This window comes from Grimontia sp. SpTr1, from assembly GCF_947387585.1.
Classification (GTDB): domain Bacteria; phylum Pseudomonadota; class Gammaproteobacteria; order Enterobacterales; family Vibrionaceae; genus Enterovibrio; species Enterovibrio indicus.
Window position 1 is genome coordinate 1 of record NZ_CANDOD010000013.1, and the last position, 57,472, is coordinate 57,472.

At 47.4% G+C, this 57,472-nt stretch carries 54 protein-coding genes and 2 pseudogenes (1 of these 56 cut by a window edge); 29 read left to right on the plus strand and 27 right to left on the minus strand.

The window, feature by feature from the left end:
* Window positions 1-267 (minus strand): annotated as a pseudogene (locus QL223_RS17305) (IS110 family transposase); the annotation flags it as partial.
* A gap of 156 nt (window positions 268-423) precedes the next feature.
* On the opposite strand from QL223_RS17305, the gene lepB reads away from it, so the two are divergent.
* Window positions 424-1,062, plus strand: a complete 639-nt coding sequence (lepB, locus tag QL223_RS17310; RefSeq protein ID WP_238833180.1) for a signal peptidase I — start codon at window positions 424-426, stop codon at window positions 1,060-1,062.
* A gap of 248 nt (window positions 1,063-1,310) precedes the next feature.
* Window positions 1,311-1,646, plus strand: coding sequence for a DUF3088 family protein (locus QL223_RS17315; protein ID WP_281545426.1), 336 nt, complete (start codon window positions 1,311-1,313; stop codon window positions 1,644-1,646).
* 204 nt (window positions 1,647-1,850) lie between these two features.
* On the opposite strand, the gene QL223_RS17320 is transcribed toward QL223_RS17315, so the two are convergent.
* The 6 genes from QL223_RS17320 to dctP all read right to left on the minus strand — a co-directional run bounded on the left by QL223_RS17320 (window position 1,851) and on the right by dctP (window position 8,649).
* Window positions 1,851-2,177 (minus strand): DUF3088 family protein, encoded by a 327-nt coding sequence (locus QL223_RS17320; RefSeq protein WP_281545427.1) that lies wholly within the window; start codon window positions 2,175-2,177, stop codon window positions 1,851-1,853.
* A 190-nt stretch (window positions 2,178-2,367) separates the two neighbouring features.
* Window positions 2,368-4,173, minus strand: coding sequence for a hypothetical protein (locus QL223_RS17325; protein WP_281545428.1), 1,806 nt, complete (start codon window positions 4,171-4,173; stop codon window positions 2,368-2,370).
* Window positions 4,174-4,184: 11 nt separating this feature from the next.
* Window positions 4,185-4,766, minus strand: a complete 582-nt coding sequence (locus QL223_RS17330; protein WP_281545429.1) for a porin family protein — start codon at window positions 4,764-4,766, stop codon at window positions 4,185-4,187.
* 1,032 nt (window positions 4,767-5,798) lie between these two features.
* A complete protein-coding gene (locus tag QL223_RS17335; protein WP_281545430.1) occupies window positions 5,799-7,091 on the minus strand; it encodes a TRAP transporter large permease in 1,293 nt (430 codons plus the stop codon).
* A complete protein-coding gene (locus QL223_RS17340; protein WP_281545431.1) occupies window positions 7,088-7,627 on the minus strand; it encodes a TRAP transporter small permease in 540 nt (179 codons plus the stop codon). Before QL223_RS17340 ends, QL223_RS17335 begins: the two co-directional genes overlap by 4 nt.
* On the minus strand, window positions 7,621-8,649 hold the full coding sequence (gene dctP, locus QL223_RS17345; protein WP_281545432.1) for a TRAP transporter substrate-binding protein DctP: 1,029 nt from the start codon (window positions 8,647-8,649) through the stop codon (window positions 7,621-7,623). Before dctP ends, QL223_RS17340 begins: the two co-directional genes overlap by 7 nt.
* A 100-nt stretch (window positions 8,650-8,749) precedes the next feature.
* On the opposite strand from dctP, the gene QL223_RS17350 reads away from it, so the two are divergent.
* Window positions 8,750-9,691 (plus strand): LysR family transcriptional regulator, encoded by a 942-nt coding sequence (locus QL223_RS17350; protein ID WP_002538743.1) that lies wholly within the window; start codon window positions 8,750-8,752, stop codon window positions 9,689-9,691.
* A 130-nt stretch (window positions 9,692-9,821) separates the two neighbouring features.
* Here the strand turns inward: QL223_RS17350 and QL223_RS17355 are convergent, their stop codons facing one another.
* Complete coding sequence (locus tag QL223_RS17355) at window positions 9,822-11,501, minus strand: hypothetical protein (RefSeq protein WP_281545433.1); 1,680 nt, start codon at window positions 11,499-11,501, stop codon at window positions 9,822-9,824.
* A 416-nt stretch (window positions 11,502-11,917) separates the two neighbouring features.
* Between QL223_RS17355 and QL223_RS17360 the strand changes: the two genes are divergently transcribed.
* Complete coding sequence (locus QL223_RS17360; protein ID WP_281545434.1) at window positions 11,918-12,580, plus strand: hypothetical protein; 663 nt, start codon at window positions 11,918-11,920, stop codon at window positions 12,578-12,580.
* Between the two features lie 121 nt (window positions 12,581-12,701).
* On the opposite strand, the gene QL223_RS17365 is transcribed toward QL223_RS17360, so the two are convergent.
* The 3 genes from QL223_RS17365 to QL223_RS17375 form a co-directional block, all read right to left on the minus strand.
* Window positions 12,702-13,136, minus strand: coding sequence for a hypothetical protein (locus QL223_RS17365; RefSeq protein WP_281545435.1), 435 nt, complete (start codon window positions 13,134-13,136; stop codon window positions 12,702-12,704).
* Between the two features lie 10 nt (window positions 13,137-13,146).
* Window positions 13,147-14,580, minus strand: coding sequence for an aldehyde dehydrogenase family protein (locus QL223_RS17370; RefSeq protein WP_281545436.1), 1,434 nt, complete (start codon window positions 14,578-14,580; stop codon window positions 13,147-13,149).
* Window positions 14,581-14,667: 87 nt separating this feature from the next.
* On the minus strand, window positions 14,668-15,621 hold the full coding sequence (locus QL223_RS17375) for a helix-turn-helix domain-containing protein (protein ID WP_281545437.1): 954 nt from the start codon (window positions 15,619-15,621) through the stop codon (window positions 14,668-14,670).
* Between the two features lie 378 nt (window positions 15,622-15,999).
* Between QL223_RS17375 and QL223_RS17380 the strand changes: the two genes are divergently transcribed.
* Genes QL223_RS17380 through QL223_RS17395 form a run of 4 tightly spaced genes read left to right on the plus strand, consistent with a single transcriptional unit; the run spans window position 16,000 to window position 19,668 of the window.
* Window positions 16,000-17,019, plus strand: coding sequence for a TRAP transporter substrate-binding protein (locus QL223_RS17380; RefSeq protein WP_002538755.1), 1,020 nt, complete (start codon window positions 16,000-16,002; stop codon window positions 17,017-17,019).
* Window positions 17,009-17,563 (plus strand): TRAP transporter small permease subunit, encoded by a 555-nt coding sequence (locus tag QL223_RS17385; RefSeq protein WP_281545438.1) that lies wholly within the window; start codon window positions 17,009-17,011, stop codon window positions 17,561-17,563. Before QL223_RS17380 ends, QL223_RS17385 begins: the two co-directional genes overlap by 11 nt.
* On the plus strand, window positions 17,556-18,857 hold the full coding sequence (locus QL223_RS17390) for a TRAP transporter large permease (protein ID WP_002538758.1): 1,302 nt from the start codon (window positions 17,556-17,558) through the stop codon (window positions 18,855-18,857). Before QL223_RS17385 ends, QL223_RS17390 begins: the two co-directional genes overlap by 8 nt.
* Window positions 18,858-18,879: 22 nt before the next feature.
* Window positions 18,880-19,668, plus strand: coding sequence for a helix-turn-helix transcriptional regulator (locus QL223_RS17395; RefSeq protein WP_281545439.1), 789 nt, complete (start codon window positions 18,880-18,882; stop codon window positions 19,666-19,668).
* Between the two features lie 86 nt (window positions 19,669-19,754).
* On the opposite strand, the gene QL223_RS17400 is transcribed toward QL223_RS17395, so the two are convergent.
* On the minus strand, window positions 19,755-19,940 hold the full coding sequence (locus tag QL223_RS17400) for a DUF2783 domain-containing protein (RefSeq protein WP_002538760.1): 186 nt from the start codon (window positions 19,938-19,940) through the stop codon (window positions 19,755-19,757).
* Entirely contained in the window at window positions 19,937-21,607 is a 1,671-nt protein-coding gene (locus QL223_RS17405; RefSeq protein WP_281545440.1) for an FAD-dependent oxidoreductase, read from the minus strand. The genes QL223_RS17400 and QL223_RS17405 overlap by 4 nt, the downstream gene beginning before the upstream one ends.
* Window positions 21,608-21,904: 297 nt before the next feature.
* Between QL223_RS17405 and QL223_RS17410 the strand changes: the two genes are divergently transcribed.
* From QL223_RS17410 to QL223_RS17455, 10 genes are all read left to right on the plus strand, one after another.
* The gene (locus QL223_RS17410; protein ID WP_046303166.1) at window positions 21,905-22,867 is read left to right on the plus strand and encodes an MBL fold metallo-hydrolase; all 963 of its coding nucleotides are present in this window, start codon (window positions 21,905-21,907) and stop codon (window positions 22,865-22,867) included.
* Between the two features lie 2 nt (window positions 22,868-22,869).
* Window positions 22,870-23,328 (plus strand): MarR family winged helix-turn-helix transcriptional regulator, encoded by a 459-nt coding sequence (locus tag QL223_RS17415; protein WP_281545441.1) that lies wholly within the window; start codon window positions 22,870-22,872, stop codon window positions 23,326-23,328.
* A gap of 126 nt (window positions 23,329-23,454) precedes the next feature.
* Window positions 23,455-24,474 carry a helix-turn-helix transcriptional regulator gene (locus QL223_RS17420; protein WP_281545442.1) on the plus strand — a complete coding sequence of 340 codons (1,020 nt, stop codon included), beginning with the start codon at window positions 23,455-23,457 and terminating at the stop codon, window positions 24,472-24,474.
* A gap of 135 nt (window positions 24,475-24,609) precedes the next feature.
* Window positions 24,610-25,716 (plus strand): class II histone deacetylase, encoded by a 1,107-nt coding sequence (locus QL223_RS17425; protein WP_281545443.1) that lies wholly within the window; start codon window positions 24,610-24,612, stop codon window positions 25,714-25,716.
* Window positions 25,717-25,859: 143 nt separating this feature from the next.
* Window positions 25,860-27,860, plus strand: a complete 2,001-nt coding sequence (locus QL223_RS17430; RefSeq protein WP_281545444.1) for a tyramine oxidase — start codon at window positions 25,860-25,862, stop codon at window positions 27,858-27,860.
* Window positions 27,861-27,964: 104 nt separating this feature from the next.
* Window positions 27,965-29,371 carry an indoleacetamide hydrolase gene (gene iaaH / locus QL223_RS17435; RefSeq protein WP_281545445.1) on the plus strand — a complete coding sequence of 469 codons (1,407 nt, stop codon included), beginning with the start codon at window positions 27,965-27,967 and terminating at the stop codon, window positions 29,369-29,371.
* Between the two features lie 31 nt (window positions 29,372-29,402).
* Window positions 29,403-30,569 (plus strand): substrate-binding domain-containing protein, encoded by a 1,167-nt coding sequence (locus QL223_RS17440; RefSeq protein WP_002538771.1) that lies wholly within the window; start codon window positions 29,403-29,405, stop codon window positions 30,567-30,569.
* Between the two features lie 17 nt (window positions 30,570-30,586).
* Window positions 30,587-31,438 (plus strand): branched-chain amino acid ABC transporter permease, encoded by an 852-nt coding sequence (locus QL223_RS17445; protein WP_002538773.1) that lies wholly within the window; start codon window positions 30,587-30,589, stop codon window positions 31,436-31,438.
* Window positions 31,416-33,137: an ATP-binding cassette domain-containing protein gene (locus QL223_RS17450; protein WP_281545446.1), complete on the plus strand. Its 1,722-nt coding sequence runs from the start codon at window positions 31,416-31,418 to the stop codon at window positions 33,135-33,137. Before QL223_RS17445 ends, QL223_RS17450 begins: the two co-directional genes overlap by 23 nt.
* Window positions 33,137-33,832: an ATP-binding cassette domain-containing protein gene (locus QL223_RS17455; RefSeq protein WP_281545447.1), complete on the plus strand. Its 696-nt coding sequence runs from the start codon at window positions 33,137-33,139 to the stop codon at window positions 33,830-33,832. Before QL223_RS17450 ends, QL223_RS17455 begins: the two co-directional genes overlap by 1 nt.
* Window positions 33,833-34,133: 301 nt before the next feature.
* Here QL223_RS17455 and QL223_RS17460 read toward each other — a convergent pair whose 3' ends face one another.
* From QL223_RS17460 to QL223_RS17525, 14 genes are read right to left on the minus strand one after another with little or no spacing between them, the layout of a single operon-like run.
* Window positions 34,134-34,757 carry an OmpA family protein gene (locus QL223_RS17460; RefSeq protein ID WP_281545448.1) on the minus strand — a complete coding sequence of 208 codons (624 nt, stop codon included), beginning with the start codon at window positions 34,755-34,757 and terminating at the stop codon, window positions 34,134-34,136.
* A 27-nt stretch (window positions 34,758-34,784) separates the two neighbouring features.
* The gene (locus QL223_RS17465; protein WP_281545449.1) at window positions 34,785-36,104 is read right to left on the minus strand and encodes a pilus assembly protein; all 1,320 of its coding nucleotides are present in this window, start codon (window positions 36,102-36,104) and stop codon (window positions 34,785-34,787) included.
* A gap of 2 nt (window positions 36,105-36,106) precedes the next feature.
* The gene (gene tadF, locus QL223_RS17470) at window positions 36,107-36,661 is read right to left on the minus strand and encodes a tight adherence pilus pseudopilin TadF (RefSeq protein ID WP_281545450.1); all 555 of its coding nucleotides are present in this window, start codon (window positions 36,659-36,661) and stop codon (window positions 36,107-36,109) included.
* 3 nt (window positions 36,662-36,664) lie between these two features.
* Window positions 36,665-37,159 carry a TadE family protein gene (locus QL223_RS17475; RefSeq protein ID WP_281545451.1) on the minus strand — a complete coding sequence of 165 codons (495 nt, stop codon included), beginning with the start codon at window positions 37,157-37,159 and terminating at the stop codon, window positions 36,665-36,667.
* 17 nt (window positions 37,160-37,176) lie between these two features.
* Window positions 37,177-37,833, minus strand: a complete 657-nt coding sequence (locus QL223_RS17480; RefSeq protein WP_281545452.1) for a tetratricopeptide repeat protein — start codon at window positions 37,831-37,833, stop codon at window positions 37,177-37,179.
* 58 nt (window positions 37,834-37,891) lie between these two features.
* Window positions 37,892-38,770 carry a type II secretion system F family protein gene (locus QL223_RS17485; protein ID WP_281545453.1) on the minus strand — a complete coding sequence of 293 codons (879 nt, stop codon included), beginning with the start codon at window positions 38,768-38,770 and terminating at the stop codon, window positions 37,892-37,894.
* A complete protein-coding gene (locus tag QL223_RS17490; RefSeq protein WP_281545454.1) occupies window positions 38,770-39,684 on the minus strand; it encodes a type II secretion system F family protein in 915 nt (304 codons plus the stop codon). Before QL223_RS17490 ends, QL223_RS17485 begins: the two co-directional genes overlap by 1 nt.
* Window positions 39,684-40,955, minus strand: coding sequence for a CpaF family protein (locus QL223_RS17495; RefSeq protein ID WP_281545455.1), 1,272 nt, complete (start codon window positions 40,953-40,955; stop codon window positions 39,684-39,686). Before QL223_RS17495 ends, QL223_RS17490 begins: the two co-directional genes overlap by 1 nt.
* A 14-nt stretch (window positions 40,956-40,969) precedes the next feature.
* A complete protein-coding gene (locus tag QL223_RS17500; protein WP_281545456.1) occupies window positions 40,970-42,226 on the minus strand; it encodes a hypothetical protein in 1,257 nt (418 codons plus the stop codon).
* Window positions 42,226-42,732 (minus strand): hypothetical protein, encoded by a 507-nt coding sequence (locus QL223_RS17505; RefSeq protein WP_281545457.1) that lies wholly within the window; start codon window positions 42,730-42,732, stop codon window positions 42,226-42,228. Before QL223_RS17505 ends, QL223_RS17500 begins: the two co-directional genes overlap by 1 nt.
* Window positions 42,729-44,057: a type II and III secretion system protein family protein gene (locus QL223_RS17510; protein WP_281545458.1), complete on the minus strand. Its 1,329-nt coding sequence runs from the start codon at window positions 44,055-44,057 to the stop codon at window positions 42,729-42,731. The genes QL223_RS17505 and QL223_RS17510 overlap by 4 nt, the downstream gene beginning before the upstream one ends.
* Before the next feature lie 9 nt (window positions 44,058-44,066).
* Window positions 44,067-44,864: an RcpC/CpaB family pilus assembly protein gene (locus QL223_RS17515; RefSeq protein WP_281545459.1), complete on the minus strand. Its 798-nt coding sequence runs from the start codon at window positions 44,862-44,864 to the stop codon at window positions 44,067-44,069.
* Window positions 44,861-45,298, minus strand: coding sequence for a prepilin peptidase (locus QL223_RS17520; RefSeq protein ID WP_281545460.1), 438 nt, complete (start codon window positions 45,296-45,298; stop codon window positions 44,861-44,863). The genes QL223_RS17515 and QL223_RS17520 overlap by 4 nt, the downstream gene beginning before the upstream one ends.
* 16 nt (window positions 45,299-45,314) lie before the next feature.
* On the minus strand, window positions 45,315-45,554 hold the full coding sequence (locus tag QL223_RS17525) for a Flp family type IVb pilin (RefSeq protein ID WP_281545461.1): 240 nt from the start codon (window positions 45,552-45,554) through the stop codon (window positions 45,315-45,317).
* Between the two features lie 619 nt (window positions 45,555-46,173).
* Here QL223_RS17525 and QL223_RS17530 point away from each other — a divergent pair.
* The 11 genes and pseudogenes from QL223_RS17530 to icmH form a co-directional block, all read left to right on the plus strand.
* Window positions 46,174-46,950 (plus strand): phospholipase A, encoded by a 777-nt coding sequence (locus QL223_RS17530; RefSeq protein WP_281545462.1) that lies wholly within the window; start codon window positions 46,174-46,176, stop codon window positions 46,948-46,950.
* Between the two features lie 330 nt (window positions 46,951-47,280).
* Window positions 47,281-47,564, plus strand: a pseudogene (locus QL223_RS17535) (type VI secretion system PAAR protein).
* 794 nt (window positions 47,565-48,358) lie between these two features.
* Window positions 48,359-48,871 carry a type VI secretion system contractile sheath small subunit gene (gene tssB, locus QL223_RS17540; RefSeq protein WP_002538780.1) on the plus strand — a complete coding sequence of 171 codons (513 nt, stop codon included), beginning with the start codon at window positions 48,359-48,361 and terminating at the stop codon, window positions 48,869-48,871.
* Window positions 48,872-48,900: 29 nt separating this feature from the next.
* Window positions 48,901-50,373 (plus strand): type VI secretion system contractile sheath large subunit, encoded by a 1,473-nt coding sequence (tssC, locus tag QL223_RS17545; RefSeq protein ID WP_002538781.1) that lies wholly within the window; start codon window positions 48,901-48,903, stop codon window positions 50,371-50,373.
* 3 nt (window positions 50,374-50,376) lie between these two features.
* Window positions 50,377-50,814: a type VI secretion system baseplate subunit TssE gene (gene tssE / locus QL223_RS17550; RefSeq protein WP_046303148.1), complete on the plus strand. Its 438-nt coding sequence runs from the start codon at window positions 50,377-50,379 to the stop codon at window positions 50,812-50,814.
* A complete protein-coding gene (gene tssF / locus QL223_RS17555; RefSeq protein ID WP_281545463.1) occupies window positions 50,815-52,581 on the plus strand; it encodes a type VI secretion system baseplate subunit TssF in 1,767 nt (588 codons plus the stop codon). It begins immediately after the preceding gene.
* On the plus strand, window positions 52,545-53,588 hold the full coding sequence (gene tssG / locus QL223_RS17560) for a type VI secretion system baseplate subunit TssG (protein ID WP_281545464.1): 1,044 nt from the start codon (window positions 52,545-52,547) through the stop codon (window positions 53,586-53,588). The genes tssF and tssG overlap by 37 nt, the downstream gene beginning before the upstream one ends.
* Before the next feature lie 8 nt (window positions 53,589-53,596).
* Window positions 53,597-55,048, plus strand: a complete 1,452-nt coding sequence (gene tagH, locus QL223_RS17565) for a type VI secretion system-associated FHA domain protein TagH (protein ID WP_002538786.1) — start codon at window positions 53,597-53,599, stop codon at window positions 55,046-55,048.
* 4 nt (window positions 55,049-55,052) lie between these two features.
* The gene (gene tssJ, locus QL223_RS17570; RefSeq protein WP_002538787.1) at window positions 55,053-55,526 is read left to right on the plus strand and encodes a type VI secretion system lipoprotein TssJ; all 474 of its coding nucleotides are present in this window, start codon (window positions 55,053-55,055) and stop codon (window positions 55,524-55,526) included.
* Between the two features lie 2 nt (window positions 55,527-55,528).
* Window positions 55,529-56,863, plus strand: a complete 1,335-nt coding sequence (gene tssK / locus QL223_RS17575; protein WP_002538788.1) for a type VI secretion system baseplate subunit TssK — start codon at window positions 55,529-55,531, stop codon at window positions 56,861-56,863.
* Between the two features lie 3 nt (window positions 56,864-56,866).
* Window positions 56,867-57,472 carry the 5' portion of a type IVB secretion system protein IcmH/DotU gene (gene icmH / locus QL223_RS17580; protein WP_002538789.1) on the plus strand. 186 nt of this gene lie beyond the right edge of the window, so 606 of the gene's 792 nt are visible here — the first part of the coding sequence; the start codon lies at window positions 56,867-56,869; its stop codon lies off the right edge, out of view.

The window sequence follows — 57,472 nt, forward strand, 5'->3', positions numbered from 1 at the left end:
ATTCTTGCCTTTTGTGCGGTAGGGGCTGACATACTTAGCCGCCATGATGCGGGTATCATGGCCTAATTGGGTGAACGCTCTGGCCCAATAATGCGCACCACTACACGCTTCAATGCCTATACGCATAGCTGGCATATTTGCTAATGTAGTCAGCAATTTAGCACGTGACACGGATTTATGAAGGATGACCTTTCCCCGGTCATCAACTGCGTGCAATGAGAAGTGGTGTTTGGCGAGGTCAACGCCACAAAAGAATATAGAAGACATGGTTACCTCCGGTATTTAACGCGACACTTAAGTGTGGCAAATCCTCATGAGGGGGAATCCATGTCATTCGTTAGGCAGCTTTAATAAACTTTATGAACTAATCCAAAAAATGTCGGTCGTATTTTAGATACAAATAGTATGGAGCTTAACTCAGGGATGAACAAAGTTAGACAATTAATAAAAAACAATTTCAGTGTCATTATCACTATATTTTCTATATTTTTCCTTCGTACAGCTGTTGCAGACTGGAATCATGTACCAAGTGGATCTATGGAGCCAAATTTATATGATGGTGACTGGCTAATAGTTAATAAAACAGAATATGGCCCAACGATTCCGTTTGTAAATGTACGTCTATTTATGTCTGATTATCCAGAACGTGGTGATGTAATCACTTTTGTTCCCCCACATACTAATGATTTGTACGTCAAAAGAGTAATTGGTATACCGGGGGATAAAATTACATTTTCCGGACGAGAAATAAGTGTAAATGGACAACAGATTGAATCGACAGTGATTAGTCGTGACCATGTTAAAGAGGTAAGTCTTGAACTAATAGGTAAGAGAAAGCACCTTATTCAATACAGTAAAACTGGCAGGCTTCCAAGCAGCGAGCAGACAATAGTTGTTCCAGAGGATAAATATTTTGTGTTGGGTGACCACAGGAATAATAGTGCCGATTCTAGGTATTGGGGATTCGTTGAAAGCGATAACATTATGGGTAAAGTCACTTATGTGGCATTTTCCACTTCAAATGAACGTGTTAAAGATCGATTTGCGATCGCTATCCAATAGTTAAGGTGGTGAAATCTGCCTAACACATATGACCCCTTCTCCGGTCAATAGGCAATAGTTTTCTTTTGGCTGCGTCAGCAGCCAATCCTCTCTAACAAAACCATCTACTTCATAGTGTTCTCTTGCCACTAAGTCGCAACTTAACCCTCTCATCAATCGCGACTTTGGATGATTATCAGTTTTGATTCGAAACAAAATTTACAAAATACGTATTATGTATTTTTATGCTGTTACCAAGGAGGGCCATCATGATTTTGTATTTGCTTAAGCGAGACTTTAACGACGGTGGAAAAAAGTACTTTTGCCCCTACTGCATGAAGGTTGAAGGGCTGATGGCCATGTTTCCAGAGATTCGACATAACGTAGAAGTCAGGTATGTCGATTTTCAGAAACCACGCGGTGATCTTCCCGAGCATCTGGGGAAGGGTAATCAAGTTTGTCCAAATCTGGTCTTAAATGAAGGCGACCAGTTTGGGTCGGAAAAGTTCTCTGTGTCAGCTTCAACAGGTATGCGTCATATTGATAAGACGGATGACATCATTCAATACTTTATTGAACGCTTTAACCTGCCTGAAAAGCACTAATGGTTCAATAACAAGAGCCGCCTTGTTATCCGGCGGCTCTTCGGTTTCCTACTACGTCCAGCCAAGCTATTTCAACGCCCAGCCATCATTCCAGATTTTGGTCATATGCGTGACCTTACCTTGATCAGATAATTGCATCACCTACACATAATAGCTTGCACACTTTTTCCTTTTGGCGGCTTTACTTATGCGTTATCAGTCAATTTAAAGTAACTCAAAACGCTCAATGAAAAACTGGATAATGTCCTCAGTTTTATCAATATATTTTACGCCCGTAGGGGCCAACGTTGAGAATTTTTCTGAACCAAACTGGTCACCTTCATTGAGCACCAAATTTGGACATACTTGATTTTTTTCCCCCAGAAACTCCAGGAGTTGATAACGAGGTTTTTGAAAATCGACATACCTGACTTCTACGTTATGTCGAATCTCTGGAAACATCGCCATCAATCCTTCAAGGCGCAGGCAGAAAGGGCAGAGAGACTTGTTGTCACTGCTGTTTAAGCTGCGCCGGAGCAGATACAAAATCATGATTGCCTTCCTTGATAGCGGCTCGACAACAAATATTCTGTATATTTGATTTTGAGTCTGAACCGAAGGTTCTATTTAGTGGTTATAAGTGGATAGTGAGTGACTTACATTTCCATGATTTGCCAGTTAGATGTTTGAGCATTCAGATGCATATTTCTGGCTCATGTCCGCCACTCCTATCCATCATTTGCTAATAGATATATACCCGCCCAGGTTTTAGATTTGGACTGTTATCCTTCGTCCCTCCTCTCCAACTAGGGGCTCCTACCGCTAGGGAGTTGCCATCTTCTGACAGGGAGACTGACCAACCGAACCAGTCATCTTTTAGAGGCTCTGTACCTTTGATATAGCCATTTTTCTCTTGTTCCCACTCACCATCTTCAAAGCTCAATATATAAACTGCGCCGGAGTTTCTTTCGTCGTTATTGTCATCAGCCTCATTTCCGTTAAAGGCAATTTCACCAGAATCCTGCCCTGGTGCTCCCACGGCAAGAGTGTTGCCATCACTGGATAGAGACACGGACCAGCCGAATGCATCATGGCCTGTGCTTGAATCCTTTAGATCATCAGGAATATTGCCGAAACTTTTATTGATGGTATTGGGCTCGCTAAGGTTTCCATCCTTATAGCGATACACATACACAGTGCCCGTGCTTAATAAGGTAGTGTCATCATTAATTTTGGTGTCTGTTACAGGAGCTCCCACCGCGAGGGTGTTACCATCGTCAGACAAGGATATCGACGAACCAAAATTGTCGCCTTTCCTAGGGTTAGGTGCTTTTATGTAGTATTCCTGTTTCCAACTCACCTCTGTGTCTGAGGTGCTGAACAGATATACTGCGCCAGAATTTAAGGCGTCTTTGTTATCATGACGTGCAGCCACGACCAGTGTGTGACCATCTGCAGATAGCGCTACCCTGAGGCCAAACCTATTATACTTCTCGACATACTCTCCCTTAATGAGGGTCCCATTATCCCAGGCAGCATCAGTATAACGATAAACAAACGCTACCCCTCCGGTATGCACAGAGGCATTCGCATCTGGGTGCCCCACAGCCAAGGTGTTGCCATCTGCCGACAGAGAGACTGACAAGCCAAAACCTTTTCCCAAGTTTGCTTCTAGCGCCTTTATTTTGGCGCCTTTCAGCTTCCAGAGACCCTCACTTTCGTTATAGTGGTAAACATAAACAGCACCAGAGTTATCTGCGTGTGGCGCTCCAACAGCCAGAGTGTTAGCATCCTCCGATAGCGACACAGAATAGCCAAATCGGTCGTCTATGCTAGGTTGATCGGGCTCTAGTTTTTCTTCTTTGGCCCAACTCCCTTCTTTAAGGCGGTAAATAAAGACAGCTCCGGCGTTTGTGATCTTGTCATCACCACTGTAATTGGTAGTTGGTGATCCTACAGCTAGAGTGAGACCATCTTTAGACAGGGATACAGATCTGCCATATCTATCATGATGCTTCTCGTTGTCTAAATCTTTAATAGACGTAACAAGGTCTTTCAGTTGTATTGGAGTGAGCTCCTGTTCATTAGATGGTGTGACTCCATTATCATTTGTGGCAAGTACAAAGTATTTTGATTTACGCGCTTTGAGAGGACCCGAAAGTAATGGAGTCTTAAGCATCGTTTCTGTGGTTTTCCCTATGGGGTCACAATTATTCTGGAGACTGTTATCAAAACGGCATACGGTGTAACCGTTTGCCCCTTCTGAGCTGTTCCAGGAAAAAACAACCGGGGTATCAGCATCTCCTGCTCCAAATGTTCTGTTTTCGCCGCTAACGACCAATTTTGAGAGGCTCAGTGAACCTGGTGGTGTCGCCTGTGTTTTTGGTGGTGTTGGTGGTGTTGGTGTTTTAGCGCTAAACGCCCCTTCTGAATTACAACCGCTGAGTGTCAGTGCGCCGAGGAGTGCGCCCAGAAAGACCACGCGACGCTGAATCTTTGCATGTGATACACAAGTTTCCAATACTGATTTAAGCATTTTAATGTTCATGATTAGCTCCCTTAAAATGAATCGCCCAGCGAGTAGACGACACTCAGCACGACACCATGACTGTCATATTGACCTGTCTTGTCATCACCAATCCCTTCGATAAACTGATAGCCACCGCTAAGGCTTAGGCTCGGTGTTAGGTCATACAACACACCGACTTCTGTTAGAAAGGAAATGCCTTTGGCCTTTAGCATGGCTTGATTAGGCGCTGTTTTGTCCATATCCCAGTAAGCTGCGCCCAGTCGTCCATATCCAGCCCAGCCCGTCTGCCAGTGATACTCATATCGGAGTGCTGCAGAAATTAGCTGAGTGTTGACATGCACACCCGTGGCTTTTGCGTCGAGTTTGCCGTGCTTCTGGTAGTCCAGGTCTAAGCCCCAGGACGGGGTAAGCATGACCCCAGCTGAAACACCGGCAATGGTGCTTGTGGGCTTACTGGTGTGATAGCTATCATCTTCAGCCCATTGATATCCGGCTTTGATGCCCAGGTTTAATTCTTCAACAGCATTCGCGTGAGCACTGAAAGCCATTGCTATACAGATAACCGCCAGCGAGCTGACGAATTTCTTTATTCTCGCTCTTTTTGCCGCCATGTTATTTATGCCTCATTTTTATTTAAGTAATAACAGCCCCCTATGGGTGTATTCCCATAGAGTGGTAGTTTGTGGTTGCACATTTAGTGTCCGCAAGTAACAGTATTACGATTGTTATACTTAATATTTGATATCTAAACCGACCAGCAAGAAATATCCTATTGCTAACTATTAATTAATAGGAGGGCTCTCTGATCTTGGATTTATTTACTATTTTAATTTAATTGTCGGATGCTAAATGATCAACCTGTAAAAAACGAAAATAAATAGGTGTCTCGAAAGTGAAACATCTATGTAATTGAACGATGTTCGAATTTTATTTTCACACTTTTTTGTCTATTTATACGTGCAGTAATTCTTTTTCTTAACTGTATGAGTTTTATTTCTTTAAAGAAGTTGAGCGATTTTTAATGTCTCTAACTGTATGTATAATAAAGATTATGTTTTCTTTGTGTATTGATTTTTCATTAGGGTACATTATTCCGTATTTAGTTCAGTGTGACTTTTTATACACTTATGATTAAAATGTAATTTTTCAGTTTTACTGTGATTTTCTTATTCAGTTTAAGAGGGGGTGGTGCTATTTATACATATTTGAATGCTGCATTAAAAAATATTATGAAGAGGGTGGTTTAACTTCGGATTTTTATTTTTTTATGATGTAATACAAAACTAATATCATCTAATGAATTTTTAATATAAAAGAACTGGAATCTTCTAATGTGCGATTTTTCGAGTTTGGGGCCCGGGGTTTAATAAGTCTTGAGTGTGATTAATTTTGGATAGTGCCTTTACTTGAAGGTAAAGTTAACCCCACTATGCTGATACGATAGCGGTGCAGGATGTCTTGGTTTTATCAAACTTAATTTTTCTCTGTAACCAAAGGTCAACAGACTCTGGGGCCTTTACGGTTCGGATGTGGTGAGAATATCGAATCTTCATATCGTTTTGCTGTTTTGTCGGCGTTTAACGGTCGAGAAAACTGGTTCGGAAAGCGTTCGTTGGAGAGTCTTAAAACAACAGCTGCTGATTTCACATGATTTGGTTTGGAAGCCAAAGAACGATTTGAGGAAACCAAGTGATCATGGCAATGCCAGCGAGTAGTATCAGCCAATAGGGGATAGTGGCTATCGCAATTTCTCCAACACTCACTTTTGAGCAAGCAATTGAAGATAGCACAAATAAATTGGGTCCAACGGGAGGAGTGATCATACCTATTTCTATCAAAATGGTTATCAGCACACCAATCCAGATAGGATCGTAACCACAGCTAATGAGTAAAGGAGCGACAAACGGTGATGTCAGTAAAAGTATAGAGATACCGTCAAAAAGGCAGCCTACTGCAAGATAGAAGACGATGATGGCTATCAACACATAAGTCGCGTCTGGGGATATGGAGGTAATTGTATCTACAGCCATTCTGGGCAAGCCAAGAATACCAACTGCTTGTTTAAGGATGATAGCTCCCATCACCACAAAGACAATAGCGCCAAACTTGATCATTGTTGCCTGCAAAACTGAAATAAGGCGGCAGACAGTCAGTTCGCCAACGGTGAAACCAAGTACAAGCAAGAACATAGCGCCAAAGGAAGCTGACTCGGTAGGTGTCGCTAATCCAAAGTATAAGGGTCCCAATATTGAGGTCATTAAAATCAAAAGAGGCCATATGTTTAGCAAGGAGCGCATGATTTCTGCACTGCTATGCTGAGCTTCTTGTTTGGGAGTAATGCCTTCTTTCGTCAAGGATAGAATGGCAATATATGCCATGAAAGCTAGTCCAAATAAAATGCCTGGGAAGATTCCCCCAAGGAACAATTTGGCGATAGAAACGTCCATCAATGCGCCGTATAAAATCAAGGCTATGCTTGGGGGGATCAATAAGCCAAGCGTTCCAGCTCCGGCTAAAGATCCCAAAACTGCATAGCGATTGTACCGACGAGAAATAAGCTCTGGATAGGCGGAAGAACCCACGGCTGCTGCTGTTGCTGTGGAGGTACCGCTGACTGCACCAAATAACATGCATACAGCGACATTGGTATGTAGAAGTTTGCCGGGAATACGCTGAAACAGAGGGCTTAAGGCGCGATAACTTTCAGATGCCATACCGCTCTCGAAAAAAAGATCGCCCACTAAGATAAACATTAAAATGGACGCTAGTGTGTATTTGGTTAAATCTGTCCAGAGCACTTCAGCAGCCATCACTCCGGCGCCTTCACCAACCAGGAAATGTAATAGGACTAACCCGGTTCCACCAAGTATGAGCCCCAGAGTGGCTCCAGCAATGGCCAAACTGATTATGGTGGTACAGAGAGCTCCCCATATCATGGTTTAGTTTCCTTGGAGGGCAATATAGAAGGTAGATCTTGGTGTTTGTTCACCATTAAATAGCATTCAACGATAGCCATGCTTCCCAAGCTGAATGGCATGACAAGCATCCAAGGATAAAGCGCCATTTTGGTCATTTCGCTTCGAGATCCTAAAGAATGGGTGAATACAGCATTTTCTAGCCCATAGATGACTAACACACCAAGCATGATAATGAGGCAAAGCGCTGCGAGTTTTTTTAAAGCAGCTCTCAGCGGGATAGGTAAGACGTTATCGAATAGAGATATTTGGATATGTCGCGCTTCCCAAGTTGTCGCGGGTAAGCATAAAAAACAACTTGAGTAAAACAGAAACCCAACCAGTTCTTCCGTCGGTGACCAGGGAGCATAAAAGAAGTACCGCATCAGTGATGCCGTAAAGACAAGTAACACCATCAGTGCGGCAGCGCAAATAGCGAGCCATAATTGAATTTTTACAATCCAGTAAATGGCGAAGCCGGGCCATTTCAATGTTATTTTTTGATCACCTTTTAACATGACTGAGTGCTAATACACTCTTGCGGCTGGGTCATTAAGCTTTCATATACTTTCAGAGAAACCTCACCTCCTTCCTTCGCCATACGAAACCATACCTCATTCGCTGCAGTTACAAACTTCTCTACATCCTGTTTAGAAAAAGGAGGAAGTTGTTTGATGCCTCCCTTAGCTCGAGCTTCACGATTGGCAGTCTTAGCTGCGACATCGTTCAGTGCTTTCTTAAGCGTCTCGGCGCTGATCCATTGTCCGGCTTCACGAACTGCAGCCTGTTGTTCATCACTAAGGCGATTAAAAATATTTTTATTGACACCCAGGGCTACAGGTAATGAAGCAAATGGCACCAAAAAGGCCTCGTAAGGGGCAACCTCATGCAGTGATGCAAAAATACCAATTTCTCCAAGATACAAGGCGCAGTCTACTACACCAGTTTGGAGTGCCATGTACATTTCTGAACTTGGGATAATTTGTGCTGCAATACCTAGGTTGTTGAATGTTTCAACCTGTGCCGAAGTCCAAACTCTTAGCTTTTTTCTTTTTAGACCTGCAATCGTATTGATGGGGTTTTTACAAAATACAGATACGTCATACAGTGGTGGTTGAGCATAACCAACATACTCGATCCCCCAATTATCGAACACTGTCCTGTATGAATCTTCAATAACAGAAATTGCGGGTTCATGCGATTTAAAGTCTAAAAGTGCTCCTTCTATATATAAGGCACCAAATGCGGGGACATCACGTGATAAATAAGGAGGATACACAGCACCAGCACCTACATAACCACGCTTTAGTTGCCTGAGTAACTCAGTATTATCAAACCCTAATTCACCCATGTAGTGCATATTAAAATTGACAGATCCAGCAGTTAATTGACTGACTTTTTTAGCAAAGCTCCGCATGTCTGCAGATTCACTTCTTCCTTCTTTTATTGGAGAGTAAAAGGAAATTTCTTCAGCCTTGACTTGGAATAATGAGCTAATGTTAATTAATGTAAGGGTGAAGATAAGAACGCTCTTTTTCATTACAATACCCAAGTAACTCATTGTGGAAAAAACCATTTTAATTCAAGTGTCTTGATAATTATAGACACATTTTTTATCGTTGTTATGCAAAAGTGAATGAATGGAATCTAGAAAACTATATCGTGAAATCAGTGCTTTTTTAGCGCTTGCTCAGCATGAGAGCTTTACTAAGGCTGCAGAGTATCTGGGGGTTAGCCAACCAACCCTGAGTAGGCATGTGGCTAGATTAGAAAATAAAATAGGTGCGGAGCTTGTTTTAAGAGATACCCGAAATGTTGAACTGACAGAGTTGGGGAGAATTTTTGCGTCCGATTTAGCCAAGGGGGCGGATCGTATTCAATTGGCGTACCAGAGTGCGCAGAAAATGATAGAAGGTAAGAAAGGTACTTTAGCGATTGCTTACAATACAATTCCAATGAATACCTATGTTTTACCTATTCTGTTGAGAGATTTTCGAGCGTACTACCCAGATATAGAAACATCATTATATTCTATACCTTCCCATGAACAGCATACTGCGTTAGCTTCGGGTGATATAGATATAGCCTTTTGCAGCTCGCCTTTTTTGGAAAGTGGATATGACTACAAAACAGTTTCAAAACATAAGCTTATGGCAGTCATCTCGTCATCGGATTCATTAGCACAGAAAAATGAATTGAGACCAGATGATCTCTTGGGAAAAACGTTAATTCTTGGAGAGTCCAAAGCGTGGGAACCGTTCAACATCCAGATATTAGAATTTCTAAACTCATACTCTATTGAAGAAAATCCTATTATCAGAGCTTACGATTTCGATAGCCTTGCTGCATTGGTGATGTCCGGGAACGGCATCGGATTTTTTGTGGAAATTGCCAAAGAAATGCGTAGGCCTAGTTTGAAAGTTTTACCTATTGAAGGCTTCGACAAAGAGATATCCCTTTACATAAACTGGAAAACTAACTCTCCCAACCCCGCCCTTAGGTTATTTATAGAGCATGTTCTGAAAACAACGAACTCTCATGTCACTGAGGAGGGGGTTATTGATGAAATCTCGGGTTTATAATGATAATTACCGAATATTATAGTGTATGATATACAATAAAAAACGCGCCCAAAGGCGCGTTTTTATTTGATGGTAATTATCATTTACCTTAAATGAATATAGATGTTATAGCAATATCGACTTAGTGCCATTATTCATATTCACAGCCTGCTGGACCTTGAGGAGATGCATATTTATATTCGGTATAACCGCCCGATGAATTACATATTGCTCTTATGATGGTTATGCCGCAGCTATTAGTTCCATCTGGAAGTAATGATATGTTGGATTTAATATTGTAGTATGCAATTGCACCCGCGTTACTTGAATTACAGCCAAATTGTGGCTGGGGACCTCTTTCCCAGTCATCATAATAGTGTGCATACGGATATGATTCATCAGTATAATTCGCGTGCTTTTTATAAGTTCCGTTAGTTATCAAAAGTGCTTTCGCATAAGGTGCTTTACAGTCAAGTCTAAGCGTTGTTGATTGCGGATCATTGGTTGCTGTTACGTAAACAACTCCATTAGGTCCACAGCTATATTCATCGTCATCAAGGATTGTCGCTGTACCAATCAACTTGCTTGAGGTGTCATTGTTCATCCAGACTTCAAGCGAGAAGGTTTTCGCCGATTCCTTATTGTAGTCGCTAGTTGTGGGCACGAGCACTTGAAATCTATCCACTCCTTCTGGAATTGGGGCGGCCGCGTTATTGACTAAACTTATACCAGAGCTGCCTCCTTCGTACTTCACGACGACATTATCTGTATAATCTGTCCCTCGGAGTGCTGTACCGTTTTTTAATGCAAGAGTGACCTCTGTGTCTTCTGGAAGTGCTTTATCAAACGTTACGGTAAAGGTTGCATAGCTGCCTTCGTAAACTTTATTTCCAGAAACACCAGTTAACTCAGCTTTTTCGTCACTTTTGAACATAGTTCTGTCATAACATTCAGAATATTCAGTAGTGACCGTACCCATTGCGCTAATGCGGGTGGGAAAAAGACCAACACGTTTGGTTTCCCCGGTGGAAGGCTTAAGACGGAAAAGGTGGTTGCTGTTCACGTTACCAGATACGTTTTGGTTTTTGGCGGTAATCAACACTTGGCCATTTTGGTCTATTGCTGCTCCTGTAACAAAGTCCACATAGTGGAACGCTTTCAGCGTTTGAGCACCGGTTTCGGTGTTAATAACAAATGTTCTGCCGTTAGTAATGAACAACAGCTCTCCTTCGTGGAAAATAAAATCTCCCCAACTACTAAAACCTCCAGCCCTTAAACCGATATCAAAGGTCCCAATATCAGTAATCTCACCAGTTTCAGGGTTTACCTTAAAAATACTGCTGTTATCTGAGGCGAAAAGCTCTCCGGTAGCAGGATTAAAAGCCATTCGAGTAATCTGTTTTGTTGTTGTTGGGCCGTTGATATGTTCACCACTCTCTGGGTCGTAGTAAGCCAGTTGGTAACTTTCAACGGTTTTGGCGTGTAAGTCTAAGTTGTTCATTTGTTGATCAGTTAAAAGGCCTTCTGGCACTTCAACGTGATATGACTTGGGTTGAGGGGCGTTCGCATAGTAGAGACGATTAGTTATTGGGTTGAACGACATTGTTGGCGAACTAAACTTCGCGAGAGAATTAAATGTAGCTCGTGAAGATGCATCAGAATACGTGCTGTTGTCCATCACCTGTTTTTCTTTGATATCGATCAGCATTCCGACGTTTCCACGTCCCGCATTCATAGAATATACGTTACCTAAACATGTATCAGATGCTAGCGATGAAAATGGGTAGGCGCTGACGAGTGCTAGCGCAATACCATACTTCCTGAATGTCATAGTTAAGCTCCTTTACAAAACTGCCTAAATGATATTAAAGGTCAATAAGATTATTCTTATATTGATGTTTTTATGATCCCTATAATAAGGATACTTCTACTACTAGCAGCTAATTTGTTTTTTATAAATATAAATTAATTGATTTTAAGATCTTTGGTTTTTTATCATTAAAAAAGCATTAGACTTAATCTCATTGCTCCTCATTCCTATTTGGTATTAATATAAATAAATTAACCTTGATATTCATTATTGCATAAAATAATTTAAATCTGTTATTCAAATTTAAATAAATTTCATATGGGATGGTTTTTATTTTGAATGGACTTTATTTATGTTGGTTGATAATTTAAATATCTATTGATGCTTGCTTAGCTTTTGATGATTTCATCGACCCCAACGTATTTATATACTCACCTATGAACCAGTCTTTTGCCCACAACAATGATCCAAATGGAAAACGTAACGTCTGGCATTTGGGTAAACGAAGCAAAGGTGATGGCTTTATAGGCTGGATTGACGACTTTAAAGTAATTTCCAGAGCTTTGACCCAAGAAGAGTATTGCAATCACGCTCGTGGCACCCTGGTCCGCATCAGAGAAAATGTGTTTTGGAATAGAATTGCAAGTAGGTATCCAGAGTCATCACATAAGGCAATTGCTGAACAAGTAGGTGATGATGGACCCGTTAGATATGCCTGTTATGTTAATTACAATGTAGAGCGCGGAGCAAACATGGCCCAAATCCCGAGAGGAACCGAGTCACTGCGTGAGGAAGTATTGGATATTCATAGGTTGGCATTCAATGAAGCGCGCCCGGATTCAAGTGAAAATGCGTTCTGTAAATCTTGCCATGTTGAAAGTGATGGGCCGCTGTCGCTTCAAGCGCTGAAATATTTAGGTTTGCCTGCGCAGGAAGACGATCGACGTCAGCCAATGCAACCCAACCCATTAATTTATGGGATTATACCCCCCAATTTGTTCGGTCCTGGTTTACCTGTCCGTAGGATTAATGATGACGTTAGGCAGAAAAAACCTAGAGGACACTTCGTTGATGAATGGGTTCTCGACAACAGCCAGTAATGGGACATCTAGAAAAGAACCCAAGATTAAATAAAGCTAATAGAAGCCGCCCTGATGGGGCGGTTTCTTTTATCTCGCTTATACCCAAACAACCTGAAGATGCAGGATTCGGCGAATATCTTCAGGTCGTTTGGGTATCTGTCCAGCCTAGCTCTTTCAACGCCCAGCCATCATTCCATATTTTGGTCATATGCGTGACTTTGCCTTCATCAGATAATTGCATCACATACACATAGTGGCTTGCACACTTTTTCCCTGTGGCCGCTACAGGCCCACCTTCTCCACTGTGGATACCGAAAAAGGTGCCAAAGAAAATCGCGGTGTTTTTCTCATGGTCAAAAGCAGAGGTGGTGAGTTCATAATGGCTGCCTGCCATAGGACCGTTGGTGATACCATGCATCCATTGGGTGTAGGCTTCCAGTGTTTGAATGTCAGTGAGGGCGAAAGCTTGGGAATCAAACCCTGCGTTGGGTTCAGCAAAGCCTTTGCAGGCCTCCCAACCTTTGCCTGATTCACAAGCATGAAAGAACTCGGTTGCGTTTTTAAAAGCAGACATGATTTCTCCTTCAGTTAAATACCACCTGAATATCGGTGTATTCGGCTAATCCTTCTTCTCCAAATTCGACACCCAGACCTGAGCTTTTGACTCCGCCAAACGGTGCGTTGGGCTGGATCATGCCGTGGCGGTTTATCCAGACTGAGCCGCATTCGAGGCGTTTCGCGACATCTGCTGCGGCTTGCGTGTCTGACGACCATACGGAGCCGCCTAAGCCTGAACTGCTGTCATTCGCGGCTTGAATCGCATCTTCAATATCGGTGTAACGGATAATGGGGAGAGCGGGCCCAAATTGCTCCTCATCGACCAGTGAATCGCCATTTTCCAGCCCAGAGATAATGGTGGGTGGGAAAAACTGACCGTTTGCGGCTGTACCACCGAGATGCACTTTGCCTTTGATTGCTGCTTCCGAGACGAGGCGGCTGACTTTTTCAAACTGAAAGGGAGTACATAGCGGACCAAGAATGGAACCTTCATCCATGCCATCGCCATACGGAACCTGTTTGGCGAATTCCACCAATGCGTCGCAAACCTCATCATGGATGCTGTCATGCACGTAAAGGCGCTTAAGTGCGGCGCAGGTTTGCCCATTGTTGATGAAGGCTCCCCAGAAAAGTCCTTCAGCGATGGCGTTTGGATCGGCATCAGGGAGGACGATACCCGCATCGTTTCCGCCCAGTTCGAGGGTCAGCCTTTTCATGGAATCTGCGGCGCTGCGCATGATGGATTTGCCCGTTGCGGTCGAACCGGTGAATACCACCTTACGGACGTCAGGGTGTGATGACAGCATTTGTCCCACGCTGTTTTCGTTAGTGTCTTCACCCGCAACGGCATTCACGACGCCGGGTGGCAATACCTGATTCATTAACTCAACGAGCTTTAAAGTGGAAAGTGGGGTGTAGGGGGAGGGTTTTATGACGACGGTATTGCCAGTAACAAGCGCTGGCATGATGTGCCAAATAGCGATGAGTACCGGGAAATTCCAAGGCGTGATGGAGGCGACGACACCCAAAGGCTTACGGTGCAACTCAAGCCGGCCTTCTTCGTTATCTTGAAGGACCTTCACGCCCAGATTCAGGCTGGTGGTGTATTCGGCCCATGCGCAAGCGCCACCGATTTCCCAACGGGAGCCCAAGCCATTCAGCGGCTTGCCTTGTTCTTGGGTGATCAGTGTGGCTAAGGCCTCACTGTTGTTTTTGATTAGAGTGACGATTTGTTGGCAAAGTGCGACACGCTCTTCATGTGGAGTTGATGACCACGTTGGGAAGGCGTTTTTAGCGGCGGCGACTGCAGCGTCGACATCTTGTTGCTTTGATTGTGGTGCCAGTCCAACGATTTCCTGCGTGGAAGGGTTTAACACCTCAAAGTAGGTATCAGCACTTCTGCCTTGCCCATTCACTGTCATTAAATATGGCTTTGTTGGGTTCTCTGTTTCCGTACTCATGTTTCCAATCCTCGTTGATGAGTATGATTACCCCACCTTAGGATGAGTTAACTTGAGTGACTTGGAACAAACCGCCAAACTCATTGGCTATTGGCGACAGTTCACCATCGCGCCCGGTGCCATATCAAAACGCTTGTGGAACTCCTTGTAGAAGTAGGAGAGATCGCTGAAGCCGCAGTGGTAGGCCACGTTGGTCACAGAGCTGTGATCGTCGCTTTGAGACATGCCCATTAACAGCGCTTTTGCGTTATCAAGTCGGGTATTGATGAGTTTTCGGGTAGGTGACTCCCCAAGGGATTGAAACTGGCGTTGAAGGGTTCGACTGGATATCCCTAGCTTATCGGCGAGTTGGCAGGCGTCGAATGCCGGGTCGTTAAAGTTTCGGTCGATCAGAGAGAGTGCCCGTCCAAGTACTCCCTGCTTTTCACGCTCGCTTTGGCTTTTCTGTTTTTCCTTCCCGTCGATGTAAATTCCTAAAAGGTCAAAAGTGGAATCCATCAATCGGGCGCAGGAGTCTGGCATGCCTTCTTCCATTGATTTTGCTACCACAGCAATCAGCGCGGTTCGCAAAGGATCGTCATGCTCAACCATCACGCCACCAGTAATGGCTTTTCCGTATCGGTGGAGCATCTCTTCCCTTGGAAGGTGAATAGAGATTTGTCTGGAGGCATGACCATTCAATATAAAGCGGCTTGGTTGGGTAGAATCGACGACATATATGTCGCCGGGCAACAAGGTGTGTTGCTTGTGATTTTGCTCGACGACGCAGCGACCTTCATCCTGTACCAGCATATAAAGATGATCACCAGGATCTTGTTTAATCATGCGTTCTGACCGTGTTACCTGACCCACATTCATGCAAACACTAATGGCTTCGTAGCGGGACAGCATGAAGGGCTCGAGCGCGCCTTGGAGAGAGGGGGTGTCGGTTTGTTTTGGCTCAAGTGAATACTGCCCGCATGATGCAGTGATCATGGTTTGTAACTCGTCGAGGTGCACGAGGCTTGGCTTGGTTTGGCTCAATCTAAGATGGGATAACACGACAGCCCTCCTTGGTTGCGCGGTTACTCAGATTTTTCTGGTTCGAAATTTGGGTCTATTGAAAAAATTCGAGTCATCAAGGCTAAAGTGCAAAAAGTCGCCATGCCATTCGCCTTCGTTATTTATCACAAAAAGTTTACATCCTGTCGGCTGTTTAGCTGTTTCAGTACTGTGCTTCTCAATCACTCTTCTGCCTTTTACTCGTCTACCACTAACATGTTTTGTCTCTAACCTGTTGTTTTTAAATGTGCGGTATGCAGGGCTGTTTCAAGAACGAGAATCAACGCATTTATCGTAATGTTAGTTTGTTGTTATGACATGTTACGTTATATGTTAAATATTGTCATTATGTGTATCGTAACGGATTGTGAGGTTGTAATGAAACGAGTGTTTTGGCGAGTAGCAGTAGGTTTGCTTTTCCTGCCTATGAGTGTGATGGCAGAGGTTGAACTTAAGATTGCCACATGGCTTTCCCCAGCAGCGGCGATGAATAAAACCGTGTTGCCAACATGGGGGAAATGGATTGAAGAAGCGACTGAAGGGCGCGTTAAGATTACTTTGGTCTATGACCTTGGAAGTCCCAACAGTCTGATTGACTTGGTGGAAGATGGCGCGGTAGATGGTGCCTGGACTTACCACGGCTATTTCCCTGGTCAGTTTAAACTGACGAGCCTCGCGGAATTACCTAACCACAATGCCGGATCAGAAGCGGTATCTGTCGCCCATTGGCGGATTCATGAGGATTACCTTGCTGAGGCAGGGGAACATGATGGCGTTGAATTAGTAGGCGTTTTTACTCATGGCCCCGGCCAGATCCATATGCGTGAACCTTTGGAGAGCCTTGAGGATATCAAAGGCAAAAAAATCCGTGTGGGTGGCGGCATTCAGTCTGCAATCGGTGAGCGCCTCGGTGTTACCGGCGTCGCAGCGCCTGCTAACAAAATCTATGAAATGCTGACGCAAGGTGTTGTAGATGGTGTGTTTAACCCGATGTCGACTAAAACGACACTGAAACTACATGAAGTTGCACCTTATACACTGAAGCTGCCTCATGGCATGTATTTGGGCAGTTTCGGTATTTTTCTGAGCCAAGATACTCTTGATAGGCTGTCTGAAAAAGACAGAGACGCTATTATGGCGGTATCCGGCGAGAAACTGTCCGCAATGGCGGCGAAAGCATGGGCTGATGCTGACGACTATGCAGAAGGTATCGCCCGCGAAAAAGGGAACCAGATTGTTGATGCATCTGACCAGGATTTGGCGTATTTCGCTGCGGTCACCGGCGACTTAGATAAGGCTTGGGTTGAGTCAGTCAAAGATCGTGACGTGGATGCCAAAGCTGCTTTGAGAGCATTCCGCGAAGAGGCTCAGGCATATGAGGTCGCTAATGGTCAGTAATAAAACAGGCATTGGCCAACACTACTGGTCATTGTTCCAACAAGGATGTTGTTACCTGTTTCCCTTGATGCGTTGGACAAGTGCTGTGGCACTGATAGGCATGATGTTATTAACCGTCCTTGATGTGTTGGGCAGATACCTTCTCGGCACTCCTATCTTGGGTGGCAGCGAATTGACCGGCTTCATGCTGTTGGTATTGGTTATGCTGATGTTGCCATTACTTGTTTTTAAAGATGATCAAATCCGGGTGGATTTACTCACGGATGCCATCAGCCCGGCGTTTGCCAAGTGGGTTGAGAGGATTTATTCCCTTGGACTCAGTGTTGGCTGCATCTATCTGGCGATGAGCGTCCATAAATTGGCAGCACGTGCTGACAGAAAGCAATTGGTGACAGAGTACCTCGACATTCCGGCCTCTTGGGCGATGTATGCGATTGCTTTCTGCTTGCTGTTGAGTGCTTTCGCCTTTTTGTTCCGGGGAATCTGCTCAACGGCGACCTTAGATAGCCATGTTGAGTCCTTGGAGGGGGAGCGTCATGATTAGTGCCCTGATTGGACTCACGATTGTTTTGCTGCTGTGTGTCCTGCGAATGCCTTTGGCTTACGCCATGACACTGGTAGGCGTCGTAGGATATGCCTCTTTACTGGATTTCAATTTCACTGCTGCCTTGACGATCAGTGCCCGCCGAATTGTCGATACCTTACAAGACCCAGCGTTGAGCGTGATCCCCTTGTTTATTTTGATGGGTAACTTAATCAGCCGATCAGGGATGTCTGTTGAATTGTTTCGGGCTTCTAATGCGCTGGTGGGACACCACCGCGGTGGTATGGCCATGGCGACCATCACGGCGTGCGGCGGTTTTTCCGCGATTTGTGGATCCAGTCTGGCGACGGCAGCAACGATGGGTCAGGTGGCTATCCCTTCTATGCGTCGGTTCGGTTATGCCGACAGCCTGGCGTCTGCCTGTATTGCCGCTGGGGGGACGCTTGGCATCCTTATTCCTCCCAGCGTGGCGTTGATTATCTACGGTATTTTGACAGAACAAAGTATCCGTGAGTTGTTTGCGGCAGGTTTTGTGCCTGGGGTGATGGGAATTTTATTGTATCTGGCGGCGGTGAAGTACGTAGTGTGGCGCTCGCCAGAAGCAGGCCCCCGTGGGCATGAAATGACGTCTCAGCAGAAGCGGGAGGCCTACAAAGGTATTGCCGGTATTGCCTCTTTGTTCACCATCATTATGGGTGGGATATATCTGGGGATTTTCACACCCACCGAAGCCGCAGGTATCGGGAGTTTTGGTGCCTTGGTGATCGTTTATCTGCGTGACCTGCTTACCAAAAAGCTGCTGAAGGAAGTCCTTTTTGAAACGGCGGTGATGAGCGCAAAGATATTCTTTGTCGTGCTGGGCGCGTTGATATTCTCAAACTTTATCAACCGTGCGGGTCTTCCTGAGGGATTGGTGCATTTCCTGACCACTCAGGATCTTCAGCCCATGCTAGTGTTTTTGATGATCATCGTGATTTACCTGATGCTTGGCACTGTACTCGAAAGTATGTCGATGATGCTGTTGACCGTTCCTGTGTTTTACCCTGTGGTTCAAAGTATGGGCTTTGACCTGATTTGGTTCGGCATTGTGGTCGTGGTGGTCACGGAAATCAGCTTAATTACGCCGCCGGTTGGCATGAATGTTTTTGTGCTGAGCGGTATGTTCAAGGACCTTGATAATCGCACGGTATTTCGCGGTGTGATGCCATTTTGGGTTGCAGATATGGTGAGGCTTTTTGCCATTATTTTCATCCCCGCTTTGGCGCTGGGTTTACCTAATTTTCTTTATGGATAAATTTGTGTAACAGGGGGACGTTGTGAACCTGTCTATGCGAGAAACTCATGCAGTATTCCAGATTGCAGAGTGTTTGAATGCGGGCATGGAATGCTCGGAAATGCGCCAGCAAGTGGGTAAATGCTTGCTGGATCTTCTTGGTGCTGATTACTTTGCTTCCTATGTATGGGACGGGCCGCGGTGCGGCTTTTCTCATCGCGTGGCGATAAATATGTCTGACGACAATCTCTCTCACTATGAAAGCTATTTTCAGTATCACGATCCTATTACGCCCAAGCTGCAACAACGTAAACAGGCGACGGCAGTGAGTCAAATCATGCCGCACAGTGCGCTGAAGCAGACGGAGTTCTTCAACGACTTCCTGTCTATTGATGGACTGACTTATGGATTGAACTTCCATGCCCATGATGGTCGCCAGAATATCGGAGATATCAGGATCTGGAGAAGTCGCAGACGCAATGACTTCACCAAAAGAGATGTGGAAATTGTCAACGCAATGGGCGCGGCTTTCACCAATGCCATGAAGCACGCAAGACCTGGTGCTTTTTCGAAAGAAGATGTCAGACCCGATGTTATCCCGGACATCAATGCATCTTCGGGGATGGATGAAGACTTTCTGGTGGAAGAGTATCACCTGACCGCGCGTGAAGTGGACGTGTGTTTGGCGGTGATACAAGGGCTTTCCGACAAGGAGATTGCCCGACGATATAATGTTTCATTCACGACAGTGCGGACTCACATGAAGCATCTTTTTGAAAAGCTCAATGTGAGGGGGAGAACGCAGCTGATTCATAAAGTTCTGACCCACTGATGAGAGAGGGATATACCCAAACAACCTGACCTTTTTCCTCAGGTTATTTGGGTATAAGGTGCATCTAAAAGAGGCGGCACGGGCAATTATTGGGTTGCAGCCACGATGGCTTGTTCCAGAATTTCTTGTTCGCCGATATGGTTGGCGAGAAGCAACACCAACTTGGCGTTTACCGTCATGACCTCTTCTGGAGGAAGAGAGTTATAAATGTTGGCGAGTGCTGCATAGAATGCATCTCCATCGGTGAAATTCGGCTCGATATTCAATTTCATTGTGCTTCATCCAGTTGGTGACCAAGTGCGCGCTGCATGGCTTCTGTTATGTCGTTAATTGCCGGCTGTCGCCAGCGTGCGGTGATCACTTGATCAGGGCGAAAGAGATAAGCCGTACCTTCAGATAAGTCATATCTCTGGTGGAGCAATCCCTGTGTGTCTGTCAGTTGAGTGATTCCTCGGAGGTTTGCAGATTGCTGATCGTGGCTGATTAGCAGTACTTCCAAGTCGCTTATCTTTGCCAGTTCAGCCAGAAGCTTATCCTGTTCTGTACTACTTTCTGCAATCATGATTACGAAATGATTGCCCACCCAATCGAGCAGCCAGGAAGCCATTTCATGTTGGTTTACAGGCGCATCCAGAATAGGACTACCCGGAATCAACACATTATTGAACGTGTCCCTGTCAGGCGTATTTAACGTTGAATTGCGGTATGTGCAGGGTGTCGATAATCTGCCGCTGTTAATCAGTGGACGCGCAAAAGGGTAGTTTTTTGCCAGTTCCAGTGTCGCATTTCTCAGCACCTTGCTCATGGTGCTTTTGGGGGTGATGAAGTCGGTCGCGCGGGTCGAATTCAGGATGTTTTCTTCTGCCGCGAACTGTCGCTCATCATTATAGGTACCAAGCAACAAGGGGGAGGCCGTTTGGTTCAGTACCCGGCATAGCTTCCAAGCTAAATTTTCAACAGATTGGACTGCACCGTTTGCGCCGCGTGCACCAAAAGGGCTGACTTGATGTGCTGCATCACCGACAAAAATCACCCGTTTATGGATGAAGTCATCCATTTTCCGACACTGGAAGGTATACACACTTGCCCACTCCAGGTCGAAGTGTTTGTCTGGCCCCAACATGGCTTCGATACGGGGACGAATGTTCTCTTCCCTTTTTTCCCATTCGGGGTCTGCATCCCACCCGAGCTGCAGGTCGATGCGCCAAACGTTGTCGGCCTGACGATGTAATAATGCGGACTGCTCAGGGTGGAAGGGTGGTTCAAACCAAAACCAGCGCTCAGTAGGAAAATCGGCTTTCATGACCACATCAGCGATCAGGAATCTGTCCTGAAAAACCTGTCCTTTACTTTCCAAACCCAGCTTGGTGCGAATAGGGCTGTTTGCGCCGTCCGCAACAATAAGATAATCACAGGAAATCTGATAAGTGCCGTCGGGTGTATCGACGGTTAGCAGGTTGATGTCTGTTTGCGCATCAACAACCTGAACGTTGTTTTTCCAGCGAAGATCGACCTCCGATAGCGTCTCAATCACATCGACCAGATATTCCTCAAAGTAATATTGTTGAAGGTTGATAAAGGCTGGGAGCTTATGGTGTTTTTCAGGTAGTAGGTCGAACTCATAGACCTTTTCGTCACCAAAAAAAACCTTGCCCTTTTTCCATGTGATGCCTTTTGAAACCATCCGCTCTGCGCAGCCATACCGATTCATGATTTCGAGTGTTCGTTTGGCGAAGCAAATGGCCCGCGACCCTACGCTGACAGTGTTGTTGTCATCGAGTATGACGGACTCGACGCCTTGCTTTGCAAGATCAATAGCCATGGATAAGCCCGCTGGCCCGCCACCGATAATCACGACCTTGTGATGGGTCACTGTGCCTGATTGTTGGTCTTTACTCCTCGAATAGGAATAAACCGGATTGGTATAAGTTGATAACATAAAAATCCATCTAAAAATGTTCTCATGTAAGAATATATTTAGAGGTGATTAAATGACAGAATCAAGAAAATGCTGTTTCAATTTTGGGAGGATCTAGCTATTTATTAATAAGCCTGTTTTGTCTTAAATTATTAATGCATTGTAAATTAAAGATTTAACCTTATGTTTTTATCTCTCTCATTGATGAGTGAAAATTTTAGTGTCTTATATTTGATATGACGATGGATATTTGTAAATCTCACGTGAGAGTATTTGCTATCTTGGTTTTAGGAAGTCAATCACGCTAAAGGAACCAACATGGCAACGAAACCATTCGCATCATCCGCCGACTTAGGTGAAAAACAGGAAACACTTGAGGTATTAGCCGAAGGCGTTTACGCGTTAACGGCAGAGGGTGATCCCAATGTAGGCGCGATAGAAGCAGAAGACTTCGTTATCGCCTTTGAAGCAAGAGCCACACCCAAAGCTGCTCAGGACTGGCTGACTATGCTGAGAGAGCATACGGACAAGCCTGTGAAATACTTGGTTTTGTCTCATTACCATGCAGTGAGGGTATTAGGCGCATCAGCTTTTAACGCGGAAACCATCATTGCGCATGAGAGCACGAAAATGCTTATTGAAGAACGTGGCCAGCAGGATTGGGAAAGTGAATTCGGGCGTATGCCTCGCTTGTTCAGAGAACCAGAGGGCATTCCGGGTTTAACGCACCCGGACGTTGTATTTGACAGCCGCATTGAAATCCCGCTCGGTGGTGATCGCGGAAGCTTGGTACTTGAACATTGTGGCCGAGGGCATACTGCAGGAGACATTGTTGCTTGGTTACCTAAGCAAAAAATACTGTTTGCAGGGGACTTGGTTGAGGCCCAGGCAGCACTTTACACTGGGGATGCCTTCCACTTTGACTGGTCATCTCAAACTCTGGATAAAGTGAAGTCATATCAAGCTGATATATTAGTCGGGGGGCGCGGCGCGGTGGCGCGGGGTAACGATGCAGTCAATGCTGCGATTGAGCAAACCCGCGGCTTCTTAACGGGTATGTTGGACACCGTCGGAGCAGTGCATAAGCGCGGTGGAACACTGAAAGAAGCATTCGAGGAAACCCACACATTGCTCGCTCCTAAGTTTGGCGCATGGCCGATATTTGAGCATTGCTTACCGTTTGATGTAAAACGATTATGGGACGAATTTGAAGGTAAGGACTGGCCCGAGATCTGGACCGCAGAGAAAGATCGGGAAGTCTGGGACGCTTTACAGGATTAGGAATGACACAGAAAAAACATCGCACATTAATGCTCAACCAGTTTCTTCCTTATCGGATGGTGAATTTGGCTGATGGTATCAGTAACGCCTGCTCGAAAATCTATCGGGAAGAGTTTGATGTTTCTATTCCCGAATGGCGGATTCTTGCTCGGTTGGCTGAGCATGAAAAACTGAACGCCAAAGACATCGGTGATCTCACTTTTATGGATAAATCCCGGGTCTCCCGCGCGGTCAAACTGCTTGAAGAAAAAGGTCTTTTGCTGAAGGTAAAAGACAGCACAGACAACCGTGTGTCATTCCTTTCGCTCAGTGAGTCAGGCCGTGATCTCTATGCGAAAATCGCTCCCAAAGCGCTGGATTGGGAAGCTGAGCTTATTGATGTACTTGATACCGTTGAGTACCGCGACTTCCTTCGTGTGATGGAAAAGTTGGATGCCCGACTGGAGCAAATGAAAGGCTAGGGTCAGCAGACTCTAGTCCTGCTTATCCTGACTTGTTAACTCTCCACCTTCTGCCGCTTCCTACATAATCCGTTGGTTTGGATATAAGCTTTTAAAGCGAATCGAATGGCCATGGAGTAACGGCTGATGAAGGGTAAAAGCGTTTCAACGACTGAAGATATATTGCAGTTTGTCGCACTGCTTTATCAGGCATCCAGCCATATGCAGCCTGGTGATTTCAAGCAATGGACCATTACGCAGCTTCGTCAGCTTATTCATTTTGACAGCGCATGGTGGGGACGCGCTCTTTTTCCCGAACTCTCTGATACGCCTGAAGTACACGGCAATTCGCTGTTTCAATTACCAGAAGATTACTTTGAGCAATGGCAGAAAATTGCTGACTGCGACACCATTGCAGAAAGTCTCTACAACGATGCCACCACGCCTTTTATGTCAGAGGTTCAGCTCGAAACAATGAGCGGGGCATTGTGTGATTTTCTTTGGCAGCACGACATTCACCAAGTGCTCTCGTTCATGAAAGTCGATCCTGAACTCTTGCTGGATGCCAAAGGGAACATGGGAGAGAGTTTGCTGGTGGATTTTCTCTCGCTGTACCGAAATAGGGAAGGTGAAGCGTTTGAACCGCAAGACGGGAATTGCCTTCGCCTTGTCATGCCCCACATTGTACTTAGCCTCAATCATTGCCTTGAATTCTCGGTGTTGACCAACCAAAGTGCGCAGGCAAACCGCGTGTTGGAAGCAGCGATGTTTGACAGTGGGTTTATGCTGAATACACCGTCGATTGGCTTTATTGAACTGCTCAAACGAGACTACCCAGACTGGGATGGATGCGTTTTACCGGATGAGATTCAAGAAAGTGTTCTTGGGAACATCTCGTCATGGAAAGGAAGACATTTCACGCTGACATTTGAATCTATAGACAGTTACTGGTTTTTGCGGGCTTACCCTTCATCTTTGCTATCTGAATTGACCGAAAGGGAGGCACAGGTTGCCGAGCTGTTTGCAAAAGGGAAAACCTATATGGAAATTGCTCAGGAGATTAACCGTGCTCCCACGACGGTACGCAATCACCTGCAGTCTATCTACCTGAAACTTGGCATCAGAAACAAAGTTGAGTTGGTGGAAAAATACCGTTCCCTTATTTGATACACCATAAGGGAAATCCTCTGAAAAAATGTAAAACAATGCATTTGCATCATTCAAGGTTCTGCTTCTAGCTCCTAGCTTGTTGGTTAATCACCTGATTCAAATGACTGATCAGGTTATCCAAGGAGGAGCAAGATGAGAAAGACTGGATTGGTGACACACGAACTCTACTTCTGGCATAACACCGGAGAAGCCGCTGCTTTTCTGCCACCTGGGCTCACTATTCAACCCGATAAGCATGCGGAGAATGCGGAAACGAAGCGACGCTTGCTTAATCTTCTGAATGTGGCAGGCCTTGCTGATTCTCTAACCACGATTCCCCCACGACTAGCTAACAATAACGACTTGCTTAGTTTTCACTCTCAAGCCTACATCGATAGCATTCGCGAAATGAGTGATGCCAATGGCGGTGATGCTGGCGAGCTTACTCCCTTTGGTCCAGGTAGTTATGAAATAGCCCTGATGAGCTTGGGAGGTTGTTTAGAGGCGATGGATCGGATGATGGAAGGGCACGTCGACAATGCGTATTGCTTGGTTCGTCCGCCTGGTCATCATGCAGAACCTGAAATGGGGCGCGGGTTTTGTATTTTTGGCAATGGCGTTATCACGGCGAATTATGCCCGGGATGTCCACGGTATGGGACGTATAGCCATCGTTGATTGGGATGTTCACCATGGAAATAGCCAGCAAGGCGCTTTCTATCAAGACTCAGGTGTGCTCACTATCTCCATTCATCAGGATAACTTTTACCCGCCGATGTCTGGTGCATTGGAAGAACGCGGTGAGGGAGAGGGTGAAGGCTACAATATCAACGTTCCTTTACCTCCGGGCTCTGGTGATGGGGCTTATCGCAAGGCCTTTGAAGATGTTGTACTTCCCGCGCTGGAAGCTTATCAACCTGAACTGATCATTGTGTCATCCGGTTTTGATGGCAGTGCGATTGACCCGCTTGGCCGCAATATGGCGACGAGCGAAACCTATAGATACATGACTGAGTCTTTGGTGGCTGCAGCCGAGAAGCTCTGTCACGGTCACTTGCTATGTATTCATGAAGGCGGCTACTCCACAGCCTATGTGCCGTACTGTGGTTTGGCAGTCATGGAGGCGTTAAGCGGCTTGAAAACGGAGCTTGAAGACCCCTTCTTACCGATTGTTGGCGGAATGGGTGGGCAGGAATGCCAACCCCATCAGGCAGCATTAATCGCTTGGGTCGCTGAGTCTGCGCCACTACTAAAACGGTAGGCCCCAACAGCGGATTGCCTGCAATCCGCTGTTCTCCTGTCGTTGACCTCCAACGGGTCTGACGCCCAGTACCAAGAAGTGAAATCCTTCAACCTTTAAGGTGAAAACACCCTGAAAGTGAAAAGGATGAAAGGAGATAAGAGATGATGATAAAAAGGATTGTATTTCTACCTCTTGCTTTGGTGGCATTGCTATCGATGCCATTGAGTGCCCACCCGCTGGATGGCCTGACGGCCGAAGAATATAAATCGATACAAAGCATTCTGCGTGGTTCTGAGCTAGCCGACGAGAATACGCTGTTTCCTCTCATTGATTTAAAAGAGCCGCCAAAAGAGAAAGTTCTGGCGTGGAAAAAAGGCCAACCCTTGGATAGACGTGCCACAGTGGTGATGACTGGACCTGAGGGTTTTTATGAAGCGGTGGTCAACATCACTCAGAAGAAAGTAGAGTCTAATCAACTTATCAAGGGCAGCGGTCAACCCATGATCCTGTTTGAAGAGTTTATTGGTGCATTGACCGGCGCGACTTCTCATCCAGACATGGAAAAAGGGTTAGCCAAACGTGGTTTGAAACCAGACGATGTCTTTTGTCTTCCTCTAACCGCAGGTAATTTCTTCACAGAAGCCTTTGAAAACTCGCGCCTGATGAAGGTGCCATGTTATGTCCTCCCTACCGGGTCAAATTATTACGCGAAGCCTATTGAGGGCTTATTTGCCACCTATGACATTGGCAAAAAAGAAGTCGTTGAAATCATTGATACTGGCGCAGTGCCGCTTCCCACTGACGATTGGGGTTACACGGAAGAAGAAGTGGCGAAAAGAGTTCCACTGAGACCCAAAACGAATCCGGCGGTTGTGACTCAGACGGGTGAACCGAATTACACCATTGAGGGGAGTCACCTTGAATGGGACATCTGGCGTTTGAATTTCCGTACCGAGAAACGCGCGGGTCTCGTGGTGTCGAATATCGACGTGAACGACCAAGGCACGTGGCGTCCGATTATCTATCAAGCGCATTTGTCAGAAGTCTTCGTTCCCTATATGGACCCGACAGAAGGCTGGTACTGGCGTACCTATATGGACAGTGGTGAGTACGGGTTTGGGCTGTTTATGACACCACTTGAGGCTGGGATAGATTGCCCGGTTTATGCGACGTTCTTACCCGCAATGATTGCGGATGACCAAGGTAATCCACTCGAAATTCCTAACGCGATTTGTATTTTTGAGCGCAATATTGGCGATCCTGCATGGCGTCATTACGAAGTCTTTGAGCAAGGTCCAGATAAGTTTGTCCCTGCCGAAGGGCGTCCTGAAACGGAATTGGTGATTCGCACTGCATCTGAAGTGGGTAACTACGACTACCTGATTGATTACCGTTTGAAGCAAGATGGCCAACTCTATGTCAAAGTCGGCGCATCCGGTCTTGATGCGGTGAAAGGGGTAGCTTCGGTGAGCACTGACAGCGAAACCTACAAGGAAGATACCCGCTACGGTACCCTGATTGCCCCAAATTTAGTCGCGGCGAATCATGATCATTACTTCAACTTCCGGATTGACTTCGATATCGATCAACCAGTGAACCATGCGGCAACGATGGACATTGTTCCTGCCTCAGTTGATCCCGCTGTACCGCGACGCTCAATGTGGGAAGTGAAACACACCATGCTCGACTCTGAGCTGGATGCGAGATACAAAACCTCAACCGCTAAGCCAAGATACTTGCATATCAGTAATGCAAAACGCGACGGATATCTGGGGCATAAACCAGGCTACATGCTACACCATGGTTCGGTGGCTTATGGGCCATTCGATTTTGAAAATGATCCGCCAATGAGGCGAAATGCCTACATCCAATATGCCGTTTGGAACACGGTTTATGATCCGGACCAGCGCTATGCCGGAGGCAAATATGCTGTGCAAAGTGATGGCTCGGACACGTTGGCAGAGTGGGTGAAAGAAGACCGCTCCCTGATGAATGCAGATATCGTGACTTGGTTTACGGCTGGCTTTCATCACATCCCAAGAATGGAAGATTGGCCTGTGATGTCCACTGAGTGGAAAACGGTACACATCATGCCACACAACTTCTTTGCCCATAATCCAGCGCTGACAATCCGCAATGCAGAAACCCCTTCTGAGAAGTAATTGAGTTCACGTCTTTGCCGCCATCCTCATTGTTGAGGATGGCGGTTTTTTCGTGCTCGTCTCATGCTGAGAGGGAAAGGAAGCATAATTCTCAGGAGCAAAAGATGACGGATAAGAGAGATGTACCGTTTACGTTAGAAAAGCTGCAGGCAGCATTTAAATCGGGTGAGTTAACCTGCGAATCCTACATCGACGCGGTTATCGAGCGCGCGGAAAGTCTGAAACACCTTAACGCTTTTATTACGGTTGACTGGGAGATGCTTCGAAAGGCAGCGAGGGACGTTGACCAGAGTGGAAAAGCAGGTGAAGGGCTCAATGGCATCCCACTTTGCTTCAAGGATAACATTCAGACTGGTGTTCTTGCTGCGTCTGCTGCGACTAAAGCATTAGCGGGAAATATCAGCAGCGCTTCCGTCGTGGCTGAGCGGCTGTTGAACAGTGGTGCCTTAGTGGGTGGCATGGGAAACATGCACGAGCTGGCCTTTGGTATTACGACTAACAATGGATATAGCGGCGCGTCGAAAAACCCGTGGAATACAGAGCGGATCCCTGGCGGCTCCAGCGGTGGTGTCGCTGTGGCGATTGCAGCTGGCATTATGCCAGCAGGCATTGGGACGGACACAGGAGGCTCCGTAAGGTTACCTTCTGCACTCTGTGGGATCGTTGGCTTTAGACCTTCTATGATGCGCTATCCATCAGAAGGGCTGGTACCTGTCAGCCATACCCGGGATACGGCAGGTCCAATGGCGAATACTGTCAAGGATTGCCGAATCTTGGATGCCATCATGGCGGGTAAAAACGATTCCGCCATTGATGAAGTAGCGAGTCTTTCTTCTATCAAGCTGGGTGTTCCCCGAGCCTATTTCTTTGACAATCTAGACCCTGAAGTCGGCAGATTATCTGAAGACGCCCTAAAGAAACTTTCTGATGCGGGCGTGACCTTGGTAGAGGCGGATATTCCCAATGTTGGTGAACTTGATGAAGCCTGCAGTTTCCCGATTGCGCTTTATGAATTTATGCAGGACTTACCTGCCTATCTTACCGCTCATGCATCACATATCAGTATTAAAGACGTCGCTGAACATGCTTTAAGCCCTGACGTGAGTGGATTGATGGCTTCGCTGATGTCTGATGGCGCGATGCCAGAATCCGTGTATCGAGAAGCTGTTAATGTGGTTCGTCCTAAACTCCAACAAACCTACGCAGACTATTTCTCGAAGCAAGGCGTGGATGCTGTCATCTTCCCAACCACTTTGCTGCCTGCCGCGCCTATTGGTGATGATGAAACCGTTGAGCTTAATGGTGAACGCTTACCTACCTTTCCAACTTTTATTCATAACACCGATCCAGGCAGCAATGCAGGCATTCCAGGAATAAGCCTGCCCATTGGCCTAACCCATGACGGCTTGCCTGTTGGTATCGAAATTGATGGACCTTTCAACAGCGATGAGCGGTTGCTATCGATCGCGGAAGCGCTGGAGTCAGTCTTCAACTTTACGCAACGCCCCTGATCCACTCTTCATAGATGTAAGGAACACAACAATGAAAAGACGCGAATTTTTAACTTCGTCGATGAGTGCTGCGCTGCTGGCAGCGATTGCACCGACTTTTGTCTCAACCCGGGCTCTCGCTGCGGAGACAGTTAAACTCGGTGTGATGATTCCCCAATCAGGCCCCGCGGGTCTGTTTGGCCCGTCCTGTAAAAACTGTACAGAAATGGCGGTTGAAGAAATCAATAAGTCGGGTGGCATTTTAGGCAAGCAGGTTGAAGTGTTTTATGCCGATGCTGGCGGTTCTCCTTCCGATGCGCTGAAAAATGCGGTGCGCCTGTACAAAGGCGAAAAAGTGGATGCGTTTATTGGCATGCATGACAGTGCTGTGCGAGGTGCACTCACCAACTTGTTCAAAGGCGAGGTGCCTTACATCTATACGCCAATCTATGAAGGTGGTGAATGTGCAGAGGGAACTTATGTACTCGGTGAGACCCCTGCGCAGCAATTGGCGCCGGTCATTCCTTGGTTAGCAAAAAACAACAAGGTCAGTAAATGGTATTTGATTGGTAATGATTACAACTGGCCACGTGACTCGAATGCTGCGGCGAAAGAATACATTAAAGCAGCAGGTGGTGAGGTAGTCGGTGAGGAATATCTGCCATTTTCAGCCGATAACTTCGACTCCAGCTTGGCAAAAATCAAAGCCAGTGGCGCTGATGCAGTACTGATCACTTTGGTTGGTGGTGCATCAGTGAGCTTTAACCGCGCATTTGCAAACTTCGGTTTGGACAAGCAAGCCCTGCGATTGGGCACCTTAATAGAAGAAAATACCCTAGCAGGTATTGGGGCTGAAAATGCTGCAAGACTTTACTCTTCATCAGGTTATTTTCAGAACATTAACTCGCCAAAAGCCGCCGCATTTGCTGAGCGCTACTACGAAAAGTTTGGCAGTGATGCACCTGCACTCAATGCATTAGGTGAGTCCTGCTATGACGGTGTCTATCTCTTCAAAGCCTTGGCAAACGAAGCAAAAGGCGTAGCGGCTGAAAAAATTGCCAGCGCTTCTGAGGGCGCGTCATTTTCTTCTCCTCGCGGGAACATGACGCTGACGAAGGGGCATGTTGATAAAGATATCTATCTTGCGGAAGCCGTCGACGGCAGATTCCGCGTTGTTGAAACTTTTGAAAACGTGCCTAGCGGCAGTACCTGCAGTTAAAGGAGAGAGTGACGCACATGGATGTGTTGACCTTGTATATTTTGAACGTCATCTACAGCCTCTCAGTGTTGGCGTTAGTTGCAACAGGCCTTGCCGCTGTGTTCGGACTACTAGGTGTGATGAACATGGCGCATGGCGAGTTTGTCATGCTTGGCGCTTATAGCGCGCTGCTCGCAAGTCAATGGTCACTGCCTTGGCCTGCGGGCCTTTTTTTGGCTGTCATTGTGAGTGCTTTAGTCGGCGCACTCATGGAAAAGGGCCTCATCAGGCACCTTTATCAGCGGCCGTTTGACACCTTGTTGGCAACTTGGGGTGTAGCCATGCTCATCCGAAAAGGGATTGAGGCTCTTTTTGGTAGGGAGTATCAAAACGTTCCTCAATACTTGCCTGGTACCGTCGATGTTGTTGGTGTTGATTACCCAGTTTATCGATTGCTCTTGGTGGTGTTGATTGCCGCCTTGATGACCGGCATCTACCTATGGTTCAGAAAAAGCCCTGCCAGCCTCAAAATTCGTGCGATGGTAGACAACCCTGCACTGGCGCAGGCTGTCGGAATAAACACTGAACGCGTTGCCTTTTACACGTTTGTTTTCGGTGTCAGTACGGCAGGGCTCGCCGGTGCATTGATTGCACCTCTGGTGAGGGTCGACCCCTACATGGGGCTGGATTACTTGCTCTCCTCATTTTTCGCCCTTGTGATTGGCGGCCTCGGCAGCGTTGAAGGCCTGATTCTGGGAAGCGGCATGATTGGCGGCTTAGATCAGTCCCTCTCCAACCTGTTCGACAAGGTCGTCGGCTATACAGGTGTGCTTCTGCTGTCGATTTTCTTTTTATGGTGGAAACCCAATGGCATCATTTCGCAACGTTAATTTTTACGCGATCGCGTTTATCTTCGCACTGCCTCTGTTTATCGATAGCTTTACTGCATATGAGGTTGGTCTCTATTTAATCTTCGGACTCGCAGCATTGAGTGTCGCGTCTTGTTGGGGGCAGGCAGGTTTCTTACCGCTTGGCCAAGCCGCTTTCTTTGGATTGGGCGCGTATCTTTATGGTTATGTGAATGTTGAGCAGGCATCGGTGTTCAGTGTCGTAGAAGGACTGTCTTTAGCACTTCTGGTACCAGCGTTGTTAGCTTTCGCGTTGGGAAAACTGGTGTTCTCACGTACTTCGAGTTCCGGCCCCTATTTTTCTTTGATCACACTGGCGGTTGCCATGTTGGCAACGCAACTGGCATTGGTTTTTGATGGCCTCACTGGCGGGTTTAATGGCCTTAACGGCATTAACGACATTCCAGGAACAGATCGTTACGAAAACCTGTATTGGGTGATTGCAGGCGCAGTGGCAGTTGTGCTTTTGTCCCTTCAGTATTTAGAAAACACGCCATTCGGACTTTTGCTTAATGCCATCCGTGATAATGAACAGCGTGTTGACTTGCTGGGTTACAAAAGTGACCAACTGAAAAGTATTGTCTTTGCTATAAGCGCTGCGGTTTCTGGGTTGGCCGGCGCATTGTACAGTGTCCATCAGGGCATCGTTACGCCACAGGCACTGGGCTTTTTCCTTTCGGCAGAGTTTGTTATCTGGGCTGCAGTGGGAGGACGTTTTACGCTAGTTGGTCCTATTGTTGGTGCTTTGGTGATGGGAATGGTGTCCAGTGAGTTGAAAGCGTCTTTCCCTTACTGGGAAGTGATAGTCGCATCTATTTTCATTGTTGTGGTGCTCTTTTTACCAAAGGGTTTGCTAGGTTGGTTGCCCGCGACGAAAAAGCGTATTGAGGAAGACAAGTCAGATGAGGAACCTAATCCCTACTCGCCTGAACGGCGCGTGACGCTCGCCATCAATGATGTCTCCGTATCGATAGGAGCAGTTAATATTCTATCGTCCTTGGATATGAGATTGGGTGGAAAGGGTATTCAGTGCCTAATCGGCCCAAACGGCGCAGGAAAAACATCGGCATTCAACACTATGACTGGCGTGCTGCCGCTTTCTTCCGGAACGCTTGTATGGAATGGAGAACGCTTTAGTCCACGTAAGCCTTATGACGCTGCACGTCAGGGTATAGGTCGGAAATTACAAATTCCTTGTGTGTTCCCATCGCTAAGCGTTGAAGAGAATATTCATTTGGCGATGTGGGCAAGCCGTTCGAATAAGAAATCATTATTCCGAGTCGCCAAATACGGAAAACGTTCTGCATCTTTAAACGCGCTTTACGAAGCGATGCCATTTCTTGAACAGGGTGAAGTCTTGGCCGGATCGCTATCGGTAGGGCAACGTCAAATGCTGGACTTTACGATGACCTGTCTTGCTGAACCTGACTTGTTATTGCTGGATGAACCCTGTGCGGGACTCTCACCTGTCGAGACAAAAACGCTCATCGACATCATCAAAAATTACATCGCCAGAGAGAGAAAACCCTGTGTGATTATCGAGCATGACATGCAAGTGGTGGAGAAATTGGCTGACGAAGTGCTGGTGATGAATCAAGGTTCTATGTTGTGTTTTGGCAGCTTTGATTTTGTTCGTGAGAACGAGGAAGTACGAGCCATTTACGCAGGAGGAACCAAGTAATGTCAGACAAAATTCTGGATGTGAAAGGTCTTTCCGGTGGGTATGGCGATATTACGATCGTCAGGGATGTGAACTTTTCAATCGGGAAAGGAGAGGTTGTGTGCCTTGCTGGTCGCAATGGTGTGGGAAAAACCACTTTAATGAAACTCTTGTCGGGAGCGCTGGCGCCCGGCAAAGGTCATATATGCCTTAATGGAAAAGATCTGTCGGGCTTGAATGCTTTTGAGCGACAGCAAAAGCAAATTAGCCATGGATTACAAGAACAGTCAGTTTTTGGGGGATTGACTGTGCGGGATAACCTATCACTGACAGGTAAGTGGGGTGAAAACCCTCTTGCTCACCGCCTTCTTGAGGCTTTTCCGATCGTCGAAAAACGTTATGACGTGCAGGCTGGGAAATTGTCTGGTGGGGAACGGAAGTTGGTTTCCTTCTGTAGAGCCATAGCAGAAAATGGACTGATAACCTTGCTTGACGAGCCAACAGAAGGTGTTCAACCTGAAAACATCGAGCGAATGGGGGAGGTGATCCTCGAACAAGCTAAACAAGGACGAGGCTTCTTTGTGGCAGAGCAGAACCTTTCACTGATAGAGCAAATCGCTGATGCCTGTTGGGTGATGGATCACGGTGAATTGAAGTCATTTTATCCAGCATCTCACAACTTAAGGCATCATGTGGTGCGAGAGCTGGTTATTTAGGGTTTCTGATTTAATACTTTTGCCCTAACAACAAAGTTTAAATTATCTTCTAATCATTCAGTGCAGCCGTAAGCTGCACTGGTGGCTTTCACAACTGTAAAGGTAGCTTTTGACTACATCAAACAGAACTTGGTTACACTCGTATACGGTTGAAATTATACTCATTTCTGGATGATTTATTGAGCGGGCCAACTCAATGCTCATCTAGTTCATGCAATACGAATAGAAACCCAACCAACGAAGATTTTATGATTGCCTTACAAGCCGCTGATGAGAGTCAGCGACTTTTTGCATTTGACGATCAGTTACCTGAGACAATGTCTACCCGGCGGTTCATCCTACGACCATCTTCGCTCTGGTTATCGGCAATGGGGGAGTTCTCACCAAATGATTTCAGGGTTAACGCCTCTTGTTTCATTCCTGCATCCAGCAGAAACGTTTTCACCGTTCGGGCTCTCTCTAAAGACAAAGTATTGTTGTAAGTGGCAGAGCCTATGGCGTCTGTGTGGCCTTCAAGTGTCCAACTTGGGCTGCTGGTTTTCAGTCGGGTGACCAGTTTCAGCAGTTTTTCTTTGTCTTTGTTGTTTAGGATGGCTTCATCGAACCCAAAATAAATTCGCATCCCACTTCCGTCGGGAAGAGGAACTATCGACAGTTGCGAAGCGTCCGGGTTTTGGCAGGGCTTTGATTGACCGCTCTGATCAAACTGTTTTTGAATAAGCTGTTTCAGCCATATTTGATCTTCTTCTGAGAGCCGATGGAAGTCCTGCACAGTATGGCTATGAACCCAAAAGGGAGAATCACTCTCAACCTTGTGTTCGATACCACCTTCTAACGTTTGACAGAGGGAATAGGAAGACTGAGCTGAAACATTGAAGGTCAGTGCCATCAATGCTCCCAACAATGTGGTGGATTTCGTGTTCATTCATTCTTCTCCAAAGGCTGGCCGGTTTCAATTTGCTTGGTAATCGCGATAAAACAAATGCCCAACTGCTTCTGCGATGATGGGAACAATGGTGTTGTAAATGTCGTCATAATCCCGTGCGGTGTGAACGTTCTTTTCACCCACACAGGTTTTCAATCCTTGGTTGCGTTCAAGATCGTAATCAAAGCCAATCACAGCGAGTGTGAGTTGCGCGTCTTGAGCAATGAAAGCGTCGCGCATGGCATTGCACATGCCCGCGTTGTAGAGGTTTATTCCGTCCCATTTGTGGTTGTAATAGCCATAGTAATCACGACCATAATCTTCACCGTCTGAAAGAATGATCAGCACCTTTTTACGCTTTACGTCAGGTTCTAGTGACCCGTAAAGCATTCTGGCCCCAGCCACAATGCCTTCAAAAGAAGCGGTATATCCGGACGGGGTGAAATACTTCACTTGATTGATTAATGCAGGCAGGTCTTTGGTTAAATCAATGTTGTAGAAGGTTGTACTGTCACTGCTTTGGCTGGTGTAGATTCCGAAGTAACGGTCGTTAAACAGGTTATTCATCAGGGTGCTTTGAGCTGCGTATTTGTAACGCCAGTTGTCTTCATGGGCTTGATACAAATAGGAGCTTCTAAAATAGCGTGTGCCGTAGGCGGTATCTTCTTTGTGCACGACCCTGTCACTGAATACCGATACTCCGATCCGGTGTCGTTTGTTTACGTCCGCGATTTCCTGATTCAAGGTATGAATGTCGGTGGCCAAACGCTCGACGATGTCCAATACACCCTGATATTTGTCTTGGTCGGACCCCGAAGCTGACCAGGCATTTCCCATGGAACCGGACATATCCAGAACCAGGATTAAATCCAGCGGATCGAATATGTATTTCCGCGCCACGGCTTTGCCGTCGAAATTGATGGTTTCATCAAATCCAGGGAGCTTCTCTGTTATCGGGAACCAGCTTTGCTGGCTGACCGTGGCAGATATGCGAAACTCTGAAAAGTAGAATCCATGCCTGTCGTAAACACCGGGCTCACCACAACGTGCGCCATACACATCCTCGCAGGACTGGACCTCAACATTGATGTTTTCGAGTTGAACATTGGCATCGGGTAGGTATAAATCTGCATATCGTTTTACCAGCGCTTTGTTCGTGTCAATGTTTTTATCAACATTGCCGGACACCGCCAGAGCGGCAGCTTCCATGGCATCGCCGATCTTGGCTTCATCCTGCATGTACCTTGTCGCTTCAATGGTCATGTACATCATAGCGAGAAAACCGGGGAGCATGAGCACGGTAAAAAGGGCGGCTGTGCCTTGTTGCTTTTTGAGGCTGCGCTTCATTGTTACCTCCCTAACATGGCGGCCTGCGCGCTCACCTTGCTGAATATTTCTGGCATTAGGCGACTACTGACTGAGCTGCGTTCGTAGCAAAGAGTGACGCGATAAAGGGCGGTTAGGCTGCCAAGTTCGGTTTCCGGTGCGAGTAAAGAAAGGTCGCTTAAGGGCGGAGATTCTTGGCAGCTTACTTGCCCCTGACGGTAGCTGATCACCGGGTTTGGTGTGAGCTGGTACTGGCCATTTTGCATTTGGTAAGAGAAGGTCATGACCTGATAGAGCCCACCGAGTGCGGAAGCATCAAAACTCTTCATGGTGCGATTGAGTGAAGAGACCATGATTTGATGCACATCTGCGCTCAGGGAAGAGGAAAGCGTAAATTGGCGGTCGAACAGCTTGGTGCGTTCTTTGATTACCGATGTCGCACCGTATGCCGCGCGATCTAATTGTCCGATCATCGACTGCTTTTCCACCATGGCGATAGTAAAGGCGATGACAGCCGTCAGAATGAAGACCACGAGAGCAAATTCCACACTGAAGACGCCTTGCTGTGATTGTTTCATCGCCTACCTCTCGTATTCCTGAATGGTGATCACTTCGCGGGTCAGGCTGATATTGCTGTTATCGTATAGCCCACTGAACACTGGGGTGTAGTCATACGTCAGTTGGTAAACCGCCAGCGGTTTTTGCAAAGAACCACCATTGCTGCAAGCATTGAGACTCTGGCAGTTTTTCAACGCTTCAATGTTGGCGAAGGCAACGAACTGGGTCTGAAAAGCATCGGGATTGACGAATTTTGTCCAAACTGCATCCTGCGCGCGAAGAAAACCAGTGAAGGCTTGTTGGTATCCCAGCGCCGTGATGTCGCCATTGTCATTCAGCGTGTCGTCGGCAAACTGTGTGCGCGAAAAACGTGAGGATTCGGAAGCGGCGTAGTCCACTACGGAGGAAACAAAACCCAAATAGCTGAATTCCGCCCACGCCAGAAACAGGATGACAAACGCAAACGAACCCATGGCAAATTCCACCGTCAGGGTCCCTTGCTGTTTTCTACTTTGCATGCCTTAGCCCTCTTTGCTCACTGGCGGGGTTGCTGCAAGGCGAAATAGAGTTCGCGTTGATACTGCGGCGGATGCTGCGGGAACATAAGAATAAAACGTTCGGCATCTTGTGCATTGGCGAGCGCAAAAGCGAGGTTTGCCACCACGCTTTCATCTCTACTGCCATTTTGGTAAAGCGGCCAAAGCCGTTGAGTGGCGAGTTGGTAGTCGCCCGTCATGATGTCGAGCACGGCAAGGTTATTGAGGACTGAAATGTCGTCATGCATCAACGCCCTTGCTTGCAAAAAGGCGTGGCGCGCTTCGTCTAGCTGTAGGGTTTCTCCATGAAGTAATCCCTTTAAGTTGTGGGCTTCACCGTTGTTCAGGTCTTGTTTGAGAGATTGATTAATAGCCAGAAGCGCGTCTGAAAAGCGGGAAAGAGAATAAAGGCTTTTTGCACGCAGAAGATTCACGCTGGGCTTTTCCTGCCAGGAGGCTGGCAGCAAATCGAGATGGAAAAGTGCCGACTCTGCATCACCTGTGTGCTGGTAAGTTTGTGCTAAACGAAGCCGTGTTTCGGCGTCAGGGTGCGAGGCGAGTTGTTGCTTATAGTGCGCGATGAGCCCTTGATGATTGCCCGCCTGCAACATCACTTTTTCTTCCAATGCCTGATTTGCATCAGCCGTAGTAGCCACGGATTGGCAACCCGTGAGTGGCAGCAGGAGACAGGCGCACGTGATTAAACAAAGGGATCTAGCCATCGGGAAACATCCTCATAATGCCGGGGGCGACGATAAGCACCACCACGGGGAACATAATGAAAAGGATCAGCGGCACCGACATCTTGGAAGACAGTTTGCCGACCTTTTCCTCGAGTTGAAGGAGCTGGATTTCACGAATGTCTTTCGCCAGCGTGGTGAGCACGCCATATATAGAGGTGCCATAGTGAAGACTCTGACTGAGCGTGTTCACGAAACTACGCATTTCATTGGTGGGAACGCGTTTGAGCATGTCTTCAAGTGCAGGCTCCAACCCGACAACTTTGGCTCTGTCAGAAGTTTTCTTTAGAAGGTGGGCCATATCGCGGTCGAACTCAGCCATTTCTCTTGTGAGGTAGAACATGGCGGCTTCGATGGTCATGCCTGTTTGAACGCAAACACCCATCAGATCCAACAAGTAAGGAAGTTGTCCTGAAATCTTCTGGGCGAGCGCTTCCTGTCTAGCTCTAAGCCAGGCATCGGGGCCAATGATCGCCGCCACAAACACTGCCAATGCAATCAGAGTTCTGTTCTGTGTGCTTTCTACCGGCAGAAAGAGGTAAAGCAGAACAGGGAGGCATATCATCAGGAACATTTTGACCGGGGCAAAAAACCTTGCCCAATATTCGCTGTAGAGCCCAGCGGCCTCACATTTGTAGCGAATATCATCACGTTCAAAGCGGGTAAAGCGTTCAGAAAATCTCACCACCGTTTGTAACAGAGTGGGTGGCGCTTCACTGCTGTTTTCCAGATACTGTTTCACTCTGTGCTCGAGATGAAAACGCTGCACCAGCCATGTCGCGCCCAAAGCGAGTACTAATGAGACCAGTAAGGCATATAGCATCACGTCGACGGGGATGTTGATGATCGTCATCAGCGTACTCCCCGCATCAGCCAGGCAATGATGCCCATACCAATCGCTTCACTGGCCAGCAAATAGTAGAGAATGTATCGGCCGGAAGGGTCTTCCATCACGAAGCGAAGGTTTTCGGGGCTGAGGTAACGCATCAAAAACATAAATGCGAATGGAATGGCACAGACGATTTTTGCCGACATCCGCGCTTCCGAGGTCATGGCCATTTTCTTGGTTTCCATCGCCCGGCTGTCAAACATCAACCTGTTCAGGCGACTGATAACATCTTTTAGCTGTCCACCGCGACTGATGTTCGCGCGCAGGGTGATGGAGAAAAAAATGAATTCCTTGAAGGGCATCCGAAGGCTGGCACGCTGCAACACTTCATCGGGTGGCTCGCCAATCTGAAGGCGTTCGCCCATACGTTTGAATTCTTTTCCTACCGGCGTATCCAGCGTTTTGCCTACGAAAATCACCGAGTGCATTAAACTTTCTCCCGCTGAAATTGCACCAGTGAGGATGGTGAGGGCGTCTGGAAACGATTGCTCGAACTGCTTTCTGGCTCGGCTTTGCAGCATCATCATTCCGCCAACCGTGGCGGGAATCGGCCATAGAATGACAATCCAAATTGTCGGGAGGGCAAGATACTGGCTGTTGACCACGATCGCCGCAAACAGGGTCATCAGATAATAGAGGATGACTTTAGGAAGGGGGCGCTCGCCGAGTGGTAATAACAAGGCTTCACAATAGAGAGATAGGCGCTGTCGGACGCTGAGATTGCCAAGTAGCTGGAGATTCATGGCGCTGACTTCATGATGCTCATCATGGCGCGAGTCCATCGCCGCAAGGAAGTCGAGGCGCTTGCGCTGTCGCCACAAAACGGCGAAGAAAAGCACGCCAGCGAGGATGAGTAAGATCAGACTAAGACTAGCCATCATCCCTCCTGAAACACCGAGGCAATTTCACGTTCCAGTCCGAAAAAGCGGGCTTTTTCCATCACCACGGAACGTTGCATTAGGCCGGGGGTAGAGAAGGTGCCGAGGATTTTCCCTTCACTGTCCTGACCATTGCTTTCATAGGAGAAAATCTCCTCCATGACCACGCTGTTACCTTCAAGACCAATCACTTCGCAGATACTCATGACCTTACGGCTTCCATCGTGCAGGCGGCGGATCTGGATGATCAAGTCAATGGCACTGACGATAGTGCGTCGGATTGCTTCTAGCGGCAGGGAGGCGGTTGCCATCATCACCATACTTTCAATACGGGAGATGGCATCTCTGGGGGTATTGGCGTGGAGTGTGGTCATGGAACCATCGTGACCGGTATTCATGGCCTGAAGCATTTCGAATGCTTCCGGGCCACGGCACTCGCCGACGATGACTCGATCCGGGCGCATCCGCAGTGAGTTGATCACCAGCTCACGGGCGCCAATGGCCCCGTTTCCTTCTATACCGGCGGTGCGGGTTTCCAAACGGACGACATGGGGCTGTTGAAGTTGAAGCTCGGCAGCGTCTTCTATGGTGACGATACGTTCACTTTGATCGATGTAATGCGACAGTGCGTTGAGCATGGTGGTTTTACCGGAGCCCGTACCTCCCGAAATCACCACATTCAGTCTGCATCTGGCGACAATGCCCATCATCTTGGCCATTTGTGGGCTCATTGCGCCAAAGTTTGCCAGTTGCTCAAGCCCAAGCTTTTGCTTTTTAAATTTACGGATTGAAATGGACGTGCCGTCGATAGCCAGAGGGGGAATGACGATGTTGACCCGGCTGCCATCCTCAAGCCTTGCATCACACATGGGCATGGACTCATCAACCCGACGCCCGACGCGGCTGGCAATGCGTTTGGCGACTTCCTGGAGCTGGCGTTCATCCATGAAAACAACGTCAGATTTGCTCATCAGCCCGCCGCGTTCAACAAACACGTTATCTGGACCATTGACCATGATGTCACTGATGGATTCATCTTCCATTAAACATTGGAGAGGACCCAGACCAATCAATTCGTTGCAGAGATTGTTGACGAACTCTTCCCTGACCACTCTGGGCACAGGCAATTGCTCTTGAGTGATGATCAGTTCCACGGCTTGGTGTAGCTGATCCATCAGCTGGCCTTTGTTCAGGCTGCCAATGGCTTCTGCGTCGACAACATCGAAGATTCTCTGCCGGAGCTCGCGGTAAATAGAACGGCTTGCTGACATAGTTCCAAGGCCTCCTAGCGCTTACTGAACCATCGTGAAAAGAGGCTCTGAGGGTTGGAAGCGCGCTCTCCCAAAATCAGACTGGATAAAGCCTTCAGCGTTTTCGCTGTGCGATTGTTGCCTTGATACAAGTGATTGCCACGAAGTTTGATTTCACTAAAGCGAGTTGCGTGTGGAATGGTGATATCCGGTTTGTTTCCGAGATACTTTTCGATAGCGGCATCATTGATTTCAGCGCTGCGTTCGCGTCGGCTATGGTTTAGCACCACCAGAATGCGAAGGCGTCTTTCTTTATCAGCCATCGCTGCTTTGAGCTTCTTCTGGAATAACGCCGCTTCACGAAGGGCGGATACGGAGCCATCCAATACCATCACCAGACAATCTAGCTTGGTGGTCATCCAGTTGGCGTCACGGTCGACAGACAACGACGCGGAAAGGTCTTCGAGAATGAAGTGACAGTCAAAGCTCAGCCAGTCTGAAACCGTGTCGGTAAATTCGCGGGTGAGGTTGGCGTTTTCGTCTTCCTGTTCAAATGCCAGGTAATCAAGTCTGTCGGTCACTTTTGTGAGCAGGGTTTGCGCGACCCCTTCATCAAGGGAGGCGGCCGTCATATCAGATGGAATAGGGCGTTTGTTGAGGTCGAGTTTTCCCAACATCACATCCAGGTTGCCCCGATCCCGGTTATGGTTAACGAGCACACACCGTGATTGGTGATCGCTTGCTAAAAGCTGGGCAATCTCCGCTGTCAGGAAACTACAACCGACCCCGCCTTTACAGCCATAGAACCCTACGCGCTTGGCACGGCGTTTCTTCACTGTGAGGAGTTTTTGCGCGCGGTGGCTGATCACACGGGAAACAAAGTCGATAAAAACGGGCTTTTCGACAGGCCAGTAAAGGTAGTAAAAGCCAAGCTGTTGAATGGCACGCAGCACAGAGATGGAATCCTGATTGCCAATGATCACGACCGAGACACTGTTCGGAATCATTCGATTGAATCGCTCTGCATCTGCAATCAGAGCTGCGGTTTGGGTCAACTCAATAAAGAGGATATCAGCCTGGTTTCGTTCGATGTACTGACCAATTTCTGTGTTTTTGTTGGCGAGCAGGTCTGGGTCATTCCAACCTTCAAATCGAAATGCCTGTAGAACAAGATCGGCCACGGCTTCTGTTTGAGAAAAAAGTGCTGCTTTTAACGCGGCTTTGCCACCTGGTGAGGTTTTACTGCCACTGGGTGCTTTCTTTTGTTTTAAAAGTTCTGAGAGCTCAAACATTAGCGATGCTCCACAGATTGTGGTTGGCGATCACCTAACACCGAGGCCTGAAGGTTGGATGCCGAGCGCCAGAGCATAGAGGCAGAGGCGCATCCCCGATGTGGGGCACTCAGTGCTGGTGTTCGCTGAACTCCAACGGTATGAAGTTTTGAAGGCGCGCAATGGTGTGGGAGAGGCTTCATCTGTTGATAAGAAATCTGCATTGCAATGTGCTTAGGAAGATGTTGCTGTTCCAGCAAGACTTGCTGTTTTTCAAAGCCATTTTTCAACAACCACCTCTTCGCTTGGTCTGCCATCTTACGGCCTTGATGCCCTTGATATTCGATGCGTAACGGCTGGTGGATGAGACGCGACTTTTCTCTACTCAAGAGGGCTGTCACTTGATGGTTTGAAGAGGTTGCGGGTACTAACCACTGTTCCGAAAAGGGGACAAACGATGAGCTTGCCGCCACAGCAGATGTGGCTGCTACCAAGGACAAAAACAGTGAAGTCATGATGGATTTCATTGCTTGAACCCTCCCTGATTGACGATGGTTTCAACGTGGCGTGAAATTTCTGCATTCTCTGTTGGTGGCAATGCGAGCCAGCGCTCCCAAACTGAGGTGGGCTGCATGCGGGGCAATTGAACATCTTGGGGAGAGATAGCACGGACCAGATTGACTGTTGCGACAATCATCAGCTCAGTGTTGTTTTGGTTGGTCTCGGTGTGGCGAAACAGCGCACCCAAAATAGGCACGTCACCAATAAAGGGGATTTTCTGGAGAGATTCGCGCTCTTCACTGCTTAACAAGCCACCGAGAACAAAGCTTTCCCCGTTTCTAAGCTCCACCGTGGTGCGGGCACGACGCGTTTTAAAAGCCGGAATATTCAGGTCATTGTCGGCAATCTGGTAATCGTAAGAGCTGACTTCCGGTAACAAGGTGAGTTTGATTTTGTCGTCGCGCAGAACCTTCGCTGCAAGGTCGAGTTTCACGCCGAATTCTTTGTAGCTGATGCTGTGGCCGTTTCTATCAGAGACGATCAGGGGGAGTTCGCCACCCACAAGGAAACTGGCGGTTTCGCCTGACATCACAGAAAGGTTCGGTTCCGCGAGGATTTGGCCAACACTGTCGTCGTTAATCGCTGTTAGATAGCTGGCAATATCGGAAGCAGAGATGTTGAGCAGATCGTAGAAAACGCCGCTGCCACTGCCGGATGAATCGAGAAAACTCCCCCAACGAACGCCCAATTTTTCAGTAAAACCTGTCGAGACCTCAGCAATGGTGAGTTTGACATTGACCTGTTTGGTCACGGCGATTTCGAGTTGGTTTACCACTCCTTCATACTGGCGCTCAGCCATAAATGGCAAGGTGTTTGAGCTTCCTTCGTCGTTAAGTTGAAGGCTTCGTTCAGTCACCTCTTTGCTCATGAGCTTCCCGACCAGATCGACAATTTGCTGAGAGAGCGCGGCATTAGGGACAATGCCTGAAAGCACCACTTGGTCACCGATGTTGGTCAGAGAAATGTCGAGATCCGGGAACTGGAGTTTTAACTGCTCTCGGACGGTAACCAGACTTCGATTCACACGAAGTGTGTAATTCGCCAAGGTTTCTCCGCCTTTGCCAAAAACAAGAAGGGAAGTGGTGCCGACTTTGCGACCCAATACCACCAATTTGTTTTGGGCAATCACCTGATAGTCAGCAATGTCGGGATTAGAAATAAATACCGTATCTATCGGTGTAGAGAATGACAGCGGCTGTGCTTCATCCACACTGACCGATTTCATGGTTGCAGCGTTTGCAGACAATGCAAAGCAGAAAAAAATGAATAACAACGAGCGATAAACAGACATGGTCACTCCTTATCGCGGTGAAGACGCAGGCCTTGCGACGCCGCGTAGTTCTGTGACAGAGAGGTGGCCAGAGAGCACGTCCCGGGTTTCAGCCTGAGTTTGCTCAGCATTGACTATCCCTGCTGATCGGAATATTTCGATATCTCCCACCCGTTTAGCCACTAGCAATTTAGCCACCTGTTGTCGGGAAAGCTCCACCACAATTGCACTGGCGGTTGGTTGACCTTGAGCATTCTTCCCGGCGGCTTTAACCGCCAACACTTTGCAGTAACTGAGTAATGGGGCGACCTGAAGTGTTCGAAAGGCTTTGCTGACCTCTTCCTCTGCTAAATTGCGTTGTGGAGATGTGAGAGTCACGATATCGATATGATCCCCGACGGTGAGATTCACAAGCATAGGGCTTTCAGAGGGCAGTTCGAGGGGGTACGCAACATGCCCAACTGTGATGATCCAGTCGATATAGTCAGGTGCATCGGGATTGATTATGTGGTTCTGGCGAACCACTTCGCCGGCTTTTATTGAGGCGGTGAACAATGCGCCAGCATGCCAATCGAGTGACTGGTTACTGGTGAAACCCATCATGTTTGCCTGTTTCGCATCGAAGGCTTTTCTGACCAATAGCTGGCTGGACACAGGTTGTTTAGGCGAAATGGTTTCGCCGGCAACCCAAAGCGACACAGGTTCAGCAACCTCTTTTGGCGCCGGTGTTTGGCCTGTAATCACAGGAGCTGGGCGATTTACCAAGAAAGAAACGGCCGCAAAGAAAATGGCGATAAAGGCAAGAATAAAAACAAACCGGGAGCTCATGCGTTTGCTCCTAAAACAGTCAGGCTAGTTGCCGCGAAACCGCATGCGGCAATCGGCAAGGTATAAGGCACACCGCGTTTGCGGCTGACTTTGCCTAAACGCTGAAAAAGTAATATCGCAATGGCTTGTACTGCACCGAGAAGGGTGATGGAAAGGATAAGTAGTGCAGCGAGCTGCGCATGTACGCCCAGCATAATTGCGGCGAGGAGTTTTGTATCACCTCCACCCAGCATGTTCTTTCTGGAGAGAAAAATGCCGACAAGAATGATGCCTAAAGTCCAATAAAGGCTATGACCATCAAAATTTCTGCTGAACAGCAGAAAAAGCGAAACAAGCGCTATTGCCAGAACCAGCCGAGGTGGTACATGGCGTGACCGGAGATCGTGATAAACGATGATGGTCAGTAGCAGGGCAATAGCGCTTAGGGCTAGCATCTTGATGGCCTGGCACTTAGTTTGTTGTGCTACCGGAGTCGGTACCCGTTGTGCCGGTCATCTGAATTCCATCGATCGCTGTTTGGATCTTGGTAAACAGGCTACCGCCTTCTGGACCAAATACGGCATACGCTCCCGCAGCCACCGCAACGGCTATCAACGCATACTCGATGGCGGTAACGCCACGGTTGTCTGTAGAAAAATGTTGGGTAGAGGTTTTGGCTTCACAAACAACTTTCAAAATTAAATCATGCATAATGTCTTCCCTAAAATATGTCAGTACAACAACTGCTCTCTTGTCTTCAGAACGTGATGACGGAGTGCAGTTTTTTGGTGTCCTTAAAGTCTCTTTTTATTTATTGACCGTTAAGAATCTCGTCAATGAATCACTCGAAACGTTAATGAAACACTTTCAAGGCCATTTCTATTGTTAAAGGGCTCAATAACAATCTGAGGGGCGAATTTTTGGGCAAAGAATCACATTGGAGGGCCTGTAGCGTGGAGCGTGATCACGCAATGAGATGAATTTGAGACACCGTGTGTTGATGGATTTTTGCCGAAAGGCGGGGCCTTAAAACACAATAATGATGGGATATTATTTATTTAAAACAGGGTATTAACGTGACTTGTATGGGGTTTTGGCCTTTATGGGGCTACGTGAATGGAAAGCTGATCATTGGCGTAACAAGTTAACGTAGAGTGTGATTTTGATCTCAAGCTTCTGGCGGCCGTTGTTAGAAGTCTGTCTGGATTATTGGTTTGCAGAGGAAATGAGTATCTGAGCTGAATTCGTGACATCGCCATGATGAGCGTTGTCTATACTTGCGGTTCAAAAATGAAAAGCGCATGAAGTGCGGTTTAACTAGGGAGTATCAATGAAGGTGTTTAAGAAAGGGATCGGTTTGGCTTCAGTCAGTCTTTTCAACCTGTTTCCTCTAAATACGGCGAATGCAGTTGAAGGCCTTTCCGCCCACAAAGACAACTATTTCCTCCCTTTCTACCAAGAGCAGCGCGTTAACCAGCAGCGATTCGAGCCATTGAACCCAAACGGAACCGAAGCAAAAGATACCTTTATTCAGTTTCAGGTCAGCGCCAAATATCAATTGATAGAAATTGGTGAAGACGGACTCTATCTGGCTTATACCCAACGCTCAAACTGGGAAGCATATGACAGCTCTGCCTACTTTAGAGACAGCAACTACAACCCTGAACTCTTCTATCGACTCCATATTGAAAATTGGCAAATCGACCTGGGTGCTGAACATGAGTCCAACGGGGCAGGCGGTGATAACGAAGTCAGTTGGAATCGGATCTATGTGGATGCGCGACATGATTGGGAGTGGGGCTACATCAGCTTCAAGCCCTGGATTAGAGTAGGTAATGTAACGTACAACCCTGATATCGCAGATTTTCTGGGATATTCGAGACTGGAGCTGGGTTGGCAACCCACAGAGTTACAAGAAATTAAACTACAGGTCAGTAACCTGTTTGCAGATGAGTTTGACCATCTGTATTACGGTGTGAGTTGGAACTTTCCTATCTATCAGGGCTTGAGAGGCTATGTGAAGGCAGAAACTGGGTATGGTCTGACTATTTCAAACTACAACTTTGATGAAAGTGCTTATGGGGCTGGGGTTGCATTCAGTTTTTAGGTGTAAAAGATCATCAGACCCTAAAGCTCAGAATGGTATGAGATTTTGGATGTGAGCTAATTTTTCGTCATTAAAAATGTACATATGACAAGTTAATGCTTTTCTCATGTTTTAGGGTTAGTGTAACTCATCAAACGTTGTCAGATTTAGACAATGAAATCAGGGCAATAAATGACCAGTTGGGCAACTAGTTACCTGAAAAATGAGCAATTTATTGCTCAAACTGGTAAGAGCAGATGTCTAACTCTTTGAATATTTGGCGAGTAATTTATGGTCTACTAATTGCTTTGTATCACGGAGGAATCAAATTTATCAGGGTAGGAGCGTGAAATGGGAAATGCGGTAGTACTTGGCAATATTGGGACAGATCATGATGGTTTTCATCCTTCTCACGTTGTCGCCGCTCTTCCGATAGAAAAATGGATGGCATTCCGCTTGCGCGTCAAGAAGACGCATTAACTCCGCACGACAAACCCAATTTGCCCCCTCATGATAGAAGTATCGCCGCGGGCTTTCAGACGGTTTTTGCAAACGGTAAACCCGTTGCCAGAACTGGGGATCCGGTGAGTTGTGTTGGTGTGGTTGTTGGCGGAGGGGCAGGCAATATTGGTTAGAGTGTTTGAGTTATATCTCTCAAGCGGGTTAGTGCTAAATTAGATTATAGTTAAATCTATATATAGTTGGTTTTGTAATTAAAGTTCCATTTATTTTTCCTTACATTTATAAGTAGGGGTTTTGTACTAGATTGAATTATTAATACTTTCTTAATGCCCCTCGATAGGTCATGTGTCCAATAAATAATAAAGCGCGACTGAAGTCTAGTTTTATTATTTCATCTCTGTAATTTAGTAAATTATATCTTGTCTACGGTCGTACTATTGAATCATCATAATTATAAATTTTTGGCGCTTGTATAGTCTCCGGATCGAAGGTTATGCATATAGACGCTGTTAAAGAATACAATAGAGATCATCGATATATCATTGTTGTGAATAGTTGATGCTTTCAAAAAAATACTAATAAATACATAACGTTGGTTGGCAAGGTTCTAAGGTGGTACAAGCTTAACAAGTGATCATGTTTGAGTGTTATGCATATTGTCGCAAGCATTGACGACATAGTTATTTCTGCATTTCACCAGACTTTCCTTGTTCTCTTCTTTTTCCCTCCAAAGTTCTTTTTGCTGTACATATAGATTAATTAGCAATGTCTAACTTAACCGTTTCTTAATGCAAGAAATTCGGTTGGGATCCGTTTTCTTTAATTTCTCCTGCTTCTAAGTTTTTCAGGGGTTATTGGCTGCTTAATAGCATTTACATCTATCTGGGTGTTGCTTTTTCTGCGGTGAAAAGTCGAAACGTAAACATGTTTAATCCATAAAGTCTCTATAGCGAAAGGAGAGCGTAAAATGGCGAAAGAGGGAAGTGTTGCTCCTAAAGAGCGTATTAACATTAAATACGTTCCAGCAACCGGCGATGCTCAGGCGGAGATTGAACTCCCGCTGAAAATGGTCGTTTTGGGCGACTTCAAAGGTCACCCAGAAGACACCTCAATCGAAGAACGCGAAGCCGTTTCTGTCGATAAAAACAACTTCACCTCAGTCATGCGAGAGAGCAACCTTTCGGTGACTACTTCAGTGCCAAACGTAATGACAGAAGAGGAAGGTCAAGATCTTCCTGTCGAACTGTCGTTCAAGTCTTTGGCGGATTTCTCTCCAGATTCAGTAGCAAACCAGGTTCCTGAGCTGAAGAAGCTTGTTGAGCTTCGCGAAGCACTGGTTGCTCTCAAAGGCCCGCTAGGCAATATCCCTGCTTTCCGCGCCCGTCTCCAAGAGCTGCTGGCATCTGAAGATTCCCGCGAGAAGTTACTCGCTGAACTGGAGCTGGTGGGTGCTGAAGAGCAACCGGCTGACGAACAGTAATCAACGCAGAAGAGAAAAGGATTTTGTTAATGTCCGTACAAGAGAAAACGCTTGAGAGTTCTGCCTATGAATCTGGCAGTCTGCTCGACGACATCATGGCTCAAACCCGCATGGCACCTAGCGAAGAAGGCTATGATGTTGCCAAAAAAGGTGTAGCTGCATTCATTGAAAACCTGATTGGTTCAGACCAGCAGGAAGAACCAGTCAATAAAGCGCTGGTTGACCAGATGTTGGTTGAGCTGGATAAGAAAATCAGTGCCCAGATGGATGAAATTCTCCACAGCGAGCCTGTTCAGCAAATGGAATCTTCATGGCGTGGCCTGAAGCTGCTGGTTGACCGCACTGATTTCCGCGAAAACATCAAAATTGAAGTGCTCCATGCAACGAAACAAGAGTTGCTGGATGACTTTGAATTTGCTCCCGAGACCACGCAATCTGGTCTTTACAAGCATGTTTACTCAGCAGGTTATGGCCAGTTTGGTGGTGAACCAGTGGGTGCTATTGTTGGTAACTATGCGTTCACGCCAAGCACACCAGACATGAAGCTGCTGCAATATGTAGGTTCAGTAGGTGCAATGGCTCATGCGCCATTCCTGTCTTCAGTGGCACCGGAGTTCTTCGGCATCGACTCTTTCGAAGAGTTGCCAAACCTGAAAGATCTGTCTGCTACCTTCGAAAGCCCGCGTTACACCAAATGGCGTTCACTGCGCGAGTCTGAAGATGCACGCTACCTAGGCCTGACTGCGCCACGCTTCCTGTTGCGTGTTCCTTACGATCCAGTTGAAAACCCAATCACGTCTTTCAACTACCGTGAAAACGTATCGGATTCACACGAAAGCTACCTGTGGGGTAACACTGCGTTCGCACTGGCTTCACGTCTGACTGACAGCTTCGCGAAATACCGCTGGTGTCCAAACATCATTGGTCCACAAAGTGGCGGTGCAGTCGAAGATCTGCCTGTGCACTTGTTTGAATCACTGGGAGCGCTTCAAGCAAAAATCCCTACCGAAGTGCTTATCACTGACCGCAAAGAATTTGAGCTGGCCGAAGAAGGCTTTATCTCTCTGACAATGCGTAAAGGCAGTGATAACGCCGCTTTCTTCTCTGCAAACTCTATCCAGAAGCCAAAAGTGTTCCCGAACACCAAAGAAGGCAAAGAAGCAGAGACCAACTACAAGCTGGGTACTCAGCTGCCATACATGATGATCATCAACCGTTTGGCGCACTACATCAAAGTGCTGCAACGCGAACAGATCGGTTCTTGGAAAGAGCGCCAGGATCTTGAGCGCGAGCTGAACACTTGGGTTCGTCAGTATGTGGCAGATCAGGAAAACCCGCCGGCAGAAGTCCGCAGCCGTCGTCCGCTTCGCGCAGCGAAAGTGGAAGTGATGGACGTGGAAGGCGATCCGGGTTGGTACCAGGTTTCTCTGGCTGTTCGTCCTCACTTCAAATACATGGGCGCGAACTTCGAACTGTCTTTGGTAGGCCGTCTGGATCAGTAATCCATGGCTGTACCTGACGCAGAGGACTCCGCGTACGGCGTCAGCTTCTTCCAACGGTTAGAAGCTGACGCACCAAAGCGGTCTGTCACTCAGGGACCAGATACCGATGAGGTTCTGCAGTCGTTGAAGAGAAATGTCACCAACCTTCTGAATGCGCGAATGGGTGAGTCCCTGAGTGCACCGGAGCTTGGGTTAGTTGATTTCAACGATGCGTCCCTGAGTTCACATGACCTCGCTTTGCAGATACGCCGAGCCATTCGACGATGCATTGAAACCTATGAGCCGCGGATAAAGAGCATGGAAATTCATGTACTGCCGGATAACGGATCTCCACTGAATCTCAGGTTTCAAGTTACCGCATCAATCAATGCAGGAGCCTTGCACAGGAATGTGCAGATGGAACTTCTGTTGGATAGCAATCGAAAGTACAGAGTAGTTTAAGTGTCACGGAATCGATTTTTCAGGGATGAGCTGGCATTCTTGCGTGAGCAAGGCGTTGAGTTTACAGAAGTTTACCCTCAGCTTGCCCGCTTTCTGAACAGCAGAAATACCGACCCGGATGTCGAGCGTTTGCTTGAGGGTTTTGCATTTCTGACGGGAAGATTGCGTGAAAAAGTCGAAGACGAATTTCCTGAACTCACTCACTCGATTATCAATATGCTGTGGCCGAACTATCTTCGTCCGGTCCCCAGCATCAGCATTGCACAATTCTCACCAGACGAAAAAGCGCTGACGTACGCCCAACAAATCGAGAAAGGCACACAACTTGATGCCAATCCTGTGTTTGGCACTGTTTGTCATTTCAGAACCTGTCGTAATGTCGATATTTATCCATTGCGTCGCGACAAAGTCTCTACCGTTCATACCCGAGATGCATCGCTGGTTGATGTTGAGCTGACGATTCTCGGCGATCAAATGGCCGGGCAGTTGGGGTTGAACTCACTGCGTTTCTTCCTTGGAGGTGAAACCTACAGTGCTGAAATGCTTTATCTCTGGTTGAGTCATTACCTCGATAAAGTGGAAGTGGTGACTGGCGATAAAGTTGTCACTTTACCCAAAAACTGCTTCAGAGCCGTAGGCTTTGACAGTGATGATGCCATCTTGCCGTATCCGAAAAATGTCTATGAAGGTTACCGCATTTTGCAGGAATATCTCTCGTTTCCTGAAGCCTATCTGTTTTTCGATGTGCCAAATCTTGGCAAGTTTGTCCCCGAGGAAGCGCAAGGTAAAATCACACTGAGATTCAGCTTCTCAAAAACGCTTCCGCCAGATGTTCGCGTGAAAGATGAAAGCTTCGAGCTCTACTGCACGCCAATTATCAACCTCTTTTCTCACGATGCAGATCCGATTGATCTCAACGGGAAAAGCACTGAATACAAGATTACACCTTCCAGCCGTTATGCATCTCACTACGAAATATTCAGTGTGGATTTGGTTCAGGGCTGGCAGGAAAATAATGTCGGACGCATTCGCGGTCAGGTTCGCACCTATACGCCATTTGAAAGCTTTCAGCATGAAATCGAACGTGCGCGCGATAGAAAAGCGCTCTACTACCGAGTTCGTGTGAAAGACAGTGTTCATACCGATGGCTTTGATCACCATATCTCTTTCGTCCGAAGCGATGAGACCGAGTGTGTGGATTTCAGCGAGGCGATCTCACTGAGCTTGACCTGCACAAATCGCCAATTGCCTTTGGAGCTAGGAAAAGGCGATATCAGTATTCCGACGGATTCTTCGCCCGCGTACGCAAAGTTCAGCAACCTGACTGAACCGACAGCGCCAATGCGCCCAATGCTTGATGGCACATTACTTTGGACGCTGATTTCCAATTTGTCGCTTAACTATCTGTCGTTACTTTCCAAGGATGCGCTCTCTTCAGTTTTGCGAGCTTATGACTTCCGCGCCTTGGTTGACCGTCAGGCAGAACGTGTATCGCGTCAGCGTTTGGATGGCATTGTCGATATCCAATCCAAACCCATTGAAAAACTCATTCGTGGACTTCCGGTTCGCGGATTGCGTTCAGAAATCACCTTAACCCAGAGTGCGTTTGGCTCTGAGGGCGAGCTTTACATTTTCGGCACCGTACTCAGCCGATTCTTCTCACTTTACGCCAGCATCAACTCCTTCCACGAGTTGGTGATCATCAATGCTGATAATCAGGAAAGGTATACATGGGGCATTCAGAACGGACAGCAACCTCTGATATAGAGGAAACTGTTGCCCCTGACTTTCATGAAAAGGACGGGGGCGATAACAAGGGATCGGGCCTGCCTAAAAACGTCAGAGCCTATAACTTCTATCAGTTGGTGGAGCTTATGCACCACCTCAACGATTTGGATCCGGAAAGTGAAAAGTCGACCTCCAGTAAGCTGCTGTTTGGTAACCATCCTGGTCTAGGTTTTGCCGCCAGCGATGTCACTGCGCTTGAAGAAGTGAACGGTGACCGCTATCGCCTTGAAACCACATTCCTTGGAATGAGTGGAGCACAATCGCCACTGCCGGGCTTTTTCCTCGAAGAAATACTGACAGAGAGCGAGGAAACCGGTCTTAGAAAACCGTTTCTGGATTTCTTCAACCACCGAATTATCACGCTGGTTTACCAAATCTGGCGCAAGTATCGCTACTACATCCGCTTCCGTGAAGATGCTTCAGATGCCTTTTCTGCACAGCTTTTCGCACTGGTCGGTTTGGCAGACAGTGACCTTCGCGGCGAGACCCCGATTAACTGGTGCAAGATGCTGTCTTACGCCGGCACGTTGGCTGGACGTAGCCGTTCTCCGCAGGTGGTCTGCGGCATTATCGCGCATTGCTTTGATTTGGAAGATGTCACCATCCGCCAATGGGAATTGCGTCATGTCGATATTCCCCAAGAACAAAAAATGAGTCTGGGAATGGCGAATGTGGCGTTGGGCATGGAAACCGTGATTGGCGACAAAGTCGCTGACCGAAGCGGAAAATTCGTCATCTGTATTAATGGACTCACGCAAGCGCGCTTTCGCGACTTTCTCCCCTCTGGCAAGGAATACATGCCGCTGCTGACGTTGGTGGAGTTCGTGCTGCGTGAGCAAATGGCTTTTGATTTGGAACTTGGTTTGAAGCCTGACCAGGCACCACCGATGCGTCTTTCTGCGCAAAATCCGGCATCGCTAGGTTGGTCGTCCTTCACGGGCGAATTAGACCGACCGCGCATGGTTCGCATTCAGGCCAGGCAGTAGAGGGAAATATGTCTCAACACTATCCCAAGATAGAACAGGAATCGCAGTTGCAGCAGGCAACTCTCACGGTAACCAACACCCAGCACTTAGAGGCAGGTTTGTCAGCCACGCATGTGTTTACCCATGAAGGTGGCTCAATTGGTTCCAGCGGTGCCGACGAATGGAACCTGATCGACAGAGAAGGCCGCGTGTTCCCGCATCACGCAGAGATCGTTGAAATCGATGGCGAGCTTTGTCTGCTTGATGTTCGCGGCGCGAGCTACATGAATGGCGCCACGATTCCCGTCGGCGCAGGCAAATCAGCGCGCTTGAAAGACAACGACATGGTGCTGATTGGTCCTTACCAAATCCGCATTCATTTAAGTGCAGCGGGCTCAGACGGTTCGGCGAATCAGCATGGATTAGAGAATGTCTTTCTGACAGAAAAAGACGCGACGCAGATTGGCGCTGAGCGTGACGATAGCGACGTTGAAAATCCCGATGATGCAGTGATTGATGACCCTTTGGCCGCCCTTGAAGCTGCCACCCCCCAAATTTCTTCTGGTGATGATCCACTGAGTGAACACCAGGAAATGTCTGCCGAGCAGTTGAAAGAAAGCTACCTGCTGGCAAAAGACACCGAATGGCACGGCGCAGAGAAAACCGTGCATGCAGACAGCGAATACGAAATGAGTTCAGCGATTACGCTGAAACGGACTTTACCCTATGAGGATGCCCTGATGGATGACAAAACCCTTGAACGCCTGGAACAAGAAGTAGGGCGAGACTACGCAAATGCTGACAAGCCAGAAAATGCATATGGCGATAACGGATTCAGTGGTTATGCATCGGGCGAATACGCGAGTGAGGCCTCTGCAGAAGACGGCAATCACTTGGTAACGGGTCCTATCTTCCGTGGTCTTGGCGTTCAAGCGGGTAACAGCAGCAACATGGCTGAAATGCAGGCACTGTCGGAGGAGATGGGCGCTTCACTGCAATCTGCCATTCGTGGTCTGCTTGCACTGCATCAGCAGGTAGAAGAAAGCCGCTTTGGCATGATGAACAAGAACCTTCAACCGATTGAAGACAACCCACTTCGTCTTGGCCTGCCATACGAAGAAACAGTCGAAACCATGTTTGATCGTGACCGCAGTATGGTTCACCTGTCTGCTCCTTCAGCGATCAGTGAAAGCCTGACCAACATCCAACACCACAACGAAGCGGTGCAAAGCGCAACCGTGGAAGCGTTGGGTCAGATTCTCCGCGCATTCTCACCGGAAGTGCTGATGCGTCGATTCAGTGCTTATCGCCGTCCTGGTGAAGTGTCACCAGAGTCTGCAGATGCCTGGGCATGGAACATGTACAAAAACTATTACAAAGAGCTGACTTCCGACCGCCAACGCGGTTTCGAAAAGCTGTTCTGGGAAATTTTTGATCAGGCTTACGACCGAAAGATTCGTGAGAAACAACTGGAGGTATAAGGCGATGAAACGTCTGCTAGGTTGCTTTCTGCTATTCACGCTTTTCGGTTGTTCGAGCAGCGATGACGCGTTGCCAAAAGATCAACCGACAACGGTGACGTTCAGTTTGGTGGCGACACAAAAGGTCAATCCCAACATCAGTGGCGATGCGACACCGATTGAAGTGCAGGTCTTTGAACTGGAAGACGACTCCATGTTTCTGGCGTCCGGCTTTGACCAACTGGCAGGCGATGCTGAAGGCGCGCTGAAAAGTAATTACGTCGACCACCGGGATTTCTCTTTAATTCCGGGGCAATTCAAATTTATCGACCATTTCCAGATTGATGAAAGCACGCGCTATATCTCCGTGATGGCGCGCTTCTCTGACCCAGATGTCAGTGATTGGAAGAAAGTCGTTAAGGTCCTGCCGGTTGGTCGGGTTTACCACCTGCTTATGTACTTCGATGGTACCGAAGTCGTTCTGGATAAAGTGGAGTAAAGATGTCAGCGAGAAACCGGGTTGTCTGGAACGAAGGGCTTTTTGTTAAGCCGCAGCATTTTCAACAGCAGCAGCGTAATTTGGAATATCAGCTGGATGAGCGCGTAGGCTCTGTCAGCCGCTATCTCTATGGCCTGACTGAAATGACGCTGAACGCAGAGTATCTGAGCTTTGGTCGTATCGCGCTCGATAGCGCATCGGGCGTGATGCCGGACGGAACTGTCTTCCGCATTCCTCAGGAGGACATGCAACCAGAAGCGCTGGAAGTGGTCGATAGTTCACTGGCGAATCAGATTGTCTATCTTGCCATTCCACTTCGCAGTGATTCGATCACCGAAGTGACCTGGCCGGAAGGCGCAGGTTCAGGTCGATACACCTCTGTCAGTCAGGAAGTACGTGATATTCACACCTTCCAAGGCGACATGGCACCGATTGATGTGAGTCCGGTTTGCCTGCGTTTGATGCTGGAAAAAGAAGACCGCAGTGCATACGCCTCCATCGCGATTGCCCGCATTCTGGAAAAGCGTCCTGACGGCAGCGTGTTGCTTGATGACAGCTTCGTACCTTGCCACTTGAACGTTGGTGCAGTGTCAGTGCTTCATCGTTTTATTGGCGAAATGGCAGGACTGATGCGTGAACGTGCGAAGAACATTTCCCAACGTATTGGCGCGCCAAGCCAGGGTGGTGTGGCGGATGTTTCCGACTTTATGTTGCTTCAATCTTTGAACCGCATGCAGCCACAACTTCAACATCTTTCACGACTGCGTAGCCTCCACCCAGAAAGGTTGTATGAAGCTTTATCTTCCATGTGTGGTGAGCTGGCAACCTTCACCGATGAAAGCCGCATGGCACCGGAATTTGGTAGTTATCAGCACGACATGCCGGTTTCTTCATTCAAGCCGGTGATGACCAGACTTCGTCAGTCTCTCAGCATTGTGCTGGAGCCGCGTGCAGTCTCTATCCAGCTTCACCAACGCAAGTACGGCCTTATGGTGGCACCGCTTCAGGATCCTTCGCTGGTCCGCGATGCCGACTTCATTCTGGCAGTACGCGCTCGCATGCCAATGGAAGAGCTTCGCAAGCTGTTTGTTCAGCAAACCAAAGTGGCTTCCGTGGAGAAAATCCGCGAACTCATTTCACTGCAATTGCCAGGTATTCCGGTTTCTCCGTTGCCGGTTGCTCCACGTCAGTTGCCTTACCACGCGGGATACACCTATTACCAGCTGGATAAAACCAGCGCTGCCTGGGCGATGTTGGCCAATGCCAGCGGTTTCGCCTTCCACGTCGCCGGTAACTTCCCGGATCTCGACCTGCAATTCTGGGCAATAAGGAGCTAAGCCATGGCAGAAATGTATATCGATGCGCCGGATAAAGAGCGCCATTACGACCACCTCCTGTTTGATGAAGCGACCAATATCGACGCGGATCAGGATTACTGGTTCAAGCTACGAGGCGACAACATCAATCCACTGATTGATGCTGCGACACCACTGCTGGGGATGGCCCTTCGAGTGAGAAAACTCTCCGAATGCCACAACGTGGAAACCATCTACAAGCAGGCTGTGGAAGAAGTGAAAGCCATTGAAGTGGAACTCACTGAAAAAGGTTATGACCACGCAGTGATCCTGGCTTACCGCTATGTGCTTTGCTCCTTTGTCGATGAAGCCATCATGAGTACGCCTTGGGGCGCAGACAGTGTGTGGGCCGAACATTCTCTGTTGACCCGCTTTCATAACGAAACCTGGGGCGGCGAAAAAGTCTTTACGATTCTGTCCCGTCTGGAGAGTGAGCCAGAGCGCTACAAGTCGCTGCTGGAATTCATCTTTCTTTGCCTGACGCTTGGGTTTGAAGGACGTTACAAGGTGATGGAAAAAGGACGCGAAGAATATGAAAAGGTGATCACCAAGCTTCACCAACTGTTGCGTCAACTGGATGACAACGAACAA

Excerpts from the sequence above, each read along its gene's own strand:
- lepB (WP_238833180.1), top strand. The coding sequence starts at position 424 with ATGAACAAAGTTAGACAATTAATAAAAAACAATTTCAGTGTCATTATC.
- QL223_RS17315 (WP_281545426.1), top strand. The coding sequence starts at position 1,311 with ATGATTTTGTATTTGCTTAAGCGAGACTTTAACGACGGTGGAAAAAAG.
- QL223_RS17320 (WP_281545427.1), bottom strand. The coding sequence starts at position 2,177 with ATGATTTTGTATCTGCTCCGGCGCAGCTTAAACAGCAGTGACAACAAG.
- QL223_RS17325 (WP_281545428.1), bottom strand. The coding sequence starts at position 4,173 with ATGAACATTAAAATGCTTAAATCAGTATTGGAAACTTGTGTATCACAT.
- QL223_RS17330 (WP_281545429.1), bottom strand. The coding sequence starts at position 4,766 with ATGGCGGCAAAAAGAGCGAGAATAAAGAAATTCGTCAGCTCGCTGGCG.
- QL223_RS17335 (WP_281545430.1), bottom strand. The coding sequence starts at position 7,091 with ATGATATGGGGAGCTCTCTGTACCACCATAATCAGTTTGGCCATTGCT.
- QL223_RS17340 (WP_281545431.1), bottom strand. The coding sequence starts at position 7,627 with ATGTTAAAAGGTGATCAAAAAATAACATTGAAATGGCCCGGCTTCGCC.
- dctP (WP_281545432.1), bottom strand. The coding sequence starts at position 8,649 with ATGAAAAAGAGCGTTCTTATCTTCACCCTTACATTAATTAACATTAGC.
- QL223_RS17350 (WP_002538743.1), top strand. The coding sequence starts at position 8,750 with ATGGAATCTAGAAAACTATATCGTGAAATCAGTGCTTTTTTAGCGCTT.
- QL223_RS17355 (WP_281545433.1), bottom strand. The coding sequence starts at position 11,501 with ATGACATTCAGGAAGTATGGTATTGCGCTAGCACTCGTCAGCGCCTAC.
- QL223_RS17360 (WP_281545434.1), top strand. The coding sequence starts at position 11,918 with ATGAACCAGTCTTTTGCCCACAACAATGATCCAAATGGAAAACGTAAC.
- QL223_RS17365 (WP_281545435.1), bottom strand. The coding sequence starts at position 13,136 with ATGTCTGCTTTTAAAAACGCAACCGAGTTCTTTCATGCTTGTGAATCA.
- QL223_RS17370 (WP_281545436.1), bottom strand. The coding sequence starts at position 14,580 with ATGAGTACGGAAACAGAGAACCCAACAAAGCCATATTTAATGACAGTG.
- QL223_RS17380 (WP_002538755.1), top strand. The coding sequence starts at position 16,000 with ATGAAACGAGTGTTTTGGCGAGTAGCAGTAGGTTTGCTTTTCCTGCCT.
- QL223_RS17385 (WP_281545438.1), top strand. The coding sequence starts at position 17,009 with ATGGTCAGTAATAAAACAGGCATTGGCCAACACTACTGGTCATTGTTC.
- QL223_RS17390 (WP_002538758.1), top strand. The coding sequence starts at position 17,556 with ATGATTAGTGCCCTGATTGGACTCACGATTGTTTTGCTGCTGTGTGTC.
- QL223_RS17400 (WP_002538760.1), bottom strand. The coding sequence starts at position 19,940 with ATGAAATTGAATATCGAGCCGAATTTCACCGATGGAGATGCATTCTAT.
- QL223_RS17405 (WP_281545440.1), bottom strand. The coding sequence starts at position 21,607 with ATGTTATCAACTTATACCAATCCGGTTTATTCCTATTCGAGGAGTAAA.
- QL223_RS17410 (WP_046303166.1), top strand. The coding sequence starts at position 21,905 with ATGGCAACGAAACCATTCGCATCATCCGCCGACTTAGGTGAAAAACAG.
- QL223_RS17415 (WP_281545441.1), top strand. The coding sequence starts at position 22,870 with ATGACACAGAAAAAACATCGCACATTAATGCTCAACCAGTTTCTTCCT.
- QL223_RS17420 (WP_281545442.1), top strand. The coding sequence starts at position 23,455 with ATGAAGGGTAAAAGCGTTTCAACGACTGAAGATATATTGCAGTTTGTC.
- QL223_RS17425 (WP_281545443.1), top strand. The coding sequence starts at position 24,610 with ATGAGAAAGACTGGATTGGTGACACACGAACTCTACTTCTGGCATAAC.
- QL223_RS17430 (WP_281545444.1), top strand. The coding sequence starts at position 25,860 with ATGATGATAAAAAGGATTGTATTTCTACCTCTTGCTTTGGTGGCATTG.
- iaaH (WP_281545445.1), top strand. The coding sequence starts at position 27,965 with ATGACGGATAAGAGAGATGTACCGTTTACGTTAGAAAAGCTGCAGGCA.
- QL223_RS17440 (WP_002538771.1), top strand. The coding sequence starts at position 29,403 with ATGAAAAGACGCGAATTTTTAACTTCGTCGATGAGTGCTGCGCTGCTG.
- QL223_RS17445 (WP_002538773.1), top strand. The coding sequence starts at position 30,587 with ATGGATGTGTTGACCTTGTATATTTTGAACGTCATCTACAGCCTCTCA.
- QL223_RS17450 (WP_281545446.1), top strand. The coding sequence starts at position 31,416 with ATGGCATCATTTCGCAACGTTAATTTTTACGCGATCGCGTTTATCTTC.
- QL223_RS17455 (WP_281545447.1), top strand. The coding sequence starts at position 33,137 with ATGTCAGACAAAATTCTGGATGTGAAAGGTCTTTCCGGTGGGTATGGC.
- QL223_RS17460 (WP_281545448.1), bottom strand. The coding sequence starts at position 34,757 with ATGAACACGAAATCCACCACATTGTTGGGAGCATTGATGGCACTGACC.
- QL223_RS17465 (WP_281545449.1), bottom strand. The coding sequence starts at position 36,104 with ATGAAGCGCAGCCTCAAAAAGCAACAAGGCACAGCCGCCCTTTTTACC.
- tadF (WP_281545450.1), bottom strand. The coding sequence starts at position 36,661 with ATGAAACAATCACAGCAAGGCGTCTTCAGTGTGGAATTTGCTCTCGTG.
- QL223_RS17475 (WP_281545451.1), bottom strand. The coding sequence starts at position 37,159 with ATGCAAAGTAGAAAACAGCAAGGGACCCTGACGGTGGAATTTGCCATG.
- QL223_RS17485 (WP_281545453.1), bottom strand. The coding sequence starts at position 38,770 with ATGACGATCATCAACATCCCCGTCGACGTGATGCTATATGCCTTACTG.
- QL223_RS17490 (WP_281545454.1), bottom strand. The coding sequence starts at position 39,684 with ATGGCTAGTCTTAGTCTGATCTTACTCATCCTCGCTGGCGTGCTTTTC.
- QL223_RS17495 (WP_281545455.1), bottom strand. The coding sequence starts at position 40,955 with ATGTCAGCAAGCCGTTCTATTTACCGCGAGCTCCGGCAGAGAATCTTC.
- QL223_RS17500 (WP_281545456.1), bottom strand. The coding sequence starts at position 42,226 with ATGTTTGAGCTCTCAGAACTTTTAAAACAAAAGAAAGCACCCAGTGGC.
- QL223_RS17505 (WP_281545457.1), bottom strand. The coding sequence starts at position 42,732 with ATGAAATCCATCATGACTTCACTGTTTTTGTCCTTGGTAGCAGCCACA.
- QL223_RS17510 (WP_281545458.1), bottom strand. The coding sequence starts at position 44,057 with ATGTCTGTTTATCGCTCGTTGTTATTCATTTTTTTCTGCTTTGCATTG.
- QL223_RS17515 (WP_281545459.1), bottom strand. The coding sequence starts at position 44,864 with ATGAGCTCCCGGTTTGTTTTTATTCTTGCCTTTATCGCCATTTTCTTT.
- QL223_RS17520 (WP_281545460.1), bottom strand. The coding sequence starts at position 45,298 with ATGCTAGCCCTAAGCGCTATTGCCCTGCTACTGACCATCATCGTTTAT.
- QL223_RS17525 (WP_281545461.1), bottom strand. The coding sequence starts at position 45,554 with ATGCATGATTTAATTTTGAAAGTTGTTTGTGAAGCCAAAACCTCTACC.
- QL223_RS17530 (WP_281545462.1), top strand. The coding sequence starts at position 46,174 with ATGAAGGTGTTTAAGAAAGGGATCGGTTTGGCTTCAGTCAGTCTTTTC.
- tssB (WP_002538780.1), top strand. The coding sequence starts at position 48,359 with ATGGCGAAAGAGGGAAGTGTTGCTCCTAAAGAGCGTATTAACATTAAA.
- tssC (WP_002538781.1), top strand. The coding sequence starts at position 48,901 with ATGTCCGTACAAGAGAAAACGCTTGAGAGTTCTGCCTATGAATCTGGC.
- tssE (WP_046303148.1), top strand. The coding sequence starts at position 50,377 with ATGGCTGTACCTGACGCAGAGGACTCCGCGTACGGCGTCAGCTTCTTC.
- tssG (WP_281545464.1), top strand. The coding sequence starts at position 52,545 with ATGGGGCATTCAGAACGGACAGCAACCTCTGATATAGAGGAAACTGTT.
- tagH (WP_002538786.1), top strand. The coding sequence starts at position 53,597 with ATGTCTCAACACTATCCCAAGATAGAACAGGAATCGCAGTTGCAGCAG.
- tssJ (WP_002538787.1), top strand. The coding sequence starts at position 55,053 with ATGAAACGTCTGCTAGGTTGCTTTCTGCTATTCACGCTTTTCGGTTGT.
- tssK (WP_002538788.1), top strand. The coding sequence starts at position 55,529 with ATGTCAGCGAGAAACCGGGTTGTCTGGAACGAAGGGCTTTTTGTTAAG.